Genomic DNA, 57,671 nt, shown 5'->3' on the forward strand with positions numbered 1-57,671 from the left:
AAGCTTCGCCTGGGGCCCGCATAAAGGTTGGTGTTCCTTGATCGATCTGAACCAGACGGTGACTGGTTTCGATATGTGGGCAAGCGTAAATCATGCGGGCGCTTTTACCAACAGGCTCGATAAATTCATCGAAAGTTGAAGTCTGTGAAGTCCCGGCGTGTCGGAGTGCAGTCAATTTTCCTTCGTGGGTTGCACCGAGAGAAACTTGTTGAATTGTCTCTGGTCGGAAGCCGACAGGCCCATACATCTGTATCCGTCCCAGAACTAATTTTACTGGGCGATTAACTTGCTTTGCGGCGATCGCTGCTAGTGGCACGTGCGACCAAGCCGATCCTTTACAACCGAAGCCACCGCCCACAAAGTAAGACATAATACGGACATTCTTTGGATCGATTCCCAATGCCCCCGCAACTTTTTGTTGAACCTGAAAGATTCCCTGAGTTGCGTCATACAGCAGCAGTTGATCGCCTTGCCAAACTGCTGTTGTGGCATGAGGCTCCATCGGATTGTGATTTTCGATCGGTGTCGTATAGGTTTGCTCGACGCGGACAGCAGCCGCCGCTAGTCCCTGGTTGACATTGCCATGAGTTGAATCGGGCGGCTCCTCTCTAGGGATTTTTCCTTTAGGCAAGTATGCCTTAGCGAGGTTTTCTCGCATATTGATGGTTGGTTTCTCTTCGTCATAACGAACTTGTACGAGGGAGGCAGCATACATAGCTCGTTCAAATGTATCAGCAACGACGACACCGATATGCTGACCGCTATACAGGACAATGTTATCTTGTAGCACTTGCAGCTTACGACCGCCGCCCTTTTCTCCAGAAGCTTTGGGCGCGTTCAGGTGGGTAATAACTGCTAATACACCTGGTACTAGCTCCGCCGCTTTTGTATCGATTTGGGCTATTTTACCTTTGGCGATCGCACTTTGAATTGTCACGCCATAAGTCATTTTGGCGATGGGAAACTCAGCCGCATAACGTGCGCCACCAGTCACCTTCAGGTATCCATCAACTCGATTGAGCGGTTTGCCGACAACTGTATTTGTGTCCCCTGTATTCATGCCATCCCTCCTACCGTTGTCAGCGCTTTCACAATTGTGCGTTTAGTCAGTTCGACTTTAAAGCCGTTGTATTTTTGAGGTTTAGCTCCGGCGATCGCAGCCAATGCTGCTGCTTGAAATGTTGCCTGGTTTGCTGGTTTGTTCAAAAGTGCTTTTTCCGCTTCGTATGCACGCCAAGGCTTTGTTCCCACGCCACCAAGGGCAATGCGTGCCGAGCGAATAATGCCATTTTGAATATCTAATGCCGCTGCAACCGATGCCATTGCAAAGGCATAGGAGGCGCGATCGCGGACTTTTAAATAGTGCGATCGCTTCCCAAGGGTTGAAGCAAGTAAGTCAACGGCAACAATTAACTCTCCGTGTTGTAAAACTGTCTCTCTTTCTGGTGTATTACCCGGTAAGAGATGAAAATCTACAAGGGGAATACTGCGCTCTCCTTTGGGCCCGCGTGTTTGCACAACAGCATCGAGTGCCACCATTGCCACCGCCATATCAGAAGGATGGGTGGCAATACAGCGATCGCTACCGCCAAAAATCGCGTGAATGCGATTGTAACCCTCAATTGCCGCACAACCTGAACCGGGAACGCGCTTGTTACAGGGCATCGAAGGATCGCGGAAGTAGTAACATCGGGTACGTTGCAGCAAATTTCCGCCCACTGTCGCCATGTTTCGCAGTTGCGGTGATGCCCCAGACAGCAACGCCTCTGATAGCAGAGGATAACTCTCTTGAACGATCGGATTATAAGCAACATCGCTATTGCTTGCCGTTGCTCCAATCCGCACACCGTTACCCTGAACTTCTATCTTGCTCAGTGGGAGTGGGTTAATGTCAACCAACTCTCTTGGGGTCTGGACATTCAACTTCATCAAATCGATGAGGCTAGTACCACCAGCTAGGTACGAGGCTTGAGCATCTGGAGCTACCAAAGCCACAGCATTTTCTGCTTGTCCTGCTTTCTTATAGCTAAACGGCTGCATCTTTTTTTCCCTCTAAGACATCGCGGACAGCAGCCACGATATTTGGATAAGCACCGCAACGGCAGATATTGCCGCTCATCAGTTCGCGAATGTCGGCATCCGATTTAGCGTGTCCTTCGTTCACCAAACCCACTGCCGAACAAATCTGTCCTGGCGTGCAGTAGCCGCACTGAAACGCATCGCGGGACAGAAACGCGGCTTGCATTGGGTGCAGATTGTTTCCTTGTTCCAAACCTTCAATAGTTGTGATTTTTGCGTCAGTGTGCATAATTGCAAATGTCAGGCACGAATTAATACGTTGCCCATCAACCAGCACCGTGCAAGCACCACACTGACCATGATCGCAACCTTTTTTAGTACCAATTAATCCTATGTATTCCCGAAGTGCATCAAGTAAGGTAACACGCGCTTCAATTTGCAAACTATGTGGTGTTCCATTCACTTGTAGCGTCACCTTCACAGTTTCAGAAGTGGAAGTTGTCAGCATTGGGGTAGTTTTTTTGACTTGAGTTTGTGCTACAGCTTTCTCTACAAAATTAGTGATTGTAGCCGCTACTGTACTGAAGACCATCAATTGACCTAACTTGCGGCGTCTTAAGACAAACCCCATTTGTTTACTCCATTGTTTTGTTGAGTAATAATTAATATTGAGTAATTCTCTAGAATTTCACAGGTCGCGCCCACGATTGCCCAACTTGCTGCCCTATTCATAAATGCGTCTCGTAGAGAAATTGGGGAATACTAGACTATCTTGGGCTGGGGATTGATACCTGCCTACTGAGCAATAAATTTCTTGATTGTTTTGGTTCGGGTCTGAATCTGCATCCAAATCTTCCCAGTCACCAATCCCTATTCCCCAATGCCCAATCCACATTTAATTTTTTATAGAAAACCACTTTTTTTACAGGCATTTTCCTCAAAATGACATTGTTAATAGAATACAATTTCATCTTGTTATGGTGTCTCTATCAGAAGATTTATGCCATAAGTATTGAGCCGCACTATTTGCTAGCGAACTGCTGCTCAACTAAACCCTCAACACTTTCGGCATAAGGCATGAGTCCACCGACAGGTTGTAAATTAGTATAAACTCCCTCCCAACTGAAGGTTTCGCTACCTCGCGCTGCTAAAGGCCCTAAAAATGCTCCGATAGTATCGAGGGATTGACGCAATCCATAAGCTGCACCGCGTACCTCTGCGTTAGTGGAATCGGCAGCTAAGGCATCGCGGGGTGCTACCCGGATCGACAATTTATCCCACTATCTTCTCGCTAATTTCCAGCAACTCAATCCCGGTTCTGGCATTATTGACCTTAAGGCTTACCATCGTGGTTTTCGATATGTTCGTGAAATCTTAAAAATGCTTCTCGAAATCCCTGAGCCTATTTCATTAACCCAAATTTTTGCCAAGCTTACTTCTTTGGGACGTATTCATAACGTTTCTACAGGCCTTGAATCCTCGTAAATTGGCAGAGGTATTGCAAGAGTGTCAGTTAGATTTAATGATAAGTATTTATGATTACCATTAAATAAAACTCTAGGAAATCTTAATCTTAAACGACCTTCCAAGGCTTCAATTCCAACTTTCATGACTATCACGCTGTTGAATAAGCATAGTCATTTCATAGTCAAAAGAGCCTTATATAGAAATTCAGCTTCCTAGTACTATTGATGACTAGAAGCTGAAACTCTTATGCAGTCTTACTTTTAAAGTGGCTCAGGTCGGAGTTGAACCAACGACCCCAGGCTTATGAGTCCCGTGCTCTAACCAACTGAGCTACTGAGCCATGCTTTTTCAAACCACCTCTTAATATAGCATACAATTTTACTCAATACTAGACCATTTTACAATTTTATTAGAATATTCATCCCTGCTGAGGACATAAAAAGCAAAAGAGGGAGTTTACCTCCCTCAACGAACAAGGCAATAATTTAGTTACAGACAGCCATAATTACAGGCGTTGCGGTAAGAAAGCTATTGGGTTAACAGCGCCCTTGCCTGGTGGATGAACTTCAAAGTGGCAGTGTGTACCAGTGCTGTGACCAGTAGTACCCATTAAGGCAATTATTTCTCCTTGATGTACCTGCTGACCCGGTTGCACCAAAATCTTGCTGTTATGAGCATAGCGGGTCGAACTGCCATCAGGATGGTGGATTTCGACGAGGTTGCCATAGCCACCATTGTTCCAGCCAGCTTTTTCTATCGTGCCGTCAGCAGAGGCAACGACTGGCGTGCCAGTGGAGTTAGCAATATCAATTCCTTTGTGAGGTCTTCCCCAGCGCATACCAAAGCCAGAAGTGAGAGTGCCCTTCGTTGGCCAAATATAAGCCAAGGTCGAAGTAGATGGAGGAGGTGTAAGTTCGTCAATGGGTCTGGGCAGATATTGATCCACTGCTGCCAAAGGCGGCATTGTCTGTGGAGAAACTGTTGTTCCCCGCATCTTTCCTAAGGAGTCAGAGGCATTGACTCTTCCCGAAGGCGTTGCAACCCTTGTAGCAGATTGAGTGCGAGAGGGAGTCCATTGACTAGCAGACCCTAGATTAGGCAGGAACTCTGGGTTTACTGGTTCGCTAGGACGTACACTAGTACGGAATTGGGGCTTAATTGGCTGAACGCTATAGTTGGATCTACTAGTAGGTGTAGGAACTGGAATTGGTATCGCTACACTATTTGGTTGAGATACAGAGTTGGGTACAGCGAAATTATTAGGCGTAGCAACAGGAGTGAGCATTGCAGCATTATTAGCTTCAGTTGCTACTTCTGGCACAACTAAGTTCCCAGACTGTTGAGCGCGATATTTCTGCTGTAACCTCTGAATTTCCGCTTGTAAGCCCCGCAAGCGGTCATTATTGTTATTGCTTGCCCTTGCTACCTTATTTGCTGGTGTTTTCGGCTGTTGCATTTCGACAAAAGCTGTTGGCACTGGAGTGTCACCACCGACGCCATAAGACCTAGCTGTGGGGGAAGTTGTTTCTAAGTCGGTCGCGCTATTTGCCTGAACCTGAACAGTTACCGGTATAGGGACGGCTATGGGAGTTTTGTTGGTAATAGTTGGTGATGGTGAACTAGGTAGATATGAGTTAGCACTACCAATATTCAAAGGGTAGCTGGCTGCCTTTGGAGTTTGACTGGACTCTACAAAAGCCGGCTTATTCGCTACAGTTGTCTCAACTTGAACAGCAGGAATAACTAGTTTTTGACTAATTTGCAGTTCATTTGGATTATTTAGGTTATTTGCCTTAACTAGTTCTGATACTGAAGTATTGTGTCTGCTGGCGATCGCTGCTAGTGTATCTCCAGGCTTTACTTCGTAGGCTGTATGCGTCGTTGCGGAGGCAATAACTGTTGGTGTAGAGGGTACTGGTACAAATGCACTTGCCTGTGTCTTCTGTTTTAACTTCGATATCAGGTTCGCTTGACTGGCATCATCAGAAGTGTTCGGCTGGGCTAATACACTATTTTCAACCACAGTTGTCGGCTGCGCCAATTCTATATCAGTTTGTGATAAATTTTTGGTTTCCCCAGACTGCAACTGTGCCAGACTCTTTCTTAAACGGTTTGATTTTTCTTGTAGGCGATTTAGGGCGAACTCTTGTTGCGCCTTAAGTTGTGCATTTATTTCACTGTTGGCCGCAGTTGACGTTGCCACTGTTTGGGGCTGGGCAGTTAGTGATGCATTTGCACCAACATCATCAGCACTATAGTCAGACAGATTATTGACTGTTGGGAAACTAGTCTCGGCTAAGGTATTGTTCAATCCCTGGGCCACTTGGGGCTTCAGGTAGGTGGAATTTTTATAAACTGCTGTTGCTTGAGAAAACGTGTTTGACGCCGGAACTTGCAAAGACATTCCACTCGCCGCGACTTGCCATTTAGCTTCAAGCCCGGGCACTTGTGAAACTGCCGTTGGTTCCACGATAACAGGATTTTCCGGCACGCTCGCTGATGAGACTGCTTGGGACTCCAGCTTTGTGGAGGCGAATTTCACCTCAGTGTCAGGAACAGCAGGAATCGCTGAGGTTGCCTTTTGGCTGCCTACTGGAACCGCTGCTTGGGCTTGATCGCTTTGTCGAGTCACCAAAAGGCTGGTTGCTCCCATAGAGATTGCCAAGCCAATCATGGCGGCTTTTGTCCGCACCCGGCGGTTAACTTTTGGATTCATCACATTTAGCAGTTCTACCGGGGCATCATCGCTGTTGGGGTTATTATTCAACACAGCTTTTACTCTCTTTTTTAATGCTCGTTTCAAAGACGACCTCCTATGATCACTAGCGCTTAACTGACCTCGATTTTTCAATTGGATACTAGTCAATGATTTAGATCACAACGAACGATAGATCGAGATCGCATTCACCAGAGATGCTTACGCAAGATTAACCTGCTTCTCTGATTTAGACAAGTTTACATGTATTAGCAAAACTTAAGATTTGCTGTGTTTACTTGCCTGAACCACTCCTAACACCACTTAGGACATTTTACTCTTTACCATTGTCCGCGCTTGTCTTGCGTCAATCGCGGGGACTGGACAAACTATTTGCCAAGTCCATAGTCGCTGCGGAGAATTCAGTTGCGGTCGACTTCTGGAAAAGTCATGCCCCCTGCTGTAGATATCTTCAAGATATTTCTACGTCATCCGTCTTCTCAACACGAGACTTTACGTTGATTATTCCCTAAAAAACAACCGTATTAACTATCGGCTAGTTTTGGACTGTTTTCTGTACCTTATTGAGCAATAATAGCTCAAATCTAGTAGATGAACAGGTTATAGGGATTTTATTCCTTGTTTAGGATGTTTCAAATTCATCAAAATCTATCATTCAAATTTGGCAATATCCCAAGTTTTATATACAAATTTCTTATAATAACCTTCCCATACTTGTAAGTATCTTCCACTACATTTCGGGGATAAATCCAATTTTCGGTATATTGTTTTACATATTGTTGCTGTCACCAAGAAAATTTTTGCCGCCACAAATAAATCAGTTGATAGATTCTTGGATATTATCTAAGTAAATATACTTATAAGCATAAAGGTAAACAACTATTGTAAATAGCCTAACTGACGACGGGTTTCAAATAATCCAATTGCCACACTTACTGACAGATTCAAACTGCGAACCCCCGGTTGGCTCATGGGAATATAGAGAGTAGCATCGCAATCTGACAGAATTGCTGGTGGTAAGCCTGTGGTTTCACTACCAAACAGCAGCCAATCATCAGGTTGAAATTGAAAGCTTACATAATTACAGTTTCCACCAACCGTATAACCTAACCATCTGCCTCCACGCTCCTGATGTACGTTTTTAAAGGCTTCTAGCGATTCGTGATAGTGCAGTTTGACATAAGGCCAGTAATCTAAGCCTGCTCTTTTGAGGTAGCGATCGCTAATTTCAAACCCCAAAGGCCCCACCAAATGTAACTCTGTATCTGTGGCTGCACAAGTACGGGCAATATTACCTGTATTAGGAGGGATTTGTGGGTTCACTAAAACTACCTGGGGCATTGTCCGTATAATTTACGTATTGTATAAAACAATCTACTGTCAATGTTAAATCTACCAAAAGGCAGAGGTGATTCATAGGTTTTGTTAATAATAATCAAGTATCCTCAATCGATTAGATTTTTAAAACGAATCGTAAACCCTCCCAGAGCAATGCCTGAGAGGATATTTGCCTGAAATCGGTAAATATTAAGTTTTGTGTAGAAAAACTAAGTGCTTGTGTCTTTTTGTTTGAAAAGGTGAGACGAGGGAGCAGGGAGAAGAATTTTCCCCTCCGCCCCCCGCCCCTCTGCATATTTTCAATGCCCCATTCCCAATACCTTTTGAGTTAAGCAAGCAAGGACGAACACAATTTATTTTCGAGTTCGATTTCGCGCTGTTGAGTGGCAATAATAGCCTGAGTGATGACGCGCTGGCTGTCAAAACCGACTGTGTGTAATTGCAACCACTGTTGAGCTTCATTGCCTTCGCGAAGGATTTTTTGCAGAGGGGAAAGGAAACAGCTAAAGCCTTTTTGTTTAGCGATCGCCCAAACCTCTTGGTAAATTTGAGCAATCCAATCTCTCGCGACAATGCTTCTGCCATCTTGCCAATGCCTCAAATGAGCATCGAGACTACCAGCCGCCGCCGCCACTTCGTTCTCAGTAGTCAGGGTGACGAGTTCTTCAGGAGAGAAGGTACTTTGAGTTAAAGGATCGATATTGGGATTTTCGATTATTTGCAATAAACGCGCTTCTAATAAGGCAGTAATCGCCAGCAAGGCAATGGGATCTGTGACTAAATCGCAAATTCGCAGTTCTAGGCGATTCAAGTTGTATGGACGGCGATCGCCATTTGGTCGAACTGATGCCCACAAATGCCGCACGTTTTGCATAGTTCCGGCAACGAGTTGATCCTCCACCCACTGGATATGATCGGCATGGCTGTCAAATAACGGCACATGGCTAGGCGTTTGGGGGAAGAGTCCCCAACGGGTGGAGTGATAGCCTGTAGTTTTGCCATCCAGGAAGGGAGATGAGGCACTGAGGGCGAGAAAAAGAGGCGCTTCCATGCGGATCACCCGACACGCCCGCATTAATATTTCTGGATCGCTGATGCCTATATTTATGTGGACGCTAGCGGTGACTACTTTCGTGCCGTAGGTGTTCTCGATGTAGTCATGATAGGGATTTGCTGGATCGGAGCGGAGAAAGCGATCGCTCCCACCCAAAGATAAAGTACTCCCCGGTATCAGGGTGTAATCGCCCAAGCGATTGAGGTAGTTTCGCAACACTCGCCGGGGACGCAGCAAGGCACACAATAAATTTTCGTAATTATGGGATGGTTGAGTTATGTATTCGACGTTGCGGCTATCTGGCTCCCGCATAAATTCGCCCAACGCGGCAACAATTTTGTCGGAGAGACCGACGATTTCACCTTGAGGCGTGCCAGTGTACATCTCAATCTCAAAGCCTTTTAATAAGACCACTTTGTTCTCCTCGGCTCTCTCTACCTATAAATTGTATCGAATTAGACGCATATCTGGATCTATTTTTTAGATAATCAAAGGTTAAGAATCATTTAATTGCGAATTTATGGGAAATCGGAATTACAGATTTCTGAACTATCTTCAGTAAAATTATTATCACCTAAGTATGAAAAATATCTTAATCATGATTTATACGCTGTACAAATAGACGTATATATGGTTAGAAAAAGATCAGTTTTTCAGACAGTTGGGGTCAAGCAAACACACATCCTTCTATAAGTTTTTATTAGACACCTCATGCTAGTTATTGAAAAAAATATCTACATCTCAAGATATATTCATTTTGCCTGCGTACCATTAGGGTGGTAATATTACATAATACAGCAGGTATAATGCTAATAAATAGTATTTTAAATTTGGTGGCTCTTTTTTAGAAGGAGTTTGAACCGTATAAGTGAAAAAACTCTTGCCTTCTGCCTTCTTCAAGTATTTGTGGATATAAAATTAGCAGGTGAATCACTTTCTTGAACAATATTGAGACGTAAAAACTGCACCCAGACTTTATCATTAAGTAAGTTTAAAGCAGTTTGAGGATTGTGACTTGCGATCGCGCCGATAACTTTACGCCATCCTTGTTGCAATAACTCAATAAAAGCCTCTTCAATAGAAACCTGATTTAGCAACGAAAGTGCCGTTTTAAAAACTTCCGAATCAGATTGTATATTCTTAGACTTTAGCCCCTGAAGTGCTATATGTAACCACACAGACAGAAGTTCTAGCCAATTGTTTTGCTGTATCTCTTTGAGTGCAATATCTTCCATACCTAGCGCACCCCAAATGCACAAAGACTCTATAGCTAGTTTAGAATCATGATTTTCTAGAGCATTTTGCCATAAATTTTGAGCGTGATTTTGGAAGCGATTAGCCAAAAAATCATAAGCTTCCTGAACTTGATGGGGAATTGTAACTTTATAAACTGACTCACCTCTTGGTAGGTAATCACCGCGATAAGATAGCCAGTTATGAGAGCCACAAAGATGTATTTGGCGATCGACTATTACTTCTTTGATATGAGAATCTCCTAACCAGAAAATCTGCACAGATGGTAAACCATCAGGTGTTTTGATTGCTCGAAGTTTTTTCTCTATTTCTGGTGAAATTGGTTTATCTTCATTTTCTATTTGTCGCGCAATTCCATGTCCAATTAAAATCCAAACTCCACGATTAGCTAGTTTCTGCAACAGAGTTAAAAATTTTTCATTGACAACCGCTTGATACACCCAAGGCGAATAAATTAAAACCTGACTTTTAGCTGAATTTAAAACTTCTAGAAAGACTTGAGAAATTTTTCCATCGCGTACCTGTACGGCTTCGCCCAACACTTTAGAAGTCTCTACTAAATCGCCAGTTTTTAAGACCTTTTGGCGAATATTTTCGAGTCTAGCTTCTATTTCAGTATTTTTCTGCTTGAGGATGGCTTCACGTTCAAAATCAATAGTTTCGGTTGAAAATTTACATAATGCTTGTAATGATATTTTGCCTTCATTATGTAGAACTTCTAACCAATTTGATGCTGACTCTAAAATTTGCTTTCCATTTCTTATTTGAATTCTCAACTTATCTTCCAGAGCATCAAATATAACAAAAAGCGATATCTTTCTCCAAAATTTTTGAGTTGAAGCTAGTACCTTATAGGAAGTGACGATTTTTCCTTCTTCTGGTACATGAAGGGCTAAACCTGAAGCTTGAATACTTTTTTGGATTTGCTCAAGCGGTAAGGAAGCAATATCAGTAATTGTACTATCAATAGTGATAAAGTCTGCTAAGTCAGGCAGTTTTATCACTGTCTCATTTAAGGATTCAGATTGAAAGGTTATTTTGTCGCTTAAAGGGTCTGTAATAGCATTAATTTGTATAGGATATGGCGGCTGTGGTACAGAACCTTTTTCATAAAATGAACGTCCTTCAGGAGTAACTGTTAGTGGCGATGTTGCTGATAGAGTTTGCAATGACCGAAGAGTTGCAGTAGTAGTTTTGATAAATACAGAATCCAGTCCAAGTACAGAGGCTAATTCATCTTCGGTTGGTGGAGGCTGAAATTCAATAGCAGCGCGGATAATAAATTCTTCAAGTACGTTAAACTGGCGGGGTTCTTTGATATTTACTTCTATAGAAGTTTGACGCAAACTATAGCGGAATTCACGCGCAGCTAAAACAGATAAACTAGGACTTTGGGCTTCTATTTCGTCTACAAAATTTTTGAGATTATCATCAATCGGTTTAGCAGAAGAGGCGAGAAACATCAACGAAACCTCCATGTAGACGCACGATGTTTGAAACTTCGGAGTACATATTCCCAATTTGTCCACGCTGCTGAGTGAATAGCGAATGAGAACCTACAATTACTAGTAATTTTTGAGCGCGAGAAAAAGCAACGTTAACCCGCTCTGATTTCTTGGCAAATCCTACGTCTCCTCTATTATTATTGCGAACCATACTCACAATCACAACAGGTCTTTCCATACCTTGAAATCAGTCTACTGTGCCAGTGGTGATTTGCAACGATGGGAAATGTTTAGATTGTAGGCGTTCATCAATTTTTCTGAGTTGAGCGCCATAAAAAGTAATCACGGCGATTTCTTTTTTTGGTTCACCATTAGCAACTCTAGAAGCCCAAGTAGCTTCAAATTGCTGACATAGACGCTCAATCGCATTAATTTCTAGAGTATTAAAGAATTAAGTTCCTGTAGTTTCTTCTTGAAACTCATCTCCTCCAGGCGTTTTTACCCAGATAAGATGGTGATATTCTTGGATGATTTCACCTGCTAAATTATGTGTGCGTTTAGTGTCAGGCTCTAAGATACCACATTTTAGTTTACCATCATAAAATTGATTGATTGCCCCCATAATTACTGGGTGCATTCGATATTGAATATTTAACATTTGTTTGATGCTATCATTAGCACTTTTAAACTGAATTTTAAACAATGATTCTTGCAATAATTGTAGTTCTGTATTTTTTGTACTGCCAATCTCTTGAGAAACTTCCTCTAAAGTCTTCGTGTCGAGCATAGGTTGCAATTGTCGATGATCGCCTACCATGACCAGCTTTTTATCTTTCAATGCGGGGATTAACAACTCTGGAGGAGTACATTTACTAACTTCATCAATAATGACGACATCAAAATATTTAAATTCTTGTGAAAAATTGTAATTTGCAGATTGAATGCAAGTGATACCAACGACATTGGCATTATCTAGATAAATGCGCTTTAAATCGTTGCGATCGCACTCGTTTGGGTTTCTTAATTTTGCTATCCAATTTTGAACAAAGTGCTGATATCGATTGAGATAAGCTTCTTCATTTTTGAGTTGCTGTTGCCAATATTAAAACTTAATCTTTATGTTGTGTAAAAAGTCAAGGTAAAACAAGTATGTCGAATCAACTTCAGGCTTGAATTTATCAGGAATGGTTTCCCAAGTTGACTGCCACCAATCTCGTTCATTTGATATATATTTTAATTTCTGCTGTAAACGCTCAACAATTTCCTGTATTTGACTTTGAGTTTCTATAAATTGGCTTTTGTAGGTTTCCGTTGTTTTCTGCAAGTTAGTAATGCGAACTATGAGCAGGTTTTTGCTAGTGGGAAGTGTAGCAAAAGGATCGATTAAAGAAATTAAAGTATCAAGTTGCTTAGTACGATTTTCCTAGTCCCGTATTTTTGCTCTAAATTGTGGTGTGTTAGTCAGAATATTTGAATTATTATCGAGGTGTTGTTGCACTAAAAGTCCTAATTCTTTTGGTAAGTGTGGGAAAGAAAGAAGTTTCTAGTGACTTGAAATTATCATTTGAGAAAATAATCGACTACTATAAACTCCGTTTCCAAATTGATGTTAAAGATGCTCCTGTAATTTGCTGCCATACTCAAACGCTACTCATTGTGTAACTTGAGTATTGTTGGCTAGCCTTGACCCCATTAATCACTATACCTAAAACATTTTGGTCAGCCTTGTCCAATAGTTCTTTAGATAAAGAAACACTATTGGAATCAGCTATTCCTGGACGAACTACAAACAAAATTCCATTTGCAAGTTTGCCTAAAATAGTCGCATCAGCAGCTAATGTTAAAGGAGGACTATCAATAATAATAGAATCATATTTTTGCGCGATTTGTGCTACAAATATAGCCATTTGGCTAGAATCGAGCAGCCCGGCTGGGTTATGATTTAGTTCACCAGCAGTTAAAACGTCTAAGCTAGGTGCAACTTCAAGAACAGCCCGCTCTAAATTAGACTGGCTTTTGAGAACATGGCTTAAGCCAACTTCATTTTGGATCTCCCAGATTTTGTGTTGACTAGGATTACGCAAATCTGCATCTACCAGCAATACCTTACGTCCTAGTTGAGATATTGAAACAGCTAGGTTGGCAGCAATAGTTGATTTACCTTCTTTAGGTACAGCACTCGATACCACAATAACTTTTATCAGTTGCTCTGAATTAAAAACTCTCAGATTAGTTTGTAACATCCGAAAAGCTTCGCTGACTGGGGAATCAGGCTTGTTCTTTACAATTACTTCTGGGATGAGATTACTATTGTTAAATGGTGGAATATAACCCAGTAAGTTATACCCCAATAAGTCTTTAGCTGATTTCGAGTTTTTGACAGTTTTGTCCAATTTCTCCAAAATAAAAGCAGTGGCTCCACTTAATAAAATTCCACCAATCAAACCTTGTAGCAAGTTTATATATTGACGATTCTTAATCGGCACTCCTGGGATTAATGCAGGTGTCACAATCAAAGCGTTACTCACCTGTAGATTTTCTGCCACCTGAAGTTCTTGATAACGAGCTAGAAGGTTTTGATAGCTAGCTTCAGTTGCAGCTATCTCACGCTCTAGCTGTCGCTGCTGTAACTCTAGCTTTGGTAAGGTATTAGCCCTTTGTCTGTAAGACGTGATAACTTGACTTAAAGCTTTCAGTCGTACTTGCAAGCTAAGACGTTCTGCCTCAGCGTTGGCATAGTTCCCAAGGATTCCTTGTTGTAAACCCTGGGGTCTAAGTTGTACAATGTTTTCAGGATTTTTACCTTGATTAAAACGCCCTGCCCCACCAATAAAACTTTGTTCTATCCGCCGCTGAAGTTCTTTTTTGAGAATGACTTCCTGTTCCTTAAGGTTAATCACTGTGGGGTGGCTATCTGTCAAACGCAGCCTTAAAATTTCAATTTTTTGTTGGATATCTTGTAACTCTTTGAGAACCGAAGTTGTTGATGGAGACTCACCCACAAAACCAGCAACTACAGCTTGCTGCGAATTTACACCAAACAACTGCTTGATTGATTCCATCCGTGCAGTTTGAGATGCTAGATCAGATCTAGTTGCAGCTACTTGTTTGTCTAAATCGGTAAGAATTCCAACACTTGATGCCGCTTCTGCTTTAAGATCTAAAACTCTATTTTGCTGTTTAAAGTATTGCAGCATTTGTTCAGATGCTTGTAATTTAGCTTTTCTCAGTGGCAGTTGTTGGGCAATAAAGTCTCTAGCAGACCTAGTTTGAGCGCGGTTAGCATTGATATCATTTTCTATATAGACCTTCATTAAAGTATTAACAATAGAAGCAGCCTTTTTTGGGTCTGTATCTGCGTATGAAAGTTCTAAAATATCGGTTCCTTCAATATTTTTCACTTGTAAAGCATTTAAAAAATCCAAAGGATTTTGAGAGAGGTGGAGGAAATTTATAGTCCTTTCTGCTATGGGTAGAGAATGCAGAACTGCAACCTCATTTCCCAAAGGTCTACCGCTTACAGAACTCTCTAACTGTCCTAATTGGTTGCCTACTCCTGTTAGCGAAGAGGTAGAATTCTTTTTTAAAACTAGCTGGCCTGTTGCTTGATAAATTGGCGTTTCTATTACAGTTTTACCTATACTCAATGCCAAAAGCAGTGTAAAAACTATAGAGGTAGGTAACCACCGACGTTTAAGAATAGCCCAATATTGTAAATGTTCTTCCATGTCTTTTACTAGTTACTAGTTTGAATCTTTCCCTTTTTCTAAATCAATTGGGTGTAGGTCTTTAAAAAAATACTACATTAGGACTACACGCCTCTAACCTAATCTATATTTTCGCTTTCTAACCTAAAAAGCTGGAATTAAGTAATCATAAAAAATCAAACACACCCCCTTTCCGCGTGTAAGACAGACTATATTACTTAGCAAGTGTTGGAGCTAGAACAATATTACATGAATAATAAATAAAAACATCTAGTGAAAATACTGAATAGTAGTAATTTAAATACTGAACATAAGGATTCATTTGTCTACAATACCTGAAAGGTCGATGGCTTCCAGTAACTCGTATACTAACTTTTCACTAAAAAAATGTTTGTGTTATGTGTCGTAAAATATGACACTGTGTATACCTCTCTGACCTTATTTTCATCTGCTAAGGGACTTCCAAGAAATGAAATATGCAGTTAGAGGATAGCGATCGCAATTCGCCAACAGAGTCATTATATTCGCCCAAAACTTTTCAAATATCCTCTTAGAGAGCCAAATTTAAAATTGCTGTATTCCCAGACTCATCCGCGCTGTTGAGCAATGCTTTGTATTTTTTTTAATTAACCACACCAGACACTCAGTATCAATTACTGTGGCTTAACCATCAGAAAACGTCTGTAATTGCTCATTTTTTCACCCACTCTTGCGATTATCTACTGAGACTACTAATAGCACCCTAGAAAAATTACTGAGTTCGAGATGGGTAAGTTCAGTAAAAGGGTAGAGCTACAGATGACACCCTTTTTTGAGGTCATTGATTGCTAAAAGGATTACTGAGTTCAGGATGAGCGAGTTCATTAAACGCGTAGAGCTACGAATTACAAAGTAACTTGGTGTCATTAAATTAGAGAAACGAGCGGTGACTGAAAAGCAAAAAGGTTGAGAGAGAGCATCGCCCTCAATTCATCTCGTGCATCAGCCATCTCTGCAACACCATTAAACACACATTCCATTAGACTCAAAACATCTCTAAAAAAATAGGCTTTAAGCTTTGATAAATAAGGCTTTTAAGTTATTCAAAAGTAAAGCTAAAAAACGTTTTGAGAATAAAAATCAACTTTCATAAATCATAAATTTATGTGGGACAAAATACCTGTACCTTTTCCTCTTCTTCAAGACACTCGCTAAACGAAGGCTTAGTCATCTGCAATCAGTAGCGGATCTGAATCCACCACTAATTGATTCTGAATTCTTCTTCAATAAATATAGCTAAAACACATTTAATTTAGATGCTGAAAACACTAAACTACCGGATAGTTCATTTGTCTAAATATTATCCTCCAGACCGAGGAGGTATTGAAACACACGTTCAAACTCTGGCTCGAACTCAAGCGGCTTTGGGTGCAGAAGTCCATGTAGTTTGTGTAAATGGGTTTGACAAGCAAAGACCTTTATTTACTAAAACTAAGACAGTTAATGAGATTGATTGCGGTGTACACGTTACACGACTTGGTCGCCTTTTATCATTTGCGCGATTCGATTTCTGTCCAGAAATTCTCAGCAAACTTTCCCAATTGCTTAACGAACCAAATACCGTACTTCATATTCATACCCCTAATCCAACAATGCTCTTAGCTTTAACTATGCTACGCAGGCACGTACCTTTAATAATTACACACCATAGTGATATTATTAAGCAAAAAATTTTAAAGTATGGATTACGTCCTTTTGAATATCTAATTTATAGTGAAAGTTCCCGAATTTTAACAACTAGCTTGCAATATATTCAAGGCTCAAAGTTTTTGCAGCTGTATCGTCATAAATTGAATAACCTACCCCTTGGAATAGACTTTAAAAATTACAGTAAACCCAACAAGAAAGCAGTGAATTTTACTTCTTATTTAAAGGAGAAGTATGGAGAATTAATCTGGCTAGCAGTTGGTAGACTAGTCTATTACAAAGGATTGCATATAGCAATTGAAGCCCTAACTCTGGTACCAGGGATACTAATTATAGTTGGCGTTGGTCCTCTAGAACAAGAACTGAAGACTCTAGCGGAAAAACTGGGAGTAAGCGATCGCATTGTCTGGTTAGGTCATGTGAGTGAAGATGAGCTTATAGGTGCTTATCATGCTGCGACAGCTCTTTGGTTTCCTTCTAACGTACGCAGTGAAGGATTTGGGTTAGTTCAAGTCGAATCTATGGCGAGTAGTTGTCCTGTCATCAATGCCGATATTCCTGGTAGTGGTGTCCCTTGGGTCAGCCGACATGAACAGGAAGGACTGACTATACCAATTAACAACCCAGTTGCTTTAGCTAAAGCAGCGAAACGTCTGCTCTACGAGCCTGGTCTACGTAACCGATTGGCAACGGCTTGCCGCAAACGGTCTGAGTATTTTAACCATCTAACTATGGCTCAACGAAGTTTTGAATTCTATGAAGAAGTTTTGAGCGAACAGTGGAACGATACAGGTATACAAAAACCAGTAAATTTGCTATGAAACTTTTGCATATTTATGCGGGAAACCTATTTGGCGGGATAGAAACGCTATTGGTAACACTGGCAAAAGAGCGAAGTTTATGTGTCCAGATGCAGCCCCACTTCGCTTTGTGTTTTGAGGGTAGATTAGCAAATGAACTGCGAAATTTGAATGTAAACGTTCATCTGCTGGGCAACGTGCGAGTTAGTCGTCCTTGGACGGTATGGAAAGCTAGGTTGCAACTCGAGCAACTATTGAGGCAAGAGCAATTTGACGTTGTGATTTGTCATTCTTGCTGGCCGCAAGTGATTTTTGGCTCAGTTGTCAGAGCTAACCGTCTACCACTCGTCTTTTGGTGTCATGATTTGCCTAATAGCACGCATCCTTTAGAAGAATGGGCTAAACAGGTTCCACCAGACTTGGTAATTGCCAATAGCCGTTACACCCAAGCTGGGATACCAAAACTCTATCCTAAAATTGACAGCGAAACTCTTTATCTGCCAGTAGCCTATGCAAATATTGGCAATAATACCTCGATTCGCCACGTTGTGAGAGCCGAACTCAATACACCTGATGATGCGATAGTTATTGTCCAGGCATCTCGCCTAGAGCGATGGAAGGGACAAAGTATGTTACTCTCTGCTTTGGCACAGTTGCGCCACATACCAGGTTGGATATATTGGTTAGCTGGGGGAGTGCAACGCTCTCATGAGGCTCTATATCTGCAAGAGCTGGAGGTGCAAGTGCAACAACTTGGTATTACCGAACAAGTGCGCTTTTTAGGACAACGGGCTGATGTGCCGCGTCTGTTTGCTGCTGCTGATATTCACTGTCAACCTAATACTGGCGCAGAACCATTTGGGATCGCTTTTGTAGAAGCCCTTTATGCTGGCTTACCAATAGTGACGACAGCTATGGGCGGAGTAGTGGAAATCGTTGATGATTCTTGCGGGCGCTTGGTTGCACCAAATGATATCGATGCCTTGAGTAAAGTTTTAGGGTCGCTAATCAGCAATCCTAGTGAAAGAGTAACTCTGGCGGCTGGGGGAAAATTACGTGCGGAGCATTTCTGCAATCCTCTAAACCAACTAACTCGGCTTTACAATATTCTCTCTAAAGTTGTTGAAAATAAGGCTGTGGCATGATTTTATCTACTGATAGTAAAAAAATAGCACAAGTTGATGTTGAAAACCGAGCGCGACAAAGCCTCGGTACTAGTAGCGAGCTTGTTTACCAAATGGTATCTCGAACGTTAGTACAACCACATCTTGGTGGTGTACTCGTAGATGTTGGTTGTGGTAATGGTAAGCTCTGGTCATTTGTGGGCGATCGCTTCGACTACTATGTTGGTGTGGATGCTGTGCATTATACTGATTTACCAATACAGACAGAATTTATTCCCTTTAATTTAGATATTGGTAAAGTACCTTTGCCAGAAGGGTATGCTGATGTGGTGTGTGCAGTTGAAATTATTGAACACTTAGAAAACCCACGGGCTTTTATACGAGAACTAGTCAAGTTAACCAAGCCCGGAGGATTAGTGATTGTCACCACGCCTAATCAGTTGAGTTTACTCAGTAAGTTAACTTTAATACTAAAAAATCAGTTCAACGCCTTTCAGGAAGCAGCAGGTCTTTATCCCACACATATAACTGCATTGTTGGAAGTTGATTTAATCCGAATATTTACGGAGTGCGGTTTAACTGAAGTTCAAATAGAATACAGCCATTGTGGTCGTATACCCTTTACATCGTGGCACTGGCCCAAAAGTCTAGGTTTTCATGGACGGGCATTTAGCGACAATATCCTCTGCATAGGGCAAAAACTGAAGATGTAACCATATATAGGAATCGTATTTGATTTTTGAAATTATCTACGTAGGCGGGGAGTGGGGAGTAGGGAATACGAAATAGGGAATTAGGCTTTCCGAGTTGTACTGACCTTTTCAAAAATAAAATATTAGTCCTATATTGCCTAGATAAAGGTTAATATTATGAAACTTTTAAAAAGTTTCAATCTGGAATCTTTTTTTAATAAAAGTTGCTTACAAAGGATAACAAAACAACCTGAATACACACATTATTTATCACAATATCGCACTGTATAACTGAGTACTATTAAATCATTTCACGTTAATTGATGGCTTGCTACTATTGTTACAGATAGTGCCTTTAAAGAAACTAAATTATAAGCTTTGATTTAAAAAAATAATTTAGTTTGTTTATGATTTTCAATTATGTAAGTAAGTGAGAAAAATTCAATGTATATGAATAAATATAAATTAGCTGTAGGGTGTGCTATGCCTTATAGCAACGCACCTGAGATTGTTGACGGTGCGGCGCTTGGCGACAACACACTCTACATTAAAATTCCTTAACATAGCTGGAAATATTAGCACCGACTTACTTAGATAGATTCATGATTATAAAAACAAGCCAAACCTTATCAACTTCTTCTATATGGACAAAACTCAACTGGACATGGGCACACACTTTTATCCTGCTACAGTTTACTATTCAGATATTGCAGTTATTTCCACAAATCAATGTTATCCGAGTGCCGATGCGAATTATCTCCTTCGCCTTCGGAATATTTTTGTTAATGTGGTTAGGTTCAAAAGGTTCCAAACATCCCGCTACTAATTCAGCAATTGTAGTACTGGCAATCATGCTGTTACAGCTTTGCTTGCATCCCTACATGAATTCCATAACGGCAGGAATAGCTCAATGCGCCATGTATCTTGCTATTCTTAGTCCTCTCTTTTGGGCAAGAAGTTTAAAAATTACCCCTATTGGTTTTCAGAGCTTAATGTTTCTCATTTGGGGTATTCACACCCTGAGTGCCAGTTTTGGAGTCTTACAAGTATATTATCCAGGGAAATTTCAACCATTTCTGTCCACATTTATTCAGAACAGTATTTACGAGGGAGACAACTTATTGATCACTTTAGGTAATGGTGAACAGATTTATAGACCGATGGGGTTAACTGATACACCCGGAGGGGCAGCAACTGCTGGGTTTTATGCTCTCTTGTTTGGTATTGTGATTGCACTCAAACACAAAAGCCCAATTTTACGGATTGTTAGTATCGGTAGCGCTGCCCTTGGTCTGTTTTGCATTTATCTGACTCAAATCCGTTCTGTTTTAGTATTAGCTGCTGTTTCTATAGTTTTTTTAGCAATAGTGTTAATGAGGACGGGTCAAATTGCGCGTTTGACAGTGATGGTATCGGGTGTGACATCCTTATTTGCAGCTACATTTTTTTGGGCAATTGCGATTGGTGGAAAGTCAACACAGCAAAGATTATCTAGCTTGTTTACTGCTTCTCCTCAAGAAGTTTACCAACAAAGCCGGGGGAATTTTTTGCAGACTACTATTGAAACCCTTCTGCCTCAGTATCCTTTGGGAGCAGGTCTGGGGCGTTGGGGAATGATAAATAATTATTTTGGCGATAATACTGACATGATGTCCCAGCCTATTTGGGTAGAAATTCAGTGGACAGGATGGCTGCTTGATGGGGGAGTACCATTGATATTTGCTTATATTGCTGCACTTTACTTGGCGTGTAAAACTGCTTGGAATATTGCCACCAATCGCCAATTGGGTGACTTTGCACTCTGGGGTGGGTTGATTTTTGCCTATAATATTGGTGCTGTGGCGCTTACTTTCAACTACCCTCTATTTATGAGTCAGGGCGGGATGGAATTTTGGTTATTGAATGCCTTACTGTTTGTGGCTGCTCGAAATAGCAAAATTGTGGATAACAAACTCTTAAAAACTATTCAAGTATGAAGTCTTATCTGTTGGTAACAGGTGATTTCGCCAGAACAGGTGGAATGGACAGAGCCAATTTTGCTTTAGCTGACTACTTAGCAAGACAAGGGCAAGAGGTACATCTAGTAGCCCATCACGTAGCGAATGAGTTGTTAGCTTATCCCAATGTTAAATTTCATCAAGTACCCAAGATAGCCAAATCTTATTTATTTAGTAGTCCCTTAGTGAATAGAATGGGGTGTATTTTAGCGCAACGTCTGGCAAATGTAGAAGGAAGAGTGCTAGTAAATGGAGGTAATTGCCAATGGAAAGATATCAACTGGGTGCATTATGTTCATGCAGCTTACCGACCTCACAATTCAACTGGCTGGCTACATTGGTTGAAAGGTTCAATCTCTCATCGACTCTTTTTGAAAACTGAACGACAAGCTTTAGAATCCGCGCGGATAATTATCGTTAATTCAGATAGGACAAAAAGAGATTTGATGGAGAGATTGGGGATTCCTTGGCAACGCCTCCATAAAGTTTACTATGGCATCGATCCACAAGTTTTTTATCCAGCTACACAAAAAGAGCGTCTAGCACTGCGTCAGCAGCTAGGATGGCCTACTGACAAAGCAATCGTAGTATTTATTGGTGCTTTAGGCGATCGCCGTAAAGGATTCGATACGCTTTTTGGAGCTTGGCAACAGTTGTGTGCTTCACCAGATTGGGATGCTGAGTTGGTAGTAATTGGGGTTGGCGCAGAACTTACACTATGGCAACACCGTGCTGCTGTTGCAGGCATCAGTTCCAGCATTCATTTCCTGGGCTTTCGTACTGATGTTCCGAATTTATTACAGGCAGCTGATTGCTTGGTTGCCCCTAGTCGTTATGAAGCTTATGGCTTGGGAGTACATGAAGCTCTCTGTTGTGGTTTACCAAGCATAATCAGTATCATGGCTGGAGTTGCAGAACGCTATCCCTTGCAGTTGAGAGAGTTGTTGATTCCTAATCCTGAGAACGCTGTTGATTTAGCGATGCGACTTCAAAATTGGCGGTGGAATAAACAACATTACAGCGAATTAGTATCTTCTTTTTCACAAGAATTACGAAGCTATAATTGGGACGATATGGCAAAGTCTATTTTGCAAACAGTTGAAAATAATATACTAGCTTTTTAGAAAAAAATATGAAATTTGAAGAAACTTTAATTAAGCTTTTTCCCAAATCATTACGTTTACCAATTAAATACCAATATCATAAAATTAGAAACCGACTGGAAAAAGAGATTTTTTATCTTGAGCAGCTAGGAGGTACTCGCAAACGGGCAATTGATATAGGGGCAAATGTAGGTATCTATAGTTATGCACTTGCTCAAATATATGATAATGTCGAAGTTTTTGAACCTCAATCTTGGTGTACTGAAAATATACTATTTTATAGTCAAACATCTGCTTGTAATATTAGTGTCCACAATGTTGGTTTAGCTAATTTTAATGGTTCATTAACTTTACACGTTCCTACCAGTCTGGGTGATTACTCACAGTTAGTTAGGGAATTAGGCAGCTTAACTACTGGATTAGGTAGCTTCAGAGAGATAAAAGGTGAACAGATAAGTATCGATGTCCCAGTTCGCAAGCTTGATGACTATAACTTTAAAGATGTTTCTTTTATGAAAATTGACGTTGAAGGTTATGAAACTAAAGTAATTGAAGGCGCTCGTAATACCATTCTTACAGAAAAGCCTATAATTCTCATGGAAGTTGAGCAAAAACATCTGGATGGTAAATCTATAGAAGATGTTTTTGAACAAATGTTTGATTTGGGATATGAATGCAGCTTTATATACAAAGCTTCTTTGACACCAATAGTTGATTTTTATCAGAGTATAAAAGCTAAACAAAATAACTTTTTGGAAATAGATTCTCAAGAAAATTACATAAATAATTTTATTTTTAAGCCAACTTCCTAAATATAAAATACCTATACTCTACTTATTTTATGACCTAAGTAATTTCACTAACAAATAGTGTGAGTTACCACAAAAAGATAAACTTGACTTATATATTAAATAGGTAAGAAATGAAATCATTACGTATTCTGCTAGTTATGCCTGTACCACCGTTACCATTTGGTAGCGCGGTAGCTCGATGGTTTTATGTCTTATTTAAAGGTTTAGTTGAACATGGACATAGCGTAACTGCATTTGTTCCTTGTAAAAAATTAGAAGAGATTGCTGAAGTCAATACTCTCTTTCCGAAAACTGATTATGATTTGCGCTGCTATCTTATCCTAAATAGGCAAGGAATAATAGCAAAAGCTGAGACTTTACAGCGTCCTTATTCCTATGTATTCAGTTCGGAATTACAACAAGATTTAGCTGTAGAACTTACTAAACCTTACGACATTCTTCATTTAGAAGATATTTGGAGTGGTTGGCTAGGAATTAAACATTTGAAACGAGCAGTAATTAATATTCATTATTTATTTTCGTTAGACTGCGCCTTTGAATATAACAACTCTCTAGAAACTCGCTTTAGACGGTTTCTCACCTATCGGGCGGAGCAGAAATTGCTGAAGGCGTTTCCCAGAATAATTACATTATCAGAACGTTTAGCAAAGCATATTGTACAAATTAACTCTAAAGCTCAAATTCATACAGTTCCATTAGGAATTGAGTTGTCGTTCTATCCATTTGTTGAACAAAAACAGATAAACCAGCAACCCGTAGTCGGGTTGATTGGTGGATTTAACTGGGCACCATCTTATTCTGCTGCTGAAAGACTTCTAACTCAGTTATGGCCAGAAATTAAACGCCGCGTTCCTAATGCCAGACTGCAAATTGTTGGGCGGTTTGCTAAAGATGCCCTTTCAGGATTTGCCCAGATAGAAGACTTAGAAATTTACCAGGATGTACCAGATACTTTACCCTACTTTGCTAATACAGATGTGATGTTATATGCACCTGTTGCAGGCAGCGGAATGAAAGTTAAAGTGATGGAAGCTTTTGCTTTAGGTACACCAGTTGTAACTACATCTAATGGTATAGAAGGTATCCCAGCTTGTGATGGGGTTCACGCTGGTATTTGCGAGGATGACCAAGGTCTGATTGAACGGACTGTAGAGTTATTGAATAACCCATCTTTGCAACAGGAACGGCGATTAAAATCTAGAAAGTTGCTTGAAAGTTACTGTAGTCCACAAATAACAGTCGCGCAAATTGAGCAAGTTTATCAGGCAATGGAGAAGTAACTTATATGGAAAACCCTTCAATATTTCAAGCATTAGGAAAACAAAGGATTGAACAGCTAGATGGATTAAGAGCTATTTGTGCTTTAGTAGTTCTAATGACTCATTTAATTAATGGAGCCTATTGGTTTACAAATAATATTGATTTTTCTCCATCATTATTTTTTAAGTCTATTGCTTCATTTGGGCATATTGCAGTGTTGATATTTTTTGTTCTATCTGGTTTTGTAATTGGTTATACTACTCCCCAAAAATTTACATGGAAAGAAGCAAAAAACTATGTTATTAGAAGGTTAATTCGTCTATATCCGATTTATTTATTTGCTTTACTTTTAACATTCATTTTTACAGAAAATACCTATAATTTATTAGATATTGTAGGTCATTTATTCTTCCTGCAAGGGTGGTTAGTACCTGTGATTAAGAACAATCTTGCTTTGTGGTCACTTCACTATGAATTTATATTTTATTTATTATTTTTAATAATTTGGAATTTAAATATAAAAATTGATATAGCAATAGTTGTATGTATTATATCAGGCATATTTTCAGCTATTTTTAGATTTCATCCATTTGAGATATTAGGATATTTTACACTTTGGCTCAGTGGTCTTTGGTTAGCTCAAAACATAGAAAGTTTAAAATTAATATCTAAACGTTTTATATCATATAGTTTTTTTTCTTCATGCCTTCTTCTAGGTGCTTTTTCCTCTCAAAATATATTGAAGATGGCTATTGATAAATATGGAACATCATCTTCTGTTCTTCCTGATATCCTTTTAACAACGCTGGTTACTTCAATAGTAGCTGCATTAATAGTAGAGAGGAAACTCTATTGGTATAACTTATCTTTTTTTATGATTTTTTTAATTGAAGTTATAACTGTCGCTTATGCTTGGCAACAACATACATTTGATTCTTTAGAAGGATTACAATTTGGTTATCAATCAGTGGGCTTTTTTATTTTGCTTTTACCATTTACCTTACTGCTTAGAAAAATTCCAATTAATTGGTTCAAAAAATTGACAAATATTGCTTCTTTTTCCTATGCTCTATATGTTATACATCATCCACTTATAATTATTGTTTATCGCTTATTAAAATTGAATGATGTTCACACCATGTTTTTAGTCTGGACTATTAATATAGTTGCTGCCGTACTTTCATTATCACTTGCTTGGTTTTTAGAATGCTATCTACATGTAAAAATTGCTAAAAAATTGAAGATTCAGTTTCAGTTAAATTAGTTTTATAAGCATTATGAAAGTTGCTTTCAACGCTAGACTCTTAAGTTCCCCTACACTTAGAGGTTGGAATCGTTATACTGTTAATCTTTTGCTTGAGTTATCTTCATTGCATATAAAGCTTTTTCTATATTCAGATCAGCCGTTGCATAAAAGCCATTTGGCAAAGTTACCAAAAGACAGTTACCAAATACGTATTGCTCCCTTTATGCGCTATGTTTACTGGGAGCAATATTGGTTGCCAAAGCAATGTGAAAAAGACAAGGTAGATATCCTACACTGTCCAATAAACTTTGGTCTTCCTTGGTCAAGTCCTTGTCCCCGTATACTAACGTTACATGATGTGATAGACCAAGTTTATTATTGTCAAGATAGACCTTGGTATAAACAGTTTAGTTTGGCAAATATACAGACTAAAGCCTATCATTGGGTTGCCAGAAATAAGGCAGAGCATATTATTACTGTCAGTCAGCACTCAAAACAAGATATTATTAAATATTTACAGATTCCAGAAGGCAAAATTACAGTTATTTATGAAGCTGCCAGTTCAGGTTTTGAGCAGGCTTTAATTAAGGTAGAACGCTTACGAGTTCGTAGTAAATATCAATTACAACTTCCTTATATTTTCTATGTTGGTGGCTGGGAAGAACGTAAAAATATTCCTTTTTTGATTAATGCTTTTGCACAAGCTAATTTAGATAATGTAGATTTGGTACTTGCTGGTGGCAAAGACGAGCAGCATGATACATTATCGGAATTGGGTAAATCACTAGGTATTGCAGACAGATTAAAACTCTTAGGCTGGGTAAATGATGCAGATATTCCAGCACTTTATGCTGAGGCACTTTGTTTTGTGTATCCCAGTAAATACGAAGGATTTGGTCTGCAACTTTGTGAAGCAATGGTGGTTGGTTGTCCAGTTTTTGCAGCAAAAGCTACTTGCTTGCCAGAAGTTTTAGGCGATGGTGGCGAGACTTTTTCCATTTATGAGATTAAAGAACTAGTGAATTTGTTAAAACGATTAACAGGCGATAAATCTTATTACGAGCATTTAGTCAATCAAGCCAAAAACCGCAGCCAGCATTTTAATTGGCAAATCACCGCTCGACAAACTGAACAAGTATATAAACAACTATTATAAATGATATGCAACCGAATCTAGTTTATTTGAATTATTGGAAAAGAAAAGAATTACTACAATCAAAAATACCAAAATTTCCTCTACTTAGGTGGTATTTTTCACAAGAGCTTTGTGAAGTTGAGAAAGTTATTTTCAGTAAAATAAAAAACCAAAATACTGTTCTTGATGTAGGAGCAGGAGACTTAAGAATCATGCGAAAATTTCAGCAAGCAGGTTATTCAAAGATTTATCATACACAAGATATAGGAGAAGAATTTAAATATACATATACAACTTTAGATGAAATAACATATCAATACTCAGCTATCTTATGTCTAGATGTGATCGAACACTTACAACTCAAAGAAGGTTTAAGTCTGATTCATAAACTGATTGATTTACTAGCTCCAGATGGTGTCTTATTTATACAAACTCCTAATGGACGTTGTATAAGAAGCCCATTGGCTTCAGACATGACTCATCTTCATTGTTACAACATCAATGATTTATGGGCTTATTTAACTTGTGTAGGCTTGCAAGTTGAAGGATACAGAGTTGTTTTTGAAGCAGAAAGACAAACCTGGAAACAGCAATTTTTAAACTTGGTAACGAGATATATGATTACTCGCATTCTAGGTCTTGATTACGCTGATAATATAATTTTGATTGCTTATAAGCTAAATCTTACCCAATAGACTTCTATGGTATACCGTTTGATTTGTAGAGCCTCGGATGTTAATTGGATAGCACAATGGCATCTAAACCGTTGTGCAGGAAAAGCAGGTATGTTTATATGTCGAGGTAGAATTCAACTAAGTTTATCTTCAGATATTATTGTTCAGCCTTCTGACGAGGTTTGCTCTATCGGAATACCCTTATTAGGTGCATCGACTCCAAGAAATGATACCACTGTAATTGCTTGCGATTCTAACGCAATAATTGTCTTAGATGGAGCCATCATAGGACGGGGTGTAAAATTGAGTGTTGGACATTCCGCCAAACTGACAATAGGAAGTAATTCTTATATCACTGATGGGAGTAAAATAGCTGCCCAAAATTCAATTTATATTGGGAAAAACTGTGCCATATCCTTTGGAGTAAGTGTAATTGATGATGATGGGCATGGATTTGGCTTACCACCTTATTCAGACCCAATAGTAATTGCAGATAATGTATGGATTGGGTGTAATGTAACTGTTTTAAAGGGCGTGACAATTGGCGAGGGTTCAGTTGTTGCTGCTGGAGCAATTGTCAATAAATCTTGTCCACCTCATTCTTTGTTAGCTGGAGTTCCTGCACGAGTAGTTCGAGAAAATGTGTGGTGGACTGATAAATCTAGAATTTAAAATTCAATAATTTAGGCATTACAACAAGCCATTCTGTAGTTCTTCCTAATATTCAATGGATTTAGTACAAGCCAAATGCATAGAACTCAACGCTCAGTAGTTAACTTTGTCACTGGATTTATGTTACAGGTGATAACACTGGGTGTAGGTTTAGTCAGCACACCCCTGCTACTGAGTTGGCTGAACGATGAGCGCTATGGAGCGTTTCGCGCTGCTAGTGATTGGGGAAATTATCTTCATCTCCTAGAACTGGGCATTAGTGGCTCATTGCTGCCACTGTTGGCTAAAGCAGTGAGTTGTGGCGATCGCCAACAAGTTCGCCTCACACTAGCTACCGGTATCAGCGCTTATCTACGAATTATGGGAATCATGGGGCTGCTAGGAGTTGTGCTGGGCTGTTTCATCACTCATCTAGTACCCGTCAAAGGAGTGTTAGTAGGCGAACTTCAAAAGGGCTATTGGTTGGGATTGATGAGTATTTTTTTACTGCCCTTAACCCCCTTTCGCTTCTTAGCAGATGCCAGCCAACGCAGTTATTTTGCCAACGCCTTCTTAGGATTTCAAAACCTCCTAATCACTGGTGTAGCATTACTCTTGGCAAGGGCTGGATTTGGCATTCCTGGGCAATATCTGGCTATTTTTTGGGGCAATATTTCTTTTCAATTATTAATGTGTTGGGAAGGACTGCGCCGCTATCCAGATGTTTTTATAGCTGTTGGCGATCGCAAATCTCAATTTCCGATTGAGAAACAACTTTGGCAATTGAACTGGCCTACATTGGTTTTAAATCTTTCAGGCCAGTTTAGCTTGTTTACTGATAATATTATCATTTCCTACACTCTTGGTCCAGCAAGCATTGTGCCGTTTTTCATTACCCAACGTCTGGCGATGCTGGCACAAACACAAATACAAGGCATTGGTAATGCTACTTGGGCTGCTCTTGCCGATCTCCATGCTAAGGGAGAACGAGAAAAGTTTAACGCCCGTTTAACCGAATTAACGCAGTTAGTAACAGTGATGGGACTAGCTTTTATGGTGGCGATCGCGGCTTATAACTCTTACTTTATTCAGTTATGGGTTGGACAAGACCGTTTTAGTGGTATTGGCATTACCTTGCTTGCTACCAGCAATGGATTTCTGCTAGGGCTTTTGTCCCTCTGGGGATGGTGTTTTAGTGGTACTGGAAATGTCGCAAAAGTGATACTGCCTACTACACTTTCAGCATTAATAAATGTAGTCATCAGTATTGTCTGCACTTACTTGTTTGGGATGATAGGCCCTCTTCTAGGTACTTTTGTTGCTTTTGTGACTGTTAGCCTATGGTGGTTTCCCCTTTTACTTCGATCTGTTTTTGGTACATCATTGAGACAACTTTTTTTAGCAGTTGCTCGACCATTGGCAGTTGCTATTCCTTATGGTTTAGCAGTTTGGTGGATTGCCAGAACCCACACCCCTTTGGGATGGTTTGGATTGGGTGCTGAAATAGGGTTGACTGAGCTCATTTACATTGTCATGGTATGGTTACTAGTGTTCAATACATCAGAACGCTGCCAGTGGAACACTCGATTACGTATATTGTTTTCAATTATTCGTAGATAACTCTCCGCCTCCTCCAATAATCTTCTTTTTCAAGCTAATAATGTCTTTTGATAGCCCATGCTCTATTGCACCGAGTTTCATCCCAGATTGAGTTGTAATCTTCAATTGCTTCACATAACCCTGTTTTGTCACTCTCGGAAAACAATCATCGAAGCAAGATTCTAAAACTTTTATTCAGTCAAGCTTTGAGCCTTTATTTTCTAACAGTAAATGAAATTTATAGCTCAAATCTGGAAATTAAAGCTCTGAAAGGCTTTCAGTGATTGGCTTCTCCCAAAGTGATAAAAACGGTTGATGGACAACAAGTAAGTCGGTGTTAATATTTAAAGCTATGTTAATAAACGTAAACGTAGGGTGTGTTATGCCTTATAGCAACGCACTATCAATAATTCAAGGTGCGGCGCTCGGCGACAATACACCCTACATCATATTGATATTTCTTCACATAAATTGAATTTTTCTCGCCAATTTCCTTAGTTATAACGGATAATTTATGACAGCCTGGAATCCACAGTACAAAACCTTAGACCATTGGCGGGGTATTGCAGCCTTATGGGTAATGATTTTTCATGGTTTTGGCACTACATTTAACAAACCTCTTCACCCATTGGTTGAGTTATTAAAATCAGTAGCAGCCCCTGGTTGGTTGGGAGTTCACCTTTTCTTTGTAATTAGCGGCTACTGTATTGCAGCTAGTGTCTATAGATTATCTTTTAAAAATGCTAGTACCTGGAATTTTATCAAGAGTCGATTCTGGCGTTTAATGCCCACTTATTGGTTAGCATTGATAATCACTATAATTCTGAATTTAGTATCGTCTCCCTTTAACCAAACTAATTTTTTAAATTCTTTCCCATTATCATTACAATCCTGGGTAGGTAATCTATTTTTAATCCAACCCTATTTAAATGTTCCGTTCTACGTTGTAGTTTACTGGTCACTTGTTGTCGAGTTAGGATTTTATATAATAATCGCAATTTTATTGTTAATTAGAAATACAATAAATCAAAATCTATCTTTTTTTATAGCTATAATTTTAGGATTATATTCTGTTTTTATTCCTGCCGATCCCCGATTAGCTTTATTTAAGTATTGGAGTGAATTTCTTTGTGGTTCATTAGTATTTATCGCTCTTTGGGCAAGCAATAAAAATCATATTTATCAACGTAATTTATGTTTAATAGTAATTATAATATTGGGTGGTTTAGGACAGTATATGAATTTTGCACATCATCAAGTAAATCAAATACTATTTAGTAGTATTTTTTCAATTATTATTTATTTTCTGTACAAGCTAGATAAACACATTGATTCTTTAAAATTTATAAAATGGCTTAAATTTATAGGTGTAATGTCATATCCTCTCTACTTACTTCACGCTCCACTTCAGGGAAGAGTAATCAATCTCGGATCAAGGTTTATTCCGCTTGATAGTCCAATGATGTTACTGCTACAAATAATCGGTTGGGCAATAGCAATTAGCTTCAGTTTTATGTTTTATCGATTAGTTGAAAAGCCATTAAATGACTGGCGACATCAACGAACAATAACTAAACCAGTAACATGATAACTTTACACAGTGCCGCTCCTGAACCAATACTGCTCGGTTAAGGAAAATAGAGGGTATTTAACCATACCTAAGTCTTGATTCTCTGGGGCAGCGAAGTACTTAATCGGGTTATCCGCTTTGCCTTTGGAGTTTGCGACACTAAAATGGTACAGACCACGAAAAATCATCTCCAAAGAAATGCGGTCAAATGGCAAAGCTAATTCATCAGCTACCGCATCTGCCAAGTCAACGGGAGGAATGCGATTTTGTGAGATGGATGGGTAAGCAGGGGAGGCAGGAGAGGCAGGGGAAGAGAAAGAAATAAATGTATAAGCAATCTATAACGCTCGTAAAAAGTACTAAAAATGCCTCTTTACTCCCCCTGCCTATTTCACGAGGATCTCACTTTTTTGCGTTGCTCCCTTTTTCGTTGGGTCTTAATCTTGGTCTTGATCAAGAGTACCTTAGATGCGTTTGCCCTGCTCAATTAATAGCTTTCGCACTTCACTTGCTGTTAAGCGTGTATACAATATCAGTTAATTCTATCAACACTCCAAACACCCAAAAATTAAAGCGCCAATTAAATTTATTACAAAAAGGGTAAGGAGAAGCATCTGACAGCTGCTTCTCTTACCCTCTCTAACAATGATTATCATTATTATAAATGGTGATTTATTTTTTGGAAGTCCCTAACCTGAGCGAATAGCTCAAAAAGCGATGAAAGCATTTTTACAAGCATTTTTTTCATCCAACTATATACCGCATGGACATTGCTACCTTTGGCAGTCAGGGTTAGTTTGGCTACATGGAATGTCAGATGCGTTAATTGCCTTGGCTTACTATTCCATTCCCATTTTTCTGATTTACTTGTCTTATAAACGCTCAGATATCCCTTTTCGTGGAGCTTTTTGGCTTTTCGGAGCCTTCATTGTTTGTTGTGGAACCACTCATCTGTTAGAAATCTGGACGCTGTGGCATCCAATATACTGGCTCACAGGAGGAATGAAAGCAGTGACAGCGATCATCTCTCTCTATACAGCGCTGGCACTAATTCAGTTAACTCCTCAGGCTTTGGCATTACCCAGTCCGGCTCAATTAGAGATTGCAAATCAGACCCTTGAACAACTCAATCAAGCACTAGAAACAAGAGTGGCTCAACGCACTGAAGAGTTAACGAAAACGATTCAACAACTGCAAAACGAAGTGGAGCAGCGCCAGCAAGCCGAAACCGAACTACAACGATCTAATCAAGAGTTAGAGCAGTTTGCCTATGTTGCTTCCCATGACCTACAGGAACCCTTGCGGGTGATTGTCAGCTATACCGAACTATTGGCACAGAAATATCAAAAGCAGTTAGATGAGAAAGCCGATAAATACATCACCTATATTGTGAATGCTGCATCTCGAATGCAGGCACTAATTGAAGACTTGCTATCATATTCCAGAGTTGGTCGTTGTGATTTTCGATTAGTTTCGACCGATTGCAATCAGGTAGTTGACCAAGTGATTCACGCACTCCATATTGCGATCGCCGAAAGCAACGCCAACATTACACGCGATCGCCTCCCAACGATCAAAGCCGACAAAGAACAATTCACCCGCTTGTTACAAAATTTAATTGGCAACGCAATTAAATATCGTCAAGAAGAGCCTCCTCAAATTCACATCACTGCGACCCAGCAAGACAACCAATGGCGATTTGCAGTGCGTGATAATGGGATTGGGATTGAAGCCCAATATGCAGAGCGCATCTTTATCATCTTTCAGCGCTTACATACCCGCCGCCAATATTCTGGCACAGGACTGGGTTTAGCCATTTGCAAGAAAATTGTTCAGCGTCACAACGGAAACATCTGGGTGGAATCAGAGCTAGGGAAAGGATCTGTTTTCTGGTTTACAATGCCAGTAGATTAAGAAACCTCCCAATGAGCAAAGACTCTCACCCGATTGAACCCATTGAAATCCTTTTAGTCGAGGATTCACCAGAGGATGCCGATTTAACGGTTGAAATTCTGGGCGATGCCAAAGTTCTCAACCAAATTCATGTGGTGGAGGATGGAGTTGAAGCCTTAAAATTTTTACGGCAGCAGGGCAATTATGCCAATGCACCTCGTCCAGATTTGATTTTACTGGATTTGAATTTACCTAGAAAAGATGGTCGAGAAGTCTTAGCCGAACTCAAAGCCGATCCCGATCTGAAGTTGATTCCGGTTGTGGTTTTAACAACCTCTGGGGCTAATGAAGATATTTTGCGAACTTACGCACTGAATGCCAATTGCTATGTTACCAAACCTGTGAGCTTAGAAGAATTTGCTAAGGTGATTCGTTCGATTGAATTTTTTTGGCTGGTGGCTGTGAAGCTTCCAAAACTTCAATCTTAGGCTATAGTTAACATCTGGCGTTGATTTTAGGATTGGTTTTGGCATCACTTCTAGGTAGAACTCATGATCGAGAATGATTCTCTACAAATTCTGTTAATTGAAGATAGCCTAGAAGATGCGGATCTCTTACAAGAGTTTCTGGAAAACGCAGATCAAACTAGCTGGAAAGTTACAGTCGTAGAAAAACTGACACTAGCCCTCGAACAACTGCACCGCCACAGCTTTCATGTGATTCTATCCGATCTCTCCCTGCCCGATGCTCATGGCTTGGAGACAATCACCCAACTCCATACGGTGGCTCCAACCTTGCCGATTGTCGTACTCACTAGCCTCAGAGACGAAGCGATCGCTTTAGAGGCAGTGCGGCAAGGCGCACAAGATTATCTCGTCAAAGGGCAAATTAACGCCTATGCCTTGATTCGAGCCATTCGCCATGCGATTGAGCGATCGCGAATGCAACAAGTAATGCATCAACAGTCAGTGGCGATCGCCGCATCGAGTGAAGGAATTGCCATTTTAGACGCCCAATGGAACTATGTGTATGTCAACGAAGCCTATGCCAAAATCTACGGTTACAAAGATTCGAGTCTACTGCTACAGACCAATTGGAAAATTCATTATGACCCTATTCAACAAGCCCGCTTGAACGGCGAAATTGAGCAAAGCCTACAGCAACGGAGATTTTGGCGAGGAGAGGCTGTTGGTCATAAATGTAATAATCAATCTTTTGACCAAGAACTCTCAATCACATTGTTACCGGATGGGGGAACAGTCTGTATTCTGCGAGATATTAGCGATCGCAAACGAGCTGAAGCTGCCATGCAAGAAGCTTTGCAGCAAGCCAGAGAATTACACCGACTCAAGTCTCAATTCATTACAATGGTTTCCCATGAATTTCGGACACCGCTGAGTGTGATTTTGGTAGCAACAGAGTCGTTAAAACGCTATGCTCATCAATGGACTCCAGAAAAAAACCAGATTCGCTACAATCACATCATCGGTGGAGTGCAGAGGATGACTGAGTTGCTCAACGATATGCTGGTAATGAACAGATCGGGGGAACATCAGACCAAATTCAACCCTGTACCACTGAACTTAGAAAAGTTCTGTCAAGAATTAATTGCGACATTAACGACCAGTGAACACCCAATTATCTTTGAGAGTCAGGGCAACAATCGGCAAATTTGCCTCGATCCAACCCTCTTGGAACTCATACTCACCCACTTGCTCTGCAATGCAATTAAATATTCTATGGACGGTGGAAGGGTGACGTTTAACCTGATTTTTGCTCCTGAACAGGTAACTTTCTCAATTCGAGATGAGGGCATTGGCATTCCCCTAGAAGACCACGACAAATTATTCATCCCGTTTTATCGCGGTAGCAATGTTGACAATCTGCCTGGGACGGGCATCGGGCTAGCAATTGTTAAGCAATGCGTAGAACGTTGTCAAGGTATAATAAATGTTACTAGTCAAGTGAATCAGGGTACTCTAATCATAGTAACCTTGCCCATTGCTTTAGTAGAGCAGATTCATGACCAAGATCCTGGTAATTGAAGATGAGCCATCCCTACGCGAAGAAATCCTCGATATTTTAGAATCTGAGGGGTTTGATGTGATGGGAGCAGAAGACGGGGTACAGGGGCTTCATTTGGCTCAAACAACCCCCTTTGACTTGATCCTCTGCGATGTGATGCTACCCGAAGCTGATGGGTATGCAGTGTTATCTAGCTTACGACAACACCCAGACACAGTGCTGATTCCTTTCATTTTCCTCACTGCTAAAGTGACCCGCGAAAATGTTCGGCAGGGGATGGAGTTAGGCGCAGATGATTATTTAACAAAACCCTTTAGGACGGATGAGTTGCTTAACGCTATTACAAGTCGATTGACTAAGCAAGTAGCGATCGTCCAGATCCATCAGAAACTTACCCACCTTCAGCACTCCAATTTACTTAAAGACGAATTTATCGAGACTGCATCACAGGAATTACGAAGACCTGCGACCAATATTATGATGGCGTTGAAACTCCTGCGACAAGCTTCCAACCCAGAGCAAACGCAACGCTATATCGATCGGTTGCAGCAGGAGTGTTCCCGCGAAATTAATCTGATCAATGACTTGCTCGATTTGCATTATTTGGGTGTAAACGAACGTCCCTTACAACCGGAAACGCTGAATTTACAAACCTGGATTCCAGCGATCATCGAACCATTTAAAACCCAGGCTCGACAACGCCAACAAACTCTCTGGAGCAACATTCCACCCTATTTGCCAATGCCCATAATCGATGCCGCAGATTTCAAGCGCATCTTGAGCGAACTACTCAACAATGCTTGTAAATTCACGGCTCCCGGCGGAAAGATTGTTTTGGAAGCTCGTTGTGATTTGACTGCATCCGATGGTCAGATGATTATGTTCATTGTTAGCAACGAAGCAGAGATTCCAGATGAGTTCATTCCCAATCTGTTCCAACCGTTTTATCGGGTACCAGAGATCGATCGATGGCAGCAAGGCGGCAATGGTCTAGGCTTAACACTGGTTGAGAAATTGGCTGAACGACTAAACGGTAAAATTCAAATCAGTAGTAAAGCGGGTTGGACTCAGTTTACGCTTCAACTGCCTATTGAGACTAATCTGCCTGTTGCCTTGGTTCCTAACTAAATGAGAGGAATTCATAGCAGAGATAAGTAGGTTGGCTTGAAGAAGGTAGGATAGCGCAGCGTAAAGCCTTCTCTACGAGAGGCAACGCCTTCGGCATGGCAACTCTAAGAGACGTGCGCGAACGCTTGCGAGTCTGCGAGCGGCGGCAGGGGGCAAGAAGGGAAGAGAAATTTAATTGAGGCGTTGTATAAATGCGGGATGAATCGGCGCTTGAAACCATTGATAATTCATTCCAGATTGGGCGAAACTATCCCATGATTCACGCTTTAGTCGAGTTTATCTTTATTAACATAGTTTTGTTTTATTGTGTCAACTTACTTATATGTGCAAAATATTAGTCATTGAAGATGAAGTTTCACTGCGCGAAGAAATTCTTGACATTTTAGGAGCTGAAGGCTTTGAGGTCGTGGAAGCCGAAGACGGTCAAACTGGGATCTATTTGGCTCAGTCCCAGCATCCTCAACTGATTCTTTGCGATGTGATGATGTCAGGTGCAGATGGCTACGAGGTGCTATCGACATTAAGGCAGAATCTAGATACTGCATTAGTCCCCTTTATTTTTTTGAGTGCTAAAAGCACCCATGAAAATATTCGTCAGGGTATGAACCTGGGTGCAGACGATTATTTGACGAAACCCTTTAGTGTTGATGAATTATTAGCGGCGATCGCCGCCCGACTCGCCAAACAGGAAACGGCATCCCTGGCGCAGCATAACTCTGCACTCTGGGATTCGTTGACCCACTTACCCAACAAACTGTACTTAATCCAGCAACTCAATCGGTTAATTCAACAGACACCCACAAATACAACCTCTCAGTATGCCGTGCTATTTGTGGGCTTAGATAGCTTTAAGGAAATCAACGATGCATTTGGGCAACTGATGAGCGATCGCTTGCTGCAAACTGTAGCCACTCAACTGCGGCAAATCCTTGCACCTGAGCAGTTCCTCGCCTATTTTGGCGGTGACGAATTTATTATTATTCTGGAAAACATCTCGGATCTATCGACAGCAACCCAGCTAGCCGAGCAACTTCATCAACGGAGTCTGAAACAGGCATTCGATTTAGGCGGCTGTGAAGTATTCAGCAGCATAAGTATCGGAATTACGCACAGCCAGTTTTGCTATAGCAACGCCATCGATCTGCTAGCCGATGCTTCCCTAACAATGCATCATGCCAGAACAGCAAGCAAGAATGGATATACTGTGTTCGATCCCGCAATGCGAGTTAATCTTTCTGAGCAGTTCCAGTTAGAAACGGACTTGAGACGAGCGATTCTCGAAATCACATATTCTGGTAAACAGCAAGAATTTTGCTTACATTATCAACCCATTGTTCATTTGTTTACAAATCAGTTAATCGGTTTTGAAGCATTGATTCGCTGGAATCATCCCGAACGAGGAATGATACCACCGATTCAGTTTATTTTGATCGCGGAAGCAAAGGGGCTAATTGACGAGTTAGGCTGGTGGATTCTCCAAGAAGCCTGTAATCAACTGCGAAGCTGGCAACAGCAGTTTCCTCAATACTCTGACTTGATCGTAAACGTTAATATCAGCGCGCTGCAATTGAATCAAATTGACTTTAGTCAGCAGCTGGCAGAAATATTGCATCACTATGATTTGTCTGGTGAGTATTTAAAACTGGAAGTAACTGAAAGTTATCTTTTAGAAATGACAGAGGATAAAAATAACATCCTCCAATCGCTGAAATCGCTGCAAATTAAGTTATGTATTGATGACTTCGGTACAGGTTACTCCTGCTTGAGCCGTTTGCATCAGTTTCCAATTGATACGCTGAAAGTCGATCGCTCTTTTATTAGCCAGATTGATGCAGATGGGCAAAATGCCGTGATTAAAGCTATTATTGCTCTGGCTGACAGCCTGGATATTAACATCGTGGCAGAAGGAATAGAAACCTCAATTCAACTGGAAAAATTAAAAGAATTGAACTGTAAGTTGGGACAGGGTTACTTATTCTCTAAACCGTTGCCCAGCCAAGCAGCCACTCAACTGATCGTCGATAGGATCTTTGAAAGCCAGTACTCCACCCAAACAAAAAAAGTAGATACAAATTACAGTTGACTCGGTAATTAGAGCAATTGCACGTCTTGGAGAGTACTTAGAACACAGGAAAAATAGCCCTATTGGGATGCAAGTTTTGTGGCGAGGTTGGTTGGAATTAGAAACCTTATGTGAAGGTTAGTTGCTACATGAAAATCTCAAATCAATATATTGATTTGAGTTACTCGCCTTTGTTAGAGAGGAATATGGTTCGCGACAGTTCTATAAGATAAAAAAGTGATATCCAAAACTGTCAAAGAGCGATCGCCATTTTGATTGTTAAACCGTAATTATACTTATAAGTCTCTAAGAGCTAGGCAAAATTTCTCAGTAATTTTTCGATTGTATAAAACTAAAAGAAGTACTAATTTATAGTTTGGATTAGTTATATAACAGTTGGTTAACGAGCGCTTCAAAATAAATTCAAACCAGTCAATATATCTATAGTAACAATCTATATTAGAACTTATCCGACGACTATTAGTATTTCATTTTATTTCTTTAGACTGGTTTTTATTTAAAATCTCTAAGTTTGGGCAGGTATCAGACTTTATAAATATTACGATTCATAATGTGAAAGTGTCCATAGTCAGACCCATTACTGATCGAGTTATTTGTTTATTAATATCAGTGGTTATTAACTATTTAATTAATCTTTCAATTGCTATATGTTTTTTAACAGTTTTACCTATGCAATTTTCTTAGCTCTCGTTGTTTGCACATACTGGTTACTCCCTAGCAAATGGCGTAACTACTTCCTACTCTTGAGCAGCTACATCTTCTATGGGGCATGGAAGCTAGAAGGTTTATTACTTCTGCTAGGATTCAGTATAAGTAATTGGCTATTGGCAACTTTAATAAATTTTTATCAAGGGAGAAAAAGAAAAGTATTCCTAATACTAGGAATAATTATAAATTTAACATTATTATTTTGTTTTAAATATTACAATTTCATTTTTGATAATTTTAAATTTTTTACAAATAATAATTCTCTAGATTCTGCTGTATCTCCACTGGCTTTACCTTTAGGAATAAGTTTTTTTGTTTTTGAGGCAATTAGCTTTTTGATTGATGCCTATAAAACAGGGGCAACAATACCTGGAATCTATTGTTTTGCCTTATACATCTCCTTCTTTCCTCATTTGATAGCTGGCCCTATCGTGCGAGTACAACAATTTACTCCTCAGTTAGATACTAGAAAAATATTCCGTTGGGAAACTTTCTTTACCGGAATTGATATTTTATGTATTGGTGCATTTAAAAAAGTAGTACTTGCAGATAATTTAGCAAGTCTAGTTGATGCTAGTTTTAAAACCAACCACACTTCAGCCTGGGATATATGGATTATAGGTAGTTTGTTTTCTCTACAAATCTACCTAGACTTTGCAGGGTACACAGATATGGCTAGAGGTGCAGCTAAACTACTAGATTATGATTTACCAATTAATTTTGACTTTCCTTATGTTTCTCGTAGTATTAGTGAGTTTTGGCGGCGGTGGCATATTACACTATCTAACTGGTTTAGAGATTACCTCTACATACCTATTGGAGGAAGCCGCACTGGTGAAAACAGAACTTATATTAATCTGCTAATTACGATGACATTATGTGGACTCTGGCATGGAGCGGGATGGACTTATGTTCTCTGGGGACTTTATAACGGAGGTGCCTTGATAGTACATCGTGTATTTACTAGTTCACTTATAGCTAAATGGCTTTTTAAGGATACTTTTTGGGGACATTTATCTGCCTGGATGTTAACTTATTTGACCCTAGTTATTGGGTGGATTATTTTTCGTGCTCATGACGTAGTTCAATTAAGAGCTTGGATACAAACATTAATCACACCTACAGCATACATCCAATCCTCACATTACCTATTATGGAGTCTTGTAGTTGTTACTGCTTTACTAATATCAAAACTATTATTTAACTTTTATCAGTGTAGGTATCAGTTTAGTGAGTTAGTTAAATTACGACCAATGCTTTATGTAATAGTTCTATTTTTACTAACAGTATTTGCTCCCCAAAGTCAACAATTTATTTACTTTCAGTTTTAGCTAACTTGACTAAGTAGTAGAGTGAGGAATGGGTTACAATGACTATAAATTATCTCATAAAAACAACTCTTAGATTAATTAATAATAGAGTTTCCTGGATAATAACTATTATATTTTTGGGAGTATGGTTAGGTGTAGACATAACCTTAGCTCATTGGGGTGAGAATCAATTACCTATTCAACGTATTGTTCATAACTACAAATTGCCCTCTGATATATTATTTATGGGTAACTCCAGAGTGACTACTGGAATAAAGCCTAGTATGATTACCCAACTTTCTACTAAAAGTACAGGATACCCTATACAATCTTATAACTTAGGTATACCTAGTACTCCTTTTGGGATTCACTATTTGCTTCTTAAACATGAAATACAGCAAGGAAAACAACCTAAACTCTTAATCTATGGCTTTGTCGATAATGAACTTACTGCAACTGGTTTTTTTGATGACGCTAATGTAGCACAATTAAGCAAAGACGAAGATTTACCACTACTTTTTAAAAAGTCCTTTGTAACAATAGATAGCCGCTCAGATTTATTATTAAAAAAAATTAGTAGGGTTTACAGATATCGTTTTCTTATTAGAGAAGTTTTAAATAGATATTTAACTCATTCACAGCTTAAACCAGTTCAACTCAATAACAATGTTGATGGATTTCTGGATTTAGATAATGTAGTTCGGAGCGAAGCTATTAATCAACTAATCAACGTAGAAAAAAGCCCCTATTACAAAGGACTATATGATACTCCCATAAACTGGAGCTTTGAACCTTCAAAAACCTATTTAGAGGATTTTGTTAAATTAGCATTGCAATCTAAAATCAAGCTGATCTTTGTAGAACTACCAACTACGCAATTACATAACCAAATGGCACAGAAGAGTGTTTATCGAAAAGCCTACCTTAAGGAACTAAAGTTGTATTTTAAGAATTATGGTATTTCTCTTTACAGTCTTAGGGATGTTGAGCCGGACGATCATATACCAGACACTGTGCATCTTTCTAATACAGGAGCTACTTCTTTCACACAGATACTATTTGACAAAGTAATTCGGGAACACCTATTTGAGGTAAGGGCAGCAAGAGGGCAAAGTGACTGAGCATCGATTTTAAAGCTATTTTGAAAAACCTGACAGCTGTGATTTGAACTAAGGGACTTCCAAAGAATAAATTGTTCCAAACGTCCAGTAGCCTTGATTTATTGTTCTGCCTGAATAGCCTCATATTCCATCATTTTTATATAAGATTCACTAGTGATGCTACCAATAACTAAGCCATAAATAAAACTTACTAATGGTTAAAACAAACCAAGAATACTCAATCTTCTACTACGCTGTCCTTAACTCAAATAAGGTTCGATCTTCTTCACGGTTCAGAAATACTCTTAGATGCGCTCCCATATTTTATAATTTACCCGTATTTACTTATTGTTACACATTTTGGTTTTTCCCCACCTACCTACTTAATTGAATTATTTTACTATTAATAAATAGTCATTCAGATGAAGATAAGCTGATCCACATTTGGAGAGCCAATATTTGAGTTAGTTTGCTTATCATTCCCTCAATTTTTACAATTATCTATATCATTTTGAAATCTTTCTTAGTTTTTATTAGTAAATAAGATGCGTTTGCCCTGATTAGTTGCTAGCTTAAACAAACTCAAAGCTTGAATGTATTACTTCTACCCTTCCGACTTCTGCCTTCTGCCCTCTGACTTGAAAATGCGCCTTCGATTAGTATCTATATAGATATATAGATCCGTCTCACATCACATTTTCATGCTTGGCTGTGAAACTTGTTTCATCGGGACTGCCTTTTGCCTTCCCCCAAACGAGATTGCCAAAAGTTCTCAAGAACCATATTATGATTCAAAGCGCACTTGCCGATGGCGAGCCTTTTCTCCCCCTTAAAATTATTATCATTCTTTAAATCAACCTGCCTCTTCCTTTTTTTTTGGAATAATTTATTCTTTGGAAGTTCCTTAGATTTTCTTTACGAATCACCTCTGACAAAAGAGGGTTAGACAGCTAGCCCTCAATGTGAGTACAGTAACGACGGGAGCAGCGGTTTGCCAGCTATGAGTTCCATTTGATTTGTGGGGATTGTAATCGTGAAGGTTGTACCCATATTTACTTGACTATGTACCTGTATTTCACCACCATGCAGGTCAATACATCTCTTGACGATCGAAAGCCCTAACCCTGTTCCAGGAATATTCCCTACATTCTTAGCCCGATGAAAGGTCTTAAACAAGTGGTCTCGATCGTCATCGGGAATCCCAATACCTTTATCTTGAATTTTAAAGATCGTCTTTTCATTTTGACAAATTAGGTGGAAGTCAATTGTGCTTCCTGCAAACGAATACTTGACAGCATTCGACAACAAGTTAGTCAAAATAGATTGGAGTAACTTCTTGTCGAGTTGAGCATGACTTTTGCTAGCTGCGTCCTGTTCATCGGTAATAAACAGCGTAATCTGATGGCAAGGGGCGCTGAGTTGTATTTCTTCCACTAGACTGTGGCAAAACTGCATAACATTGATTGGAGTTGGCATGAATTCTAGTTTCCCAGCTTCTACTCGGTTAATCATCAACACATCGTCTAGTAATTGGGTGATATGGTTGATCGACTTTTGGACATGCTGAAACTGCTTTTGGCTTTGGGCTGCATTGAGGCGATCTCCATAATCTTCTAGGATACCAATAGAAGAAGATACGACCGCCAGAGGGGTACGAAACTCGTGAGAAGCCATTGAGATAAAGCGCGACTTTAATTCATTTAGTTCTCGTTCTTTCTCCAATGCTTTACGGACATCGGCTTCTGCTTGTTTTCGCTCGGTGACATCTCGACAAGTGATCACAATGCCCGCTACATTTGGCTCATCTAGGAGGTTTTTAGCGATCGCCTCAAAGTCGTGCCAGGAACCATCCGCATGATGCAAACGAAATTCTACTATTGTTTTTTGAGATGGATTATCAAAGGCTTGACAAAGCAGAGCTTCTGCATAAAGGCCATCGTCTGGGTGGACTAACTCAGGAAGATTTTTCGCAATCCAACTTTCTGGCTGATATCCCAGAATATGCGTCAAAGAAGCGCTAACATAAACGACTCGTCCACCCGCTCCTAAGGTGGCGATGATATTCGATGCATTTTGTAGCAACGAGCGAAATCGCTCTTCGCTTTGCTGTAATATCTCGGTTTTAGCCAGTTTAATCTCAGTTTGAATCAGTTGAGATTGTGCCTGCTGCAACTGTTTGAGAGCTTGTGCCAGATCTCGGTTTGCTGCTTCTAACTGAGCCGGACTAGATAACGCTAGCGCCTTAGGAATCAGAGGAATGAGTTCCAAAGCTGTATACATTGAAACAAGGGCTGTCAAGGCTTTGACTAAACCTGACAACCAATAAGTCGGATACCATAATGTCCAGATATCCATCAGGTGTCCGGTGCCACAGGCAATAATGAAAGCACCAAACATCAAAAATATCCAGTTAAATGGAATGTCGCGTCGTTTAGAGACAAAGTAGACAAGCAAGCAGGGAATAGAGAAGTAGGACAATGCAATTACACTATCAGAAAGTATATGCAGCCAGACCAATGCTGGTTTCCAAAGATAGCAATGTCCATGTGGAATAAAGTCGTTTGAATCCAAAAGGGGATGAAGTAAATTTAGCATCTTGAAGCCTCTTCTCAACTTCTTGAATGTGATTCAACTTTTGCCTGGCTCATCATCTTGAGAAATGACTGGCATTGGCAATGCAATCCGAACAATAGTCTGTTCGCCAGGTATGCTCTCGATGGTGAACTCTCCTCCATACAATTCAATTAAGCGCTTAGAAGTAATTAGCCCTAATCCAGCACCATTCTGTTCATACAACTTATGATTAAACTGTATATAAGCACCTACACTCGCAATTTGCTCAGAGGTCATACCACGACCGTAATCGATCACATAGAGCGAATAAAGGTTATTGCTCGGAACACCAATGACACTGACTTTAGAACCAGACTGAGAAAATTTGAAAGCATTGTTAATCAATTCTTTGATAACTTTCTTGAGACTTGCAGATGGAATCTGTACAGCTTCATCTTGTAGATCAATCTCTAAATCTAGTGTTCGCTGTGCATTCTCGGCTTCCTGATATGCAGTCTCTTCAACTATCATTTTAAGAAAGGTATGAGGCGCATATTCTCGGATACCAGCAACTTTTTCTGCATCGGATAGGGTTACTTCCAGTTTGGCATAGAGCAAAAAGTTTTGGGTCAAGCCATAAAGCCGTTTGCCAGATGTATAAACTGTCTCCATCATTTCTAATTTCTCAGTATCCGGTGTAGAGTCCCATTCTTCCATTAATAACTGTGGTAATGCAATAATACTTTGCAAAGGCGTATGCAGTTCATGGGGTAATGACACTGTAATCGTGTTGCAAAGCTGCTGAAATTTCACCTGATTCTTTTGAGCAATGATCGTTTGCTTTTTGAACTGAACCTCAATTGCTCGCCGGAGTTCAGCGGGAGTGAAGGGTTTGGTTAGATAGTCATCCGCACCCAATTCCATTCCCTGCCGGAAGTCAGTTCTATCGGCTTTGGCGGTGAGAAAAATGACGGGAATGCCTGCCATTTGCGGATCTTGACGGAGCGAGTCGATAAACTCATAGCCATTCAACTCAGGCATCATGACATCGCAAATAATCAAATCTGGCATCTCTTCTTTTGCTCTTTGTAAGCCAATCAAGCCATTCTCAGCCGCAGTTCGATAAAACCCTTCAAACCCCAAAATTGAGACAATATTCTCCCGAACTTGAGGTTCATCTTCCACAACTAAAATCTTTTTTATAGTAGATTGCACGATTATTTCTCCTTATGCTGCTAAAACAAGGTCTTTGATCGATTCGTTCTCAGTTTCATAACTCTTTCTGGTTTGCTTCAGGGGAAGCGTAACCGTGAAGGTTGTGCCGATTCCTACATGACTGTCTACCTTGATTTCACCACCATGTATATCGACACATTTGCGGACGATCGCCAGCCCTAAACCAGTACCAGGAATGCGTCCTACATTCTTGGCGCGGTGAAACGACTCAAATAAAAAGGCTTGGTCTTCAACGGGAATGCCAATGCCTCGATCTTGAATTTGAAAGGCAACGCTTTCTGATTGCAAAACCAATTTGAAGTAGATTGCGCTTCCTGGCTCGGAATACTTGACTGCATTCGTTAGCAAGTTAGACAGAATTCTTTGGAGTAATTTCTCATCCAGTTGAGGGTTATTACGATTCTGATGCTGACGGATTTTATGTCGAAGCAGCGGATCTTTAGAGAGCGAAGCATATGGATTAAAGATTAGCCCAGGAGCGCAGAGAGCTTGACTCGAATGCTTCGCCATTTTCAGAGCCAAACACAAAGTCAGATAGAACCAGCTACGACTAACTGATTTACGCTCATCGATAATAGACAGATTAATTATGTGTTGAGGAGCGCTGATCTGCATTTCCTCCACTAAATTGTGACAAAATTGCAAGATATTGACGGGTGCTGGCTTAAACTCCAGCCCGTTAAGGTCTGCTTGGTTAATCATCAACACATCGTCTATTAGTTGGGTGATATGATTGATCGACTTTTGGACATGCTGAAACTGCTTTTGGCTTTGGGCTGCATTGAGGCGGTGTCCATAATCTTCTAGGATACCAATGGAAGACGACACAACCGCTAGGGGGGTACGAAACTCGTGAGAAGCCATTGAGATAAAGCGCGACTTTAATTCATTTAGTTCTCGCTCTTTCTCCAGTGCTTTACGCATATCGGCTTCTGCTTGTTTTCGCTCGGTGATATCTCGACAGGTAAGCACAATGCCCTCTATATTGGGGTCATCTAAAAGGTTTTTGACAATTACCTCAAAGTCTCGCCAGCAACCATCTGTATGACGCAAACGGAATTCTGCCGTCACATCAAGGGCTGGATTGTCAAAGGTATAGCCGAAGAGATTTTCAGCTACTAATTGGTCGTCAGGATGTACCAGTTTCGCAAGATTTTCTGCCATCCAATCCTCTGGCTTGCATCCAAGGATGTTAGTGATAGAGGAACTGACATAGGTAATTTGTCCATTGCCTTCAAGTGTGGCAATGATATTAGAAACATTTTGGAACAGAGAGCGAAATCGTTCTTCGCTTTTTTCTATTTTCTCTAGTGCTTTAGCTTTGATTGCCAGTTTGATGCTGATTTGTTGGGTGACAAATGAGGCAATTAAAGCCAGGATTAAAATGACTATTGTTGCAGCCCCAATTGCAATAGCCAGACTAGATACATCTATTAGGTGGCTAGAACTCTCGATCGATGTCTCAGCCGTTGGATGAAAGCAGACAGCCTCCATTGCCGTATAGTGCATTCCGCAGATTGCAGCCCCCATAATGACGCTACTACTGATTTTTCGCAATTTGCCGATTGGATTTACTTCCCCTTTAATTCGGAATGTCATCCAGAGAGCGATGATAGAAGCACATAGGGCAAAGACGATCGAGGCAATAATAAGCAGCAAATTATAGTGAGCCGTTCCCTCAAGTCTCATGGCTGCCATACCGCTGTAGTGCATTGCGCCAACTCCACTTCCCAGAACAATTCCACCTATGACTAGATTGAAGGTTGTCTCTCGGTAACTGGTAATAAACAATGCTCCTCCTGATGCGACGATCGCTAACATCAGGGACAAAAGCACAACGGGTAGATCGTAAAAAACTGGTGTAGGAAGCTGGTAAGCCAGCATAGCAATAAAGTGCATTGACCAAATTCCAATGCCCATTGCAGCCGCACCTCCAGCAAGCCAAAAAAGACGTGCCAGATTACGAACTGCCATGATTCGTCCTGCTAGGTTAAGTGCTGTATAAGCAGCAAAGACAGAAATGCAGAATGAAAGGATTACGAGGCGAATATCGTAGGTTGCCGTCATAGTTAAAGCCTGAACAATGAGAGTGGAGTTGAATTTAAAACTCTACTCTTTAAAATTAGGCCCAGAAGATTGCTTGTAAAAGAGAGTAATCCCTTAATCTCTGATGGATTTTGCTTTTGCTGCCTTGTTTACTTAAGTGCATCAAGAGGAATTTTTACTAGCAATGGGGAAATTACTAGATGTTAAATACTGTTTTCGTAGAAGTACTGAAAAACTCACCCAAAAGCAACCTGAGAAATAAATTGCCCTATACTAACAACAGGTAGTAGCTTGACTTTTAAACCCGGTAAAAAATTAACAAGCAAACGTCAAGCAATTAGGTGTTTTCAGTATAAGTCAAGAAAGTGCTTTTGGAGAATAAGTAGGTAGGCGTGAATATTTATCGTTGAGACAAGGCAGAAGGCAGAAGGCGGAAGGCAGAAGGGAAGAAAGTTTCAAGCAAGTTTACTTTTCGTTACATATTTCGGTTTTTTTGCACTTTTCTACTTAGGTTAGACTGAATTGTTACAACAATCTCTGGGTGGTGTTCTGGTTTTACCCTGAATCACCCGATGTTTCTGATCCCACTATTGCGGCTGGAAAGGTTATGTTCTTGCCCCACTCATTTCTGCTAAGGCTTTCCCTAGAAAACACGATCGCACCGCCGCCCATCACAGTTACGCCAGATGTGCTGGTGACAGAGGCGATCGCACTTTTGAATTCCAGTTCTGGCAACTTCGATCCCGGTATGGGCGCTAACGACTGCACAGGCTGTTTAGCTGTAGTCAGTGAAAACCAACTGGTGGGACTGTTCAGCGAACGAGTGGTGACACGTCTGGTTGCCAGTGGGCGATCGCTTGCTGGAGTCACTTTAGCAGAGGTGATTGAACCACCAGCGATCGCCTTACGGCCATCTGAGTTAACTAACCCTGAGGTTGCCCTGAACCTCTTACAAAAACACCAGATTCAGCACTTGCCGATATTAGACGACAATGGGCAGTTACTAGGGCTGCTGACCTACGAAAGTTTATGCCGTTTACTGCAACCTGTAGAACCCGATCGGCCAGATGAGGCATCAATCGCCGCTTTGAAACTTCAGACAGAGCGATCGCAGCTTTTAATGGCAGTCTCAACGCGGATTCGGGCTTCGCTGAGTTTGGCGGAAACACTTGATGCCACGGTGTCTGAAGTGCGGCAGTTTTTGGGTTGCGATCGCGTGTCGGTCTATCACTTTTTGGAAAATGGGCAGTTCCAGGTAGTAGCAGAGTCCCTCGCCGCCGGTCAACGTTCCTTTGTCAGTGAAGAGATTTACGATCCTTGCTTTGCTTTAGATTGGGCAGATCGATATGGCCAAGGACGAGTGCTAGTGGTTCCCGATATCTATACGGCAGGGATGACCCCCTGCCATGTTGAGTTATTGGAGCATTTGCAGATTAGAGCGAAAATTCTAGTGCCGGCGATCGTTAACAACCAATTTTGGGGACTGGTTAGCGCCAGTGAGTCGGCTGTGCCGCGTGATTGGCAACCGACTGAGGTCACATTTTTAGAACAACTTGGCATTCAGGTGGCGATCGCCATTCAACACAGCGAAACGGCGACCCGATTCCAGCAAAAGCGACAAGAGCTTACCGCATTATTAGATCGTTCCCCTGACGTGATTTTTCGGCTTGATCGAGACTTACACTACCTCTATCTCAACGCCGCTGTTGAAGTGGAGTTGGGCTATGCGCCTGAAGCGCTGATTGGTCAACCACTGCTTGCTGCCACCTTTGCCCCAGAACACTTTGCTGAGTGGCAAACTCTCACTCAACGAGTAGCAGCAACCCATCAAGAACAAACGATTGAATATCAACTTCGCCTTCACTCGCGCTCCATCTGGTTTCAAACCCGTGTCGTTCCAGAATATGATATGGATGGAACGGTCACGTCGTTTTTGTGCGTGGCGCGCAATATCACCCAAAAGAAGCAAGCTGAAGCTAGACAAGCTGCCTATATCAACGTCTTGCTAGAGTGGCAAAACCGCCATCATGCTGCCCAACTAGCCACTAAGCAAGTGCTGTATGAATGGGATACATCCTCCGATCGCGTAACGTGGGGCATCAATGCCGATCAAGTGTTTGGCTATAGCGCCTCTGAAATGCCCCAGACATCAGCTGATTGGTTTGCCAGCATTCATCCAGAGGATGAGAAACGGGTGCAAACGGCCGCCGCAGAGTATTTTGAACATCAAGGACATCTCTACTTGCAATATCGGTGGCAACATCAGGCTGGCCATTACATCTGGATTGAAGCTCAGGCACAGTTTTTTGCAGATGCTAACGGCAACTTAACTCAGATTATCGGGTATGTCACTGATATTAACGAGAGGAAAAGGTTAGAAGCCGAACGCACGCAGCTAGAAACTGCCCTCAGAGAAAGTGAAGCCCAACTCCGACAAATTTTTGACAACAGTCAGGATGTGTTTTTTCTCAAATCCCTCGATGGTAAGCAGATGATTTATACCAGCCTAGCCTGGGAATATCTTTACCAAACGCCATTGCAGCAAACCTATGACAATCCTCAAGCTTGGCTCGATTTTATTCATCCAGACGATCGCGATGGCGTAGTCACGTTTAACCAGCAAGCTTGTCAAGGGAAAGAGGTTTGCTCCTTTGCCTATCGGATTATCCGTCCCGATAACTCCATTCGCTGGCTCTGGAACCGCAGCTTTCCGATTCGCAACGAAGCTGGAGAGATTTACCGTCTTGCTGGGGCCAACATCGATATTACTGAGCAAAAAAAACTGGAACTGGAATTAAGCGTAGTCAAAGAACGCTATCAACTCGCCATTCGGGGTATCGGCGAAGGAGTTTGGGATTGGGATATTGTCAGTGATCGCGTCATTGCCAGCGATCGCTATTGGGAAATTTTAGGCTACTCACCCCCAGCCAAAAACGCCTGCAAGTTTGCCTATGAGGTGCTTAGGGAAGAGATCCATCCCGACGATTGCGATCTGATGCAACTAGCCTTAAAAGGCCACCTAGAAGACCATTTGCCCTATGAAGTAGAATTTCGCAGACGTAAGCAATCCGGTGAGTATATTTGGTGTCGTTCTCGTGGAGAGGCAATCCGCGATCAAACTGGCAAGCCGATTCGCATGGTGGGAGCGATCGCAGATATCACAGAACGGAAAGTAATGGCAACTGCTCTACAAGCTAGTGAAGAAATGTTGCGCCAGGTGGTCAATACAGTTCCGGGAGTGGTTTATACCTATTGCCGTTCTGTGGATGGAACGAAAAGTTTTCGATTTATTAGCCAAGGTATTATCAAGCTTTGCGATCGCACCCCAGAGGAAATCCTCAACGACTCCCAAGTGCTTTGGCATCTCATCGTTCCAGAGGATGGAGAGAGGGTGCGGGATTTGATTGATCAATCTGCGGCAATGCTCACCCCTTGGACGGCGGAGTTTCGCCTGATAACTGCTAGCGGGGTCTTAAAATGGATTTCCGGTCATTCCATCCCCTCCCGACAAGCAGATGGTAGCATTATTTGGCACGGCATTCTAATTGATATTAGCGAAAAAGCACAGCTAGAAGCCGAACTGCGTCAACAGGAAGAATTTCTCCGTAGCATCTACACAGGAGCAGAACTGGCAATTTTTGTGATTGAGGTGAGCATAGATCAAGAATTTCGCTTCGTGGAATTCAACCCTGTGGCTGAACGATACGGCTTAGTTACCTGCGAAGAAATTCAGGGTAAAACGCCAGAGGAAGTATTTGGTGAGGCAGTCGGTTCAGCAGTCCGGCAAAAGTATGCCCTATGTCTAAAATCGGGTCAGAAGATCAGCTATGAAGAATATCTTCCTTTTCCAGGGGGTTCAATTTGGACACTCACCAACCTATTTCCAATCTGGAGCGAAGCGGGAAATATCCATCGCATCATTGGTACAGCTATTGATATCACCGATCGCAAACAGGCTGAAGCCGCTCTGCGAGCGAGCGAACAAACCTTAAGTCAGATCATGAATAGCGTGCCTGGAGCGGTTTTTAAATATCGGCGGTTGGCGGAGGCGGCAGATGGTTTTGTGTTTATCAGCCAGGGCATTGTCGATCTGTATGAGCATACACCAGAGGAAATCCTCAACAATGGAGCAATCGCCTGGGATATCGTCCTACCCGAAGATATAGAGCAGATGAGTGCTTCGAGCGACCGATCGGCGGCAACCCTCGAACCGTGGGAAATGGAGTTTCGCATCCGAACTGCCAGCGGCGTCTTGAAGTGGATTTTAGGACATTCTATCCCCACCCAAGAAGAGGATGGCAGTATTATCTGGTGTGGCATTCTCACCGATATTAGCGATCGCAAACAAGCCGAGCTAGAACGCCAGCGCAGCGAAGCTCTGCTTCAGGCATTTATCGCAGCCTCTCCAGTTGGGCTAACCCTGTTCGATCGGGAACTGCGCTACCTCTATGCCAACGAGGCATTAGCCAAAATCAACGACCTGCCGTTAAGTGAGCATTTGGGACGCACCTTATGGGAAGTTTTTCCAGAAATGGCATCTCAGTTTGCTCCCATGCTGCTCCAGGTTATAGAAACCCAAGTGCCAGTTCTGAATCTGGAGTTTAGTGGTGAGGTCAAGCCGGGTGCATTTCGCAACGCCATCTCCAATCACTATCCCGTTTGTTTACCCAATGGGGAAGTAATCGGCGTTGGCGTATCCGTGATGGACATCACCGAACAAAAACAAACCGAAGTTGCTCTGCAAACAAGTGAGCAAATGCTGCGTCAACTTACTAATATGGTGCCTGGAGCCGTCTATAAATATCAGCGCTTGCCGGATGGGTCAAACAACTTGCTCTTTATGAGCGAAGGTATTGTCGATTTGTATGAATATACGCCAGAGGAACTCCTCAAGGATATACAAATCGTGTGGGATATGATTTTGCCAGAAGATATAGAACAAATCGGCGCTTCCATAAATCGATCGGCTGCAACGCTCGATGTATGGGAGATGGAGTTTCGCATCAGAACTCCTAGCGGCATCTTGAAGTGGATTTCAGGACATTCTATTCCCTCCCGACAAGCAGATGGCAGTATTATTTGGTTTGGCATCCTCACAGATATAAGCGATCGCAAACAAGCCGAGCTAGCGCTTCAAGCAAGCGAACGGCGTTATCTAAACTTGGCTGAACTATCACCAGTTGGCATTTTCCACACCGATCCGAGCGGAGACTGTAAATATGTCAATTCCCGCTGGTGTCAACTAGCAGGGCTATCCTTCAAGGAGGCAATGGACATGGGGTGGAAACGAGCATTGCACCCCGAAGACCGCGATTGGGTCTTTCTCAACTGGCAGAGAGCTACCCAATCGCAAACTCCCTTTTTAATGGAGTGTCGCTTTCAGAGACCAGATGGAAAGGTGCATTGGCTGATCTGTCTGGCGATCGTTGAAACTGATACCTCTGGCAATGTAATTGGCTATATAGGAACTATCACTGACATCACTGAGCGCAAATACTCTGAACAAGCTCTGCAAGAAAGCGAACAACGCTACCGCGACCTGGCAGAAGCAATGCCCCAGATGGTCTGGTTGGCAGATGAAACAGGTGCCGTTAACTACTTTAACCAACGCTGGTATGACTACACGGGGCAAAGTCAAGCTGAGGCAATGGGATTGGGCAAAGCAGCAGCGATTCATCCCGATGAGCGCGATCGCACCCTCCAGAAATGGGAAGAAGCCATCACAACGGGCAAGTTATTTGAGATCGAATATCGTGTCCGTCATCATCAGGGACTATACAGCTGGTTTCTGGCGCGGGGAGTGCCAATCCAAAACCTAGCAGGAGAAATTACAGGCTGGGTCGGCACAATTACCGATATTGATGACTTTAAACGCGCAGAACTGGCACGAAAACAAAGCGAAGCCCGTTTCCGTGCTGTGTTTGAGCAGGCAGCAGTGGGAATTGTGGAAATGGATGCGGTAGGTCGATTTTTGCAGGTTAATCGCCGTATTTGCGACCAATTAGGCTATACGGAAGCAGAAATGCTGGGGCTAAACTTCCAGAGCCTCATACCCAGACCAGATGTTTTAAAGTTCTATTTAAACTACTGGCAAGAGCTTTTCGCCAAAAAGATTGATTCCTTTTCGCTGGAAAAATGTGTGCTTCACAAAAACGGAGAGCTACGCTGGTGCAACATTACGGTGGCTTCAGTCTGTGATGCAGATAAAACCGTAAATTATTGCATTGGTGTAATTCAAGATATTCAGGATCGCAAACAGGCAGAACTGGCACTACAAGAGCTTAACCAGGAGCTAGAAGCCAGAATTGCTCGACGCACGGCAGCATTGAGTGAGAGTGAGGTGCGCTATCGGTCTTTGTTTGAACAGGCAGCTGTCGGCATTAACCAATGTGACTTATCAGGACGCTATATCCAAGTCAATCAACGCTTTTGCGATCTGACTGGCTATACTCAATCTGAGCTACTGGATATGTCTTGGCAAGACTTGATCCATCTAGAAGATATGGAAGTAATCCAAGGTGAGTTGGCTCATTTACATCACGGTGAGTTGGCATTGATAACCCCTGAAATCCGCTATATCCGCAAAGATCGTCGGCTACAATGGGTTAGTCTGACAGTATCGATGCTGTACAATGCTGCGGGTACACTCATTGGCGACTTGGCGGTGGTGGAAGACATTAGCGATCGCAAGCATATTGAGCAACAACTGCAAAACAGCGAAAAGCGCCTCAAAGAAATTATTTCTAAGACAGTTGATGGCATCTTGATTCTGAATTCCCAAGGACAGATTATTTTCAGCAATCCGGCTGCCGATCGAATTTTCAATTACCAAAAGCCAGACTACCAGGGTGCGGATTTGGGAATTTCCATCACGCTCCAAAAGACGTTTGAAATGGAGATTCCGCATCCCACCGGCAGGGTGACTACAGTTGAAGTGCGCGTTGAGGAAATTACCTGGCAGGATCATCAAGCCTTTCTAGCCGCAATCCGAGATATCAGCCACCGCAAGCAAACTGAAATCGCTCTGCAAGCAAGCGAGCTTTCCTATCGCACCCTGGCTGAAAACCTACCGGGAATTGTCTACAAGCTGTATCCTGCTCAAAATAATACATTTGTCTTTTTTAACGATCGCTTAACGACGTTATTCCAGCTTGAACCGATAGATATCGCCAATCAAGGCGCTCTCTGCCCAGTCAACTCGCTAATTGTGCCAGAAGACCGCGATCGCGTTATCGAAGTAATTCAAGCCGCGATCGTCCATCAACAGCCCTTTCAGGTCGAATATTGCATTCAGATCCCCGCAACCCAAGAAAAACGATATTTGCTTGAGCAAGGCAGCACCGTAACCGACGACATTGGACAAGCGTTGCATATTGTTGGCATTATTTTTGATGTCACAGAAATCAAACAGACTGAAGAAAAACTTCGGAAAATTAATGAACGACTGACTATTGCCAATGCGGAACTCGCACGAGCAACCCGCCTCAAAGACGAATTTCTGGCAAACATGAGCCACGAACTTCGTACCCCTCTGAACTCCATCCTGGGACTGTCTGAAGTCTTGCAAGAAAGAACCTATGGCAATTTAACCGAGCAACAACACCACGCCTTAACCACAATTCAAACCAACGGTCAGCATTTATTAGAGCTAATTAATGACATTCTCGATCTAGCCAAAATCGAATCCGGCAAGCTAGATCTACAAATGACAACCGTTTCAGTTCAGCAACTTTGTCGAAGCACAATTCCTTTTATCCAACAGCAAGCCTTCAAAAAGCAAATTAGTTTTACCCTTGAACTGTCTCCCGATCTGACTTACATCGAGTTAGATGAACGACTTATCCGGCAGGTATTGATCAACCTGCTGACCAATGCCATCAAGTTTACACCCAACGGTGGTGCTGTCATATTAAAAGTGCAAGGCAATGCAGCAGAACAAACATTGAGCTTCAGTGCGATCGATACTGGCATTGGGATTGCTCCAGAAAACATTGACAAGCTGTTTCAGCCGTTTGTTCAAATCGATAGCAATTTGTCTCGGCGTTATGCTGGTACAGGGTTAGGTTTAGCCTTAGTCCGACGCATTATCGAGCTACACAAAGGCTCCATCACGGTTCGCAGCACTGTCGATCAGGGCAGCCAATTTACAGTAGTGCTTCCCTGGAAACACGTCAACCCGCCCAACTCAAACAAGCCTCTCGCTCGCACCGCTGCTGTTGCCCAAATTGCTTCAGAATTCTTACCTATAGAAACAAAGAATATAGCAGAGAAACCTGTCGTTCTACTGGTAGACGATAACCTGGATAACATTGAGACGCTAAAAGCCTATTTAGAATTGAAAGGGTTTAATATTGTAGTTGCCCACAATGGTTTGCAAGCGATTAATCTCACCCAAACGCAGTCCTTCAACTTGATTTTGATGGATATTCAAATGCCAGAGATGAATGGGCTAGAAGCGATTCGCCAAATTCGATTGCAGGAGCAAAACAAGCACATTCCCATCCTGGCGGTAACGGCTTTAGCTATGTCGGGGGATAAACAACAGTGTTTAGCTGCTGGAGCGAATGATTATTTGACCAAACCCATCAGTCCCATCCATCTCGTCAACGTGATGAAGAAATATCTCCAGTTGTCGTCACTGAATATGTCTGATAGTGAGGGGAGAGTTTAAAAGTTATCAAAGAAGACAGGAGGAAAATGCCAAGGGAGGCGGAGCAGCTCCGCCTCTGCTCTGTAACAGCCTGCGACCTGACGGGTCTTGGGTTTAAGACCCCGCCGTTAGACGGCGCTTACAATTGGGAGAGGATTCAGACCTCCCCCAATTGTTCCTCCTGCCTCCTGCCTCCTTCAACTTTGCTCGGTGTGTTTGACGATTGTTCGTAGATGAGTGGATAGTGTTGGAAAAAGTGTTACAAATGGATAAACAAAAGTGTTACAAATAGAAGCCGTAACTATAGATAAATGTGTGAATTTACGTAATACTTACAAATAACAAGTATGTATTACATTCGCCAATAGTATCATGAGTGAATTTGAAATAGTCAATCAAGAACTGACGATTCTGTTAGTGGATGACGAACCCGATAACTTTGAAGTCATCAGCGGCATTCTGTACAATTCTGGCTATCGTTTGGGATATGCATCCAGTGGTGTTAGTGCCTTAGAACGGCTAAAAAAGAGTCAGCCTGATGTGATTTTGCTTGATGTGATGATGCCAGAGTTAGATGGCATTGAGGTGTGCTGTCGCATCAAGGCTAATCCAAATTGGAAGCATATTCCGATCGTTATGGTCACTGCATTGAATGCGAAAGAAGATTTAGCTCGTTGCCTCGAAGCTGGAGCCGATGATTTTCTGAGTAAGCCTGTAAGTGCAGTAGAGTTACGCGCCAGAATTGGCTCGATGCTCCGTATTAAGCAACAGTATGATGCCCTCAAAGCCTCTCTGCAACTGCGATTGGACATGGCAAATATGATTGTGCATGATTTGCGTAATCCTCTGACCAGCATTCTTCTATCCTGTGAAATGCTAGATCGAGCGAATTTGCCCGATCAATATCAAACTCGGATCAATCGCATAAAAATAGCGGAACAACAGTTGCGATCGCTAACCGAAAGCCTACTGCTAATGGCAAAACTAGAGTCAGGAAAAATGATCCTGAATCTTGAGGAAATTGAGCTGAGTCAGCTTGTTAATACTTGTATTAGCGATATGCAGGCGATCGCAGGGCAGAAAATGATTCAGATGATTCCCGATCTCCCAGAACTCGAAAGACCCATTTGCGCCGATAAGCTCGTGATGCGTCGAGTTTTAGACAATTTATTGTTAAATGCGATTAAATTTTCTCCGTCAAAAAGTCAAGTCACAGTGCAAATCAATTATTTAGACGACCTGATAACCCAGATTCGAGTGATTGATATGGGTGTTGGCATCGCTGATGACCTGAAGCAACGAGTCTTTGAAAAGTATGAAATTGGTACTCCGATGGAAGACATTCATCAAGTTGGCTTAGGGTTGGCATTTTGTCAGATGGCGATCGAAGCTCATGGCGGCAGGATCTCAGTGGAAGATAATCAGCCCCAAGGGTCAGTCATCTTAATAAAAATCAGTAGCCTCCCTCCGGGAGCAAAACACCCTTATTTTTGAAACTGGCCGATCTCTCAGTTTAAGATTAGATTTTTTCATAGTCCAAGCAATAAAATTAATATTAGGTAGTGAGCCGAGATACGGACACTGTTGGCG

Annotated in this window: 34 protein-coding genes, 1 tRNA gene and 4 pseudogenes (1 of these 39 running past the window's edge); 23 read left to right on the forward strand and 16 right to left on the reverse strand. The window is 41.3% G+C overall.

Annotation, left to right across the window (positions count from 1 at the left end; translation table 11 throughout):
• The 4 genes from V7L31_RS16440 to V7L31_RS16455 form a co-directional block, all read right to left on the reverse strand.
• Positions 1 to 1,060 carry the 5' portion of a xanthine dehydrogenase family protein molybdopterin-binding subunit gene (locus V7L31_RS16440; RefSeq protein ID WP_334697221.1) on the reverse strand. Its footprint begins 1,154 nt before the window's first position, so 1,060 of the gene's 2,214 nt are visible here — the first part of the coding sequence; the start codon lies at positions 1,058 to 1,060; its stop codon lies beyond the left edge, outside the window.
• Positions 1,057 to 2,040 (reverse strand): FAD binding domain-containing protein, encoded by a 984-nt coding sequence (locus V7L31_RS16445; protein ID WP_334697222.1) that lies wholly within the window; start codon positions 2,038 to 2,040, stop codon positions 1,057 to 1,059. Before V7L31_RS16445 ends, V7L31_RS16440 begins: the two co-directional genes overlap by 4 nt.
• Entirely contained in the window at positions 2,027 to 2,650 is a 624-nt protein-coding gene (locus V7L31_RS16450) for a (2Fe-2S)-binding protein (RefSeq protein WP_334697223.1), read from the reverse strand. The genes V7L31_RS16445 and V7L31_RS16450 overlap by 14 nt, the downstream gene beginning before the upstream one ends.
• A 391-nt stretch (positions 2,651 to 3,041) precedes the next feature.
• Positions 3,042 to 3,290, reverse strand: a complete 249-nt coding sequence (locus V7L31_RS16455; protein WP_334697308.1) for a hypothetical protein — start codon at positions 3,288 to 3,290, stop codon at positions 3,042 to 3,044.
• Between V7L31_RS16455 and V7L31_RS16460 the strand changes: the two are divergent.
• Positions 3,289 to 3,504 (forward strand): annotated as a pseudogene (locus tag V7L31_RS16460) (IS4 family transposase); the annotation flags it as partial. The gene V7L31_RS16455 and the pseudogene V7L31_RS16460 overlap by 2 nt on opposite strands.
• A gap of 248 nt (positions 3,505 to 3,752) precedes the next feature.
• On the opposite strand, the gene V7L31_RS16465 reads toward V7L31_RS16460, so the two are convergent.
• From V7L31_RS16465 to V7L31_RS16500, 7 genes and pseudogenes are all read right to left on the reverse strand, one after another.
• Positions 3,753 to 3,826, reverse strand: a tRNA-Met gene (locus V7L31_RS16465).
• Between the two features lie 165 nt (positions 3,827 to 3,991).
• Positions 3,992 to 6,289, reverse strand: coding sequence for a peptidoglycan DD-metalloendopeptidase family protein (locus V7L31_RS16470; RefSeq protein ID WP_334697224.1), 2,298 nt, complete (start codon positions 6,287 to 6,289; stop codon positions 3,992 to 3,994).
• 792 nt (positions 6,290 to 7,081) lie between these two features.
• Complete coding sequence (locus tag V7L31_RS16475; protein ID WP_334697225.1) at positions 7,082 to 7,543, reverse strand: tRNA (cytidine(34)-2'-O)-methyltransferase; 462 nt, start codon at positions 7,541 to 7,543, stop codon at positions 7,082 to 7,084.
• A 325-nt stretch (positions 7,544 to 7,868) separates the two neighbouring features.
• Positions 7,869 to 9,008 carry a glutamate--cysteine ligase gene (gene gshA / locus V7L31_RS16480; protein WP_334697226.1) on the reverse strand — a complete coding sequence of 380 codons (1,140 nt, stop codon included), beginning with the start codon at positions 9,006 to 9,008 and terminating at the stop codon, positions 7,869 to 7,871.
• Positions 9,009 to 9,490: 482 nt separating this feature from the next.
• Positions 9,491 to 11,311 carry a hypothetical protein gene (locus V7L31_RS16485; RefSeq protein ID WP_334697227.1) on the reverse strand — a complete coding sequence of 607 codons (1,821 nt, stop codon included), beginning with the start codon at positions 11,309 to 11,311 and terminating at the stop codon, positions 9,491 to 9,493.
• Positions 11,289 to 12,512 (reverse strand): annotated as a pseudogene (locus tag V7L31_RS16490) (DEAD/DEAH box helicase); the annotation flags it as partial. The pseudogene V7L31_RS16490 and the gene V7L31_RS16485, both read right to left, overlap by 23 nt.
• Before the next feature lie 421 nt (positions 12,513 to 12,933).
• Positions 12,934 to 15,021 (reverse strand): GumC family protein, encoded by a 2,088-nt coding sequence (locus V7L31_RS16500; protein ID WP_334697229.1) that lies wholly within the window; start codon positions 15,019 to 15,021, stop codon positions 12,934 to 12,936.
• 1,274 nt (positions 15,022 to 16,295) lie between these two features.
• Here V7L31_RS16500 and V7L31_RS16505 point away from each other — a divergent pair.
• The 13 genes from V7L31_RS16505 to V7L31_RS16565 all read left to right on the forward strand — a co-directional run bounded on the left by V7L31_RS16505 (position 16,296) and on the right by V7L31_RS16565 (position 31,367).
• The gene (locus tag V7L31_RS16505) at positions 16,296 to 17,507 is read left to right on the forward strand and encodes a glycosyltransferase (protein WP_334697230.1); all 1,212 of its coding nucleotides are present in this window, start codon (positions 16,296 to 16,298) and stop codon (positions 17,505 to 17,507) included.
• Positions 17,504 to 18,631 carry a glycosyltransferase gene (locus V7L31_RS16510; protein ID WP_334697231.1) on the forward strand — a complete coding sequence of 376 codons (1,128 nt, stop codon included), beginning with the start codon at positions 17,504 to 17,506 and terminating at the stop codon, positions 18,629 to 18,631. Before V7L31_RS16505 ends, V7L31_RS16510 begins: the two co-directional genes overlap by 4 nt.
• Entirely contained in the window at positions 18,628 to 19,323 is a 696-nt protein-coding gene (locus tag V7L31_RS16515; RefSeq protein ID WP_334697232.1) for a class I SAM-dependent methyltransferase, read from the forward strand. Before V7L31_RS16510 ends, V7L31_RS16515 begins: the two co-directional genes overlap by 4 nt.
• Positions 19,324 to 19,904: 581 nt before the next feature.
• The gene (locus V7L31_RS16520) at positions 19,905 to 21,278 is read left to right on the forward strand and encodes a hypothetical protein (protein ID WP_334697233.1); all 1,374 of its coding nucleotides are present in this window, start codon (positions 19,905 to 19,907) and stop codon (positions 21,276 to 21,278) included.
• Entirely contained in the window at positions 21,275 to 22,423 is a 1,149-nt protein-coding gene (locus V7L31_RS16525) for a glycosyltransferase family 4 protein (protein ID WP_334697234.1), read from the forward strand. Before V7L31_RS16520 ends, V7L31_RS16525 begins: the two co-directional genes overlap by 4 nt.
• Before the next feature lie 8 nt (positions 22,424 to 22,431).
• A complete protein-coding gene (locus V7L31_RS16530) occupies positions 22,432 to 23,214 on the forward strand; it encodes an FkbM family methyltransferase (RefSeq protein ID WP_334697235.1) in 783 nt (260 codons plus the stop codon).
• A 110-nt stretch (positions 23,215 to 23,324) separates the two neighbouring features.
• Positions 23,325 to 24,494: a glycosyltransferase family 4 protein gene (locus V7L31_RS16535; protein ID WP_334697236.1), complete on the forward strand. Its 1,170-nt coding sequence runs from the start codon at positions 23,325 to 23,327 to the stop codon at positions 24,492 to 24,494.
• Between the two features lie 5 nt (positions 24,495 to 24,499).
• Positions 24,500 to 25,738: an acyltransferase family protein gene (locus V7L31_RS16540; protein ID WP_334697237.1), complete on the forward strand. Its 1,239-nt coding sequence runs from the start codon at positions 24,500 to 24,502 to the stop codon at positions 25,736 to 25,738.
• Positions 25,739 to 25,751: 13 nt separating this feature from the next.
• Positions 25,752 to 26,876, forward strand: a complete 1,125-nt coding sequence (locus tag V7L31_RS16545) for a glycosyltransferase family 4 protein (RefSeq protein WP_334697238.1) — start codon at positions 25,752 to 25,754, stop codon at positions 26,874 to 26,876.
• A 5-nt stretch (positions 26,877 to 26,881) separates the two neighbouring features.
• Positions 26,882 to 27,550 carry a class I SAM-dependent methyltransferase gene (locus tag V7L31_RS16550; protein ID WP_334697239.1) on the forward strand — a complete coding sequence of 223 codons (669 nt, stop codon included), beginning with the start codon at positions 26,882 to 26,884 and terminating at the stop codon, positions 27,548 to 27,550.
• A gap of 6 nt (positions 27,551 to 27,556) precedes the next feature.
• A complete protein-coding gene (locus tag V7L31_RS16555; RefSeq protein WP_334697240.1) occupies positions 27,557 to 28,201 on the forward strand; it encodes an acyltransferase in 645 nt (214 codons plus the stop codon).
• A 75-nt stretch (positions 28,202 to 28,276) separates the two neighbouring features.
• Positions 28,277 to 29,800: a lipopolysaccharide biosynthesis protein gene (locus V7L31_RS16560; protein WP_334697241.1), complete on the forward strand. Its 1,524-nt coding sequence runs from the start codon at positions 28,277 to 28,279 to the stop codon at positions 29,798 to 29,800.
• A gap of 493 nt (positions 29,801 to 30,293) precedes the next feature.
• On the forward strand, positions 30,294 to 31,367 hold the full coding sequence (locus V7L31_RS16565) for an acyltransferase family protein (RefSeq protein WP_334697242.1): 1,074 nt from the start codon (positions 30,294 to 30,296) through the stop codon (positions 31,365 to 31,367).
• A 59-nt stretch (positions 31,368 to 31,426) separates the two neighbouring features.
• On the opposite strand, the pseudogene V7L31_RS16570 reads toward V7L31_RS16565, so the two are convergent.
• Positions 31,427 to 31,600: pseudogene (locus V7L31_RS16570) on the reverse strand (IS4 family transposase); the annotation flags it as partial.
• 466 nt (positions 31,601 to 32,066) lie between these two features.
• On the opposite strand from V7L31_RS16570, the gene V7L31_RS16575 reads away from it, so the two are divergent.
• From V7L31_RS16575 to V7L31_RS16605, 7 genes are all read left to right on the forward strand, one after another.
• Positions 32,067 to 33,263, forward strand: coding sequence for a sensor histidine kinase (locus V7L31_RS16575; protein ID WP_334697243.1), 1,197 nt, complete (start codon positions 32,067 to 32,069; stop codon positions 33,261 to 33,263).
• An 11-nt stretch (positions 33,264 to 33,274) separates the two neighbouring features.
• Complete coding sequence (locus V7L31_RS16580; protein WP_334697244.1) at positions 33,275 to 33,730, forward strand: response regulator; 456 nt, start codon at positions 33,275 to 33,277, stop codon at positions 33,728 to 33,730.
• A 63-nt stretch (positions 33,731 to 33,793) separates the two neighbouring features.
• Positions 33,794 to 35,287: a sensor histidine kinase gene (locus tag V7L31_RS16585; RefSeq protein WP_334697245.1), complete on the forward strand. Its 1,494-nt coding sequence runs from the start codon at positions 33,794 to 33,796 to the stop codon at positions 35,285 to 35,287.
• Positions 35,265 to 36,395 carry a hybrid sensor histidine kinase/response regulator gene (locus V7L31_RS16590; RefSeq protein ID WP_334697246.1) on the forward strand — a complete coding sequence of 377 codons (1,131 nt, stop codon included), beginning with the start codon at positions 35,265 to 35,267 and terminating at the stop codon, positions 36,393 to 36,395. The genes V7L31_RS16585 and V7L31_RS16590 overlap by 23 nt, the downstream gene beginning before the upstream one ends.
• A gap of 322 nt (positions 36,396 to 36,717) precedes the next feature.
• Positions 36,718 to 38,478 carry an EAL domain-containing response regulator gene (locus tag V7L31_RS16595; protein ID WP_334697247.1) on the forward strand — a complete coding sequence of 587 codons (1,761 nt, stop codon included), beginning with the start codon at positions 36,718 to 36,720 and terminating at the stop codon, positions 38,476 to 38,478.
• Positions 38,479 to 39,302: 824 nt separating this feature from the next.
• Positions 39,303 to 40,517 carry an MBOAT family O-acyltransferase gene (locus tag V7L31_RS16600; RefSeq protein ID WP_334697248.1) on the forward strand — a complete coding sequence of 405 codons (1,215 nt, stop codon included), beginning with the start codon at positions 39,303 to 39,305 and terminating at the stop codon, positions 40,515 to 40,517.
• A gap of 38 nt (positions 40,518 to 40,555) precedes the next feature.
• Entirely contained in the window at positions 40,556 to 41,617 is a 1,062-nt protein-coding gene (locus tag V7L31_RS16605; RefSeq protein WP_334697249.1) for a DUF1574 family protein, read from the forward strand.
• 936 nt (positions 41,618 to 42,553) lie between these two features.
• On the opposite strand, the gene V7L31_RS16610 is transcribed toward V7L31_RS16605, so the two are convergent.
• The 4 genes and pseudogenes from V7L31_RS16610 to V7L31_RS16620 form a co-directional block, all read right to left on the reverse strand.
• A complete protein-coding gene (locus V7L31_RS16610) occupies positions 42,554 to 43,768 on the reverse strand; it encodes a PAS domain-containing sensor histidine kinase (protein WP_442944438.1) in 1,215 nt (404 codons plus the stop codon).
• A 21-nt stretch (positions 43,769 to 43,789) separates the two neighbouring features.
• A pseudogene (locus V7L31_RS32655) lies at positions 43,790 to 44,191 on the reverse strand (hybrid sensor histidine kinase/response regulator); the annotation flags it as partial.
• 33 nt (positions 44,192 to 44,224) lie between these two features.
• Entirely contained in the window at positions 44,225 to 45,364 is a 1,140-nt protein-coding gene (locus V7L31_RS16615) for a hybrid sensor histidine kinase/response regulator (RefSeq protein WP_334697251.1), read from the reverse strand.
• A 12-nt stretch (positions 45,365 to 45,376) separates the two neighbouring features.
• Positions 45,377 to 47,452, reverse strand: a complete 2,076-nt coding sequence (locus tag V7L31_RS16620; RefSeq protein WP_334697252.1) for a sensor histidine kinase — start codon at positions 47,450 to 47,452, stop codon at positions 45,377 to 45,379.
• A gap of 520 nt (positions 47,453 to 47,972) precedes the next feature.
• Here V7L31_RS16620 and V7L31_RS16625 point away from each other — a divergent pair.
• Both V7L31_RS16625 and V7L31_RS16630 read left to right on the forward strand, forming a co-directional pair.
• Positions 47,973 to 56,102, forward strand: coding sequence for a PAS domain S-box protein (locus V7L31_RS16625; RefSeq protein WP_334697253.1), 8,130 nt, complete (start codon positions 47,973 to 47,975; stop codon positions 56,100 to 56,102).
• 351 nt (positions 56,103 to 56,453) lie between these two features.
• The gene (locus V7L31_RS16630; protein ID WP_334697254.1) at positions 56,454 to 57,575 is read left to right on the forward strand and encodes a hybrid sensor histidine kinase/response regulator; all 1,122 of its coding nucleotides are present in this window, start codon (positions 56,454 to 56,456) and stop codon (positions 57,573 to 57,575) included.
• The last annotated feature ends 96 nt before the right edge of the window (positions 57,576 to 57,671 follow it).

This window comes from Nostoc sp. (assembly GCF_036916655.1).
Classification (GTDB): domain Bacteria; phylum Cyanobacteriota; class Cyanobacteriia; order Cyanobacteriales; family Nostocaceae; genus Nostoc.

What these genes read in the sequence shown, in the direction of transcription:
- V7L31_RS16580 (WP_334697244.1), top strand. Translation starts at nt 33,275, where the DNA reads ATGAGCAAAGACTCTCACCCGATTGAACCCATTGAAATCCTTTTAGTC.
- V7L31_RS16450 (WP_334697223.1), bottom strand. Translation starts at nt 2,650, where the DNA reads ATGGGGTTTGTCTTAAGACGCCGCAAGTTAGGTCAATTGATGGTCTTC.
- V7L31_RS16515 (WP_334697232.1), top strand. Translation starts at nt 18,628, where the DNA reads ATGATTTTATCTACTGATAGTAAAAAAATAGCACAAGTTGATGTTGAA.
- V7L31_RS16500 (WP_334697229.1), bottom strand. Translation starts at nt 15,021, where the DNA reads ATGGAAGAACATTTACAATATTGGGCTATTCTTAAACGTCGGTGGTTA.
- V7L31_RS16555 (WP_334697240.1), top strand. Translation starts at nt 27,557, where the DNA reads ATGGTATACCGTTTGATTTGTAGAGCCTCGGATGTTAATTGGATAGCA.
- V7L31_RS16545 (WP_334697238.1), top strand. Translation starts at nt 25,752, where the DNA reads ATGAAAGTTGCTTTCAACGCTAGACTCTTAAGTTCCCCTACACTTAGA.
- V7L31_RS16550 (WP_334697239.1), top strand. Translation starts at nt 26,882, where the DNA reads ATGCAACCGAATCTAGTTTATTTGAATTATTGGAAAAGAAAAGAATTA.
- V7L31_RS16585 (WP_334697245.1), top strand. Translation starts at nt 33,794, where the DNA reads ATGATCGAGAATGATTCTCTACAAATTCTGTTAATTGAAGATAGCCTA.
- V7L31_RS16620 (WP_334697252.1), bottom strand. Translation starts at nt 47,452, where the DNA reads ATGACGGCAACCTACGATATTCGCCTCGTAATCCTTTCATTCTGCATT.
- V7L31_RS16535 (WP_334697236.1), top strand. Translation starts at nt 23,325, where the DNA reads ATGAAATCATTACGTATTCTGCTAGTTATGCCTGTACCACCGTTACCA.
- V7L31_RS16565 (WP_334697242.1), top strand. Translation starts at nt 30,294, where the DNA reads ATGACAGCCTGGAATCCACAGTACAAAACCTTAGACCATTGGCGGGGT.
- V7L31_RS16630 (WP_334697254.1), top strand. Translation starts at nt 56,454, where the DNA reads ATGAGTGAATTTGAAATAGTCAATCAAGAACTGACGATTCTGTTAGTG.
- V7L31_RS16595 (WP_334697247.1), top strand. Translation starts at nt 36,718, where the DNA reads ATGTGCAAAATATTAGTCATTGAAGATGAAGTTTCACTGCGCGAAGAA.
- V7L31_RS16510 (WP_334697231.1), top strand. Translation starts at nt 17,504, where the DNA reads ATGAAACTTTTGCATATTTATGCGGGAAACCTATTTGGCGGGATAGAA.
- V7L31_RS16575 (WP_334697243.1), top strand. Translation starts at nt 32,067, where the DNA reads ATGAAAGCATTTTTACAAGCATTTTTTTCATCCAACTATATACCGCAT.
- V7L31_RS16590 (WP_334697246.1), top strand. Translation starts at nt 35,265, where the DNA reads ATGACCAAGATCCTGGTAATTGAAGATGAGCCATCCCTACGCGAAGAA.
- V7L31_RS16560 (WP_334697241.1), top strand. Translation starts at nt 28,277, where the DNA reads ATGCATAGAACTCAACGCTCAGTAGTTAACTTTGTCACTGGATTTATG.
- V7L31_RS16505 (WP_334697230.1), top strand. Translation starts at nt 16,296, where the DNA reads ATGCTGAAAACACTAAACTACCGGATAGTTCATTTGTCTAAATATTAT.
- V7L31_RS16485 (WP_334697227.1), bottom strand. Translation starts at nt 11,311, where the DNA reads ATGTTTCTCGCCTCTTCTGCTAAACCGATTGATGATAATCTCAAAAAT.
- V7L31_RS16520 (WP_334697233.1), top strand. Translation starts at nt 19,905, where the DNA reads ATGATTATAAAAACAAGCCAAACCTTATCAACTTCTTCTATATGGACA.
- V7L31_RS16525 (WP_334697234.1), top strand. Translation starts at nt 21,275, where the DNA reads ATGAAGTCTTATCTGTTGGTAACAGGTGATTTCGCCAGAACAGGTGGA.
- V7L31_RS16605 (WP_334697249.1), top strand. Translation starts at nt 40,556, where the DNA reads ATGACTATAAATTATCTCATAAAAACAACTCTTAGATTAATTAATAAT.
- V7L31_RS16530 (WP_334697235.1), top strand. Translation starts at nt 22,432, where the DNA reads ATGAAATTTGAAGAAACTTTAATTAAGCTTTTTCCCAAATCATTACGT.
- V7L31_RS16475 (WP_334697225.1), bottom strand. Translation starts at nt 7,543, where the DNA reads ATGCCCCAGGTAGTTTTAGTGAACCCACAAATCCCTCCTAATACAGGT.
- V7L31_RS16445 (WP_334697222.1), bottom strand. Translation starts at nt 2,040, where the DNA reads ATGCAGCCGTTTAGCTATAAGAAAGCAGGACAAGCAGAAAATGCTGTG.
- V7L31_RS16540 (WP_334697237.1), top strand. Translation starts at nt 24,500, where the DNA reads ATGGAAAACCCTTCAATATTTCAAGCATTAGGAAAACAAAGGATTGAA.